The sequence below is a fragment of the Streptomyces sp. NPDC030893 genome (genome assembly GCF_055571535.1).
This window is the reverse complement of sequence record NZ_JBVIFC010000002.1, coordinates 56,725-112,778: the sequence shown is the minus strand read 5'-3', so window position 1 is coordinate 112,778 and position 56,054 is coordinate 56,725. Positions and strand designations below refer to the sequence as shown.

The window sequence follows — 56,054 nt, the reverse complement described above, 5'->3', positions numbered from 1 at the left end:
CCGCGGCCGTGACGGTGAGCAAGGGCACCCTGACCGAGGTGAAGATGACCACCTCCGAGGGCACCGCCGTCGAGGGCGAGATATCCGCCGACAAGAAGAGCTGGAAGCCCAGCGACCAGCTCGAGCGGGCCACCACCTACAAGGTCACGGCCACCGCCGAGGATTCCGAGGGCCGTGCCGCCCACGAGAACGCGTCGTTCACCACGGTCTCCCAGAGCAACAGCTTCATCGGCAACTTCACGCCGGACAACGGCACCACGGTCGGTGTCGGCATGCCGGTGTCGATCAACTTCGACAAGGCGATCACCAACAAGGCCGCCGTCCAGAAGGGCATCACCGTCTCCACCACCAGTGGTCAGGAGGTCGCCTGCCACTGGTTCAACGCCAACCGCATGGACTGCCGGCCCGACGAGTACTGGCAGGAGGGCTCCACGGTCACCCTGAAGCTGGCGCTCGACGGGGTCGAGGGCGCCGAGGGTGTCTTCGGAGTGCAGCAGAAGACGGTCAACTTCAAGATCGGCCGCAACCAGGTCTCGTACGTCGACGCCAAGACCAAGCAGATGAAGGTGACGCAGGACGGCAAGACCGTCCGCACCATCCCGATCTCCGCCGGCTCGCCCGAGAACAAGACGTACGAGGGCCAGATGGTGATCTCCGAGAAGTTCAAGGAGACCCGGATGAACGGCGCGACGGTCGGCTTCACCGACGACGACGGCAAGGGCGAGTACGACATCAAGGACGTGCCGCACGCCATGCGCCTGAGCACCTCCGGCACCTTCATCCACGGCAACTACTGGGGCGCCAAGTCCATCTTCGGCAGCGCCAACACCAGCCACGGCTGTGTGGGCCTGGCCGATGTGAAGGGTGCCAACGACCCGAACACGCCGGGTTCCTGGTTCTACGACAACTCGCTCATCGGTGACGTGGTCGTCGTCCAGAACACGGGCGACAAGACCATCGCCCCGGACAACGGCCTCAACGGCTGGAACATGAGCTGGGAGCAGTGGAAGGCGGGCTCGGCGGTCTGACGCCCCCTCCGGACACGGAGCACCCACACCCCACATGACCGATGCCCTCGTCCCCTCCTCCGGGAGCGGACGGGGGCATCGGCCGTTTCCTGCCTCCCGCCGGCCCCACAGGGCGGGTTGAGTCGTCAACCACGCGATTGCGTAACGGAGTTCCGGCGGTGGGGTTACAGTCACCCGGCGACTTCGGCACCCCCGCCGGAAGTGGTTGAGACGCTTGATCGCCCCTCGGCATACTGCGTGATCCGGGGGGTGCGCACACGCGTACGAGACCACCCCCGGCCGGGTGACTCTTCTTCGCCCGGCGACTTCGCTAGGGGGAACCTTGCGCAGACAAGTGAAGAGAGCGGGCGCGGCCGCGGTCGCCACGGCCACGGCGGTGGCGCTGGCGGCGGGCATGGCCGGCCCGGCATCGGCGAACGGGGAACGAGCGGACGCCGGTTCGGCTCCGGCGGCGTCCGTGCCGCAGGCCGCCAAGGACCGGATCACCCTGATCACGGGCGACCGGGTCGTGGTGGACACCAAGGGCCGGGTCGTCGGGCTGGAGCGGGCGAAGGGCCGGGAACACATACCCGTCCAGGTCCGCAAGGTCGACGGCCACACCCTGGTGCTGCCGGTGGACGCCGCCCGGCTGATCGCGAGCGGCAGACTGGACCAGCGGCTCTTCGACATCACCGAGCTGAACAAGGCCGCGACCCGCGGCTCGCACCAGCGGGGCCTGAAGGTCATCGTCGGCTACCAGGGCGGCGCGGCCACCGCCAAGGCCGACGTCCGGGACGCGGGCACCGTCCGCCGGACCCTGAAGTCCCTCAACGCGGACGCGGTGCAGACCCCGCACGAGGAGACGCCCGCGCTGTGGGACGCCGTCACCAACGGGGACCGCACCGCCTCCGGTGTCGCCCACGTCTGGCTCGACGGGGTCCGCGAGGCCTCCCTCGACACCTCCGTGGGACAGATCGGCACCCCGAAGGCATGGGCGGCCGGTTACGACGGCAAGGGCGTCACGATCGCCGTCCTGGACACCGGCGTCGACGCCACCCACCCGGACCTCAAGGGCCAGGTGACCGCGGCCAAGAACTTCACCACCGCGCCCACCGCCGGTGACAAGGTCGGCCACGGCACCCATGTCGCCTCCATCGCCGCCGGTACCGGCGCGCAGTCCAAGGGGAAGTTCAAGGGCGTCGCGCCCGCCGCGAAGGTCCTCAACGGCAAGGTGCTCGACGACTCCGGCTCCGGTGACGACTCCGGCATCCTCGCCGGGATGGAGTGGGCGGCCGCACAGGGCGCCGACGTCGTCAACCTGAGCCTCGGCGGCATGGACACCCCCGAGGTCGACCCGCTGGAGGCGGCGGTCAACAAGCTCTCCGCCGAGAAGGGCATCCTGTTCGCCATCGCGGCCGGCAACGAGGGCCCGCAGTCGGTCGGTTCGCCCGGCAGCGCGGACGCCGCGGTCACCGTCGGCGCCGTCGACGACAAGGACGGGCTCGCCGACTTCTCCTCCACCGGCCCCCGCGTCGGCGACGGTGCCATCAAGCCGGACGTCACCGCCCCCGGAGTGGACATCACGGCCGCCTCGGCGAAGGGCAACGACATCGCCAAGGAGGTCGGCGAGAAGCCGGCCGGCTACATGACCATCTCCGGTACGTCCATGGCGACCCCGCATGTCGCCGGCGCGGCGGCGCTGCTGAAGCAGCAGCACCCCACGTGGACCTCCGCGGAGCTGAAGGGCGCGCTCACCGGTTCCGCCAAGGGCGGCGCGTACACGCCGTTCGAGCAGGGTTCGGGCCGGATCCAGGTGGACCAGGCCGTCCGGCAGACCGTGATCGCCGAACCGGTGTCGCTGAGCTTCGCCGTCCAGCAGTGGCCGCACACCGACGACAAGCCCGAGACCAGGAAGGTCACCTACCGCAACCTCGGCACCGAGGACGTCACCCTGAAGCTGACGTCCACCGCCACCGACCCCCGGGGCAAGGCGGCCCCGGCCGGCTTCTTCCGGCTGGGCGCCGGCACGGTCACCGTCCCGGCGGGCGGCACGGCGTCGGTGGACCTCACCGTCGACACCCGGCTCGGCGGCACCGTCGACGGCGCCTACTCGGCGTACGTGATCGCGACGGGCGGCGGGCAGACCGTACGCACGGCGGCCGCGGTGCAGCGCGAGGTCGAGTCGTACGACGTCACCCTGAGGTTCCTGGACCGGGCGGGCAAGCCGGCCGCCAACTACGTCGCCGGTCTGGCCGGCATGTCCGGCCTGGGCGCCGGGCAGTGGTACCAGCCCTACGACGCCGACGGCACCGTCACCGTCCGTGTGCCCAAGGGCGGTTACGTCCTGGACACCGGGATCTTCGTCGGGCCCGACCCGGAGAAGTACGAGGGCGCCGACTGGATCGCGCAGCCGAAGCTGAACGTCACCGGGAACACGACGGTCACGCTGGACGCCCGCAAGGCCAAGCCGGTGAACATCACCGTCCCGGCCAAGTCGGCCAAGCCGCAGTTCGCCTCGGCCGACTACACCGTCGAGACGAAGGACACCGCCATGACCTTCGGCTGGTGGCTGGAGTCCTACGACAACTTCCGCTCCCTGCACCTCGGCCCGCAGATCACCGAGGGCTCGCTGTACCAGCAGTGGGACGGGCACTGGAGCAAGGGCACCAAGGAGCAGTACGACACCGTCACCGGCGCCAAGGTGAAGAAGCTCGCCACCGGCTACACCCGGCACCACAAGGCGGGCGAACTCGCCAGGGTCGACGTCGGCATGGGCGCGGCGGCGAGCGGCAAGAAGGGCACCGTCAGCGCCCTCGGCTGGCTGCCCGACAGCAGCGGCGGCTCCTCGATCGGCATCCCGCAGACACTGCCCGGCACCCGCACGCTGTACCTGTCCACCTCGGGCGGGGTGAAGTGGGACCTCGACTTCACGCAGGAGGGCGGCGTCGACGAGGAGGGGTGGCCGATCGGCGAGGCCGGCTACTCCGTCGGCTCGCAGATGAAGCTGAAGGCCGGCAAGAAGTACGCGCAGACGGTGAACACGGCCGTCTTCGGGCCGCGCCTCACCGCCGGTCTCGGCCTCTTCCGCGACGGCAACAGCATCACCGGGCTCGTACCGCTGTTCGCCGACGGCAAGGGCCACCTCGGCTCCTCGCTGTTCTCGTCGGTGACCACCAGCCTCTACCGCAACGGCAAGAAGGTCGGCTCGCACGACGATCCGCTCTCCGGTGACAAGGAGTTCACGGTTCCGGCCGGGGACGCCTCGTACAGGCTGACCACCTCGGTCAAGCGGAGCGCCAAGGTCGCCGCCGCCTCCACGCGGATCGACGCGAGCTGGACCTTCCGCTCCAAGAAGACCGCAGCCAGCAAGCCACTGCCCGCCTCCATCGCCCGCTTCCACGCGGTCACGGGGCTGGACAGCAAGGTGAAGGCCGGCAAGAAGGCCACCGTCCCGGTCACCGTGGAGGGCGCGGCCAAGGGCAAGAACCTCAAGTCCCTGGCGGTCTACGTCTCCTACGACCACGGCAAGACCTGGAAGAAGACCACGGTCAAGAAGGGCAAGATCACCGTCAAGAACCCGGCGAAGGGGAAGGCCATCTCCTTCCGCGCCAAGATCGCCGACAAGAAGGGCAACACGTCGACGATCTCGATCTACAACGCGTACTACGGAAAGTAGTCGCCGGCAGTACGAAGGACGGCCCGCCGGAAGCACCTCCCCGGCGGGCCGTCCCGCACGCCCGGACGGCCCCGCCCCGGAAGCTCCCGCGTCCCCGTCACACTCGCGCGGCCCGGTTCGTCATACCGGCGAACACGGAAACACGGAACGACGAGACCACGCGAGACGAGAAGAGCGGGAGAAGCAGTCATGACGTCAACCATCCTGGTCACCGGTGGCACCGGCACCCTCGGCAGCCACGTCGTCCCGCTGCTGCGGGCGGCGGGCCACGACATCCGCGTCCTCACCCGGCACGCCCGGCCCCCCGCCGACGGCGTCTCGTACGTCACCGGTGACCTGCTCGGCGGCGACGGCGTGGACGCGGCGGTCGCCGGCGCGGAAACGGTGCTGCACCTCGCGGGCGGGCCCAAGGGCGACGACGTCGCGACCCGCACGCTGGTGCGGGCCGCCGCGCAGGCCGGCGTCGGGCACCTCGTGTACATCTCCGTCGTCGGCGCGGACCGGCTCCCGCTGGCCTGGATGCGCACCAAGCTGGAGTCGGAACGGGCCGTGGCGGGCTCCGGCATCCCGTGGACCGTCCTGCGGGCGGCCCAGTTCCACGACCTGGCGTTCACCATGGTCGAGAAGATGACCAAGATGCCGGTCCTCCCGGTGCCGCGCGGTCTGCGCCTCCAGCCGGTCGACTCCGCCGAGGTGGCGGCCCGCCTGACGGAACTCGCCCTCGGCGCCCCCGCGGGGCTGGTCCCCGACATGACCGGCCCGCGCCTCTACGACCTCGCGGCACTCGCCCGCCCCTACCTCGCCCTGCGGGGCCGGCGCCGCCGCGCCCTCCCCGTACCGTTCCCGGGCCGGGCGGGACGCGCCTACCGCGACGGGGCGAACCTCACCCTGGAGGGCGCACTGGTCGGGGAGCGGACCTGGGAGGACTTCCTGAGGGAGAAGGCCGGCGAACCGAGGGTCCCCCTGACGTGAGGCCCACGCCGTCCTGCCGGGGTCGGGGCCGGGGACGCCCGCCCCGGCCCCCGGCGGCACACGGCCACCAGGGGTACCGCACCCGACTCCTCGGCCGGATGTCCTGCGCGTCCTCGCAGAGGTCACCACAGGGGGCGTGACGGGGTGGGACCCTGACAAACGCCGGGAACCGCGCGGGTGTTGGCGTCAGCGCGGCAGGGTCGCCGGGCTTCCGCCGTTCGCCTCGTAGCCGGCCACCGCGAGCGCCCGGTAGACCGCGAACTCGGCGGCCGGGTCGGGGGACAGCGACCAGGGCAGGGCGCCCACGTGGCCGTCGATGTGTATGAGCTGGTTCATGGCCTCCGCCCAGCGCTCCGCGCGGACGAGGAAGAAGACCAGCAGATGCCGCACGTGTGCCGCCATCGGGTCGTCGGGGCGGGCCGAGTGCACCGCGTGCAGCGCGCCGTGGATCGCCTTGCCGACGACCTCGGTCTGGTAGAAGCCGGAGACCAGGGTCACCTCGGGGAGATGCTCGAACACCGCGAAGAGCGGCATGGCGGCGAGCAGGGACCCCTGGGGCGCCCGCGCCGCCGCGGCCTCCGCGAAGGCGTACGCCTGCTGCCGCGAGCCGTGCCACTTCTCGCACCAGTAGTGCAGCGCGGCCAGGTGCGCGCCCATGTGGACCGGCGCACGGTCCAGGATCTTCAGCCAGACCTGCTCGAATTCCTCCCGGCTGTAGCCCAGTCCACGGGCCACCGACAGTTCCACGATGTACGGGACCGGGTCACCGGGAGCCAGCAGCGCCGCCTCGCCGCAGGCCGCCTTCGCCTCCTCCATGATGATCCGGAACTCGTCCGTACCGGGCGCCGCCGTGCGCCACGCCTGCTGCACCAGGAACTCGGCGTGCACCGCGGCGCCGCCCGCGTCCTTGGGGACCTCGGAGCGCCACACCCGCAGCCACTGCCCGCCCGGCGCCTCCGACACCCCGCCGGGCCGCTGGGCCAGCTCCAGGGCGGCCGCGCCGGCGAAGGCCTGGACGCGCTGCCAGCGCAGCTCGTCCTCCGCGCCCGTGCCCGCCAGCAGCTGCTGGGCCGCGCGGTAGTCCTGCGTGCGCTGCACCACGTCCAGCACGTCCAGCAGGTCCTGGTCGGGGCCGGGCATGCGGATGTCCAGCTCCTCCTCGCGGGCGAAGCCGTAGTTCGCCGGGTCCGCCCCGTCCGGGTGGCCGGCCGGGACCAGCCCCACCGCGCCGCGCCGGCGCCTGAGGAACGGCAACACCACGAAGCCGAGCATGACGAGCGCGATCAGGACCCAGAGAATCTCCATGTCACAAGCGAACCAGACCACGCCGACAATTGGCCAACCCGGTGCCCGCCCTGTGGAAAACTCCCCGCCCCCGCCCCGGTCGGCTCCGCGTCCGTCATCCGCGCCGGGGGCGCACTACCCTCGGGCTCATGAGCGACAGGCACATCAGTCAGCACTTCGAGACGCTCGCGATTCACGCGGGCAACACCGCCGACCCCCTGACGGGCGCGGTCGTCCCGCCCATCTACCAGGTGTCCACCTACAAGCAGGACGGCGTCGGCGGCCTGCGCGGCGGTTACGAGTACAGCCGCAGCGCCAACCCGACCAGGACGGCGCTGGAGGAGAACCTCGCGGCCCTGGAGGGCGGCCGTCGCGGCCTCGCGTTCGCGTCCGGACTGGCGGCCGAGGACTGCCTGTTGCGTACGCTGCTCAGCCCCGGCGACCACGTGGTGATCCCGAACGACGCGTACGGCGGCACCTTCCGCCTCTTCGCCAAGGTCGTCGCCCGCTGGGGCGTGGAGTGGTCGGTCGCCGACACCGGCGACCCCTCCGCGGTCCGGGCCGCGATCACGCCGAAGACCAAGGCGGTCTGGGTGGAGACCCCCTCCAACCCGCTGCTCGGCATCACCGACATCGCCGCGGTCGCCCAGGTGGCCCGGGACGCCGGTGCGCGGCTCGTCGTCGACAACACCTTTGCCACGCCGTACCTCCAGCAGCCGCTCGCGCTCGGCGCGGACGTCGTCGTGCACTCCCTGACCAAGTACATGGGCGGCCACTCGGACGTCGTGGGCGGCGCCCTGATCACCGGTGACGCGGAGCTGGGCGAGGAGCTGGCCTTCCACCAGAACGCGATGGGCGCGGTCGCGGGCCCCTTCGACTCCTGGCTGGTGCTGCGCGGCACCAAGACGCTGTCGGTGCGCATGGACCGGCACAGCGAGAACGCCACGAAGATCGCCGACATGCTGGGCCGGCACGCGCGCGTGACGAGCGTCCTGTACCCGGGGCTGCCCGACCACCCCGGTCACGAGGTCGCCGCCAAGCAGATGCGGGCCTTCGGCGGCATGGTCTCCTTCCGTGTGGAGGGCGGCGAGGAGGCGGCCGTCGAGGTCTGCAACCGGACCAAGGTGTTCACCCTCGGTGAGTCCCTGGGCGGCGTCGAGTCGCTGATCGAGCACCCCGGGCGGATGACGCACGCCTCGGTGGCCGGTTCCGCGCTGGAGGTCCCCGGCGACCTGGTGCGGCTGTCCGTGGGCATCGAGAACGCCGACGACCTGCTCGAGGACCTTCAGCAGGCGCTCGGCCGGTAGGTCCGCTCACCAGCCCGTCAGGGGTGGGGTCGTCTCCGACGGCGGCTCCACCCAGGGCTGTACGGTCACCGCCCACACCGCGAACGCCACCGCCGCCGCCAGCAACAGCAGCCACATCGCGCGGCGGGCGAGCGTCCTGCGCCGCAGCATGCGGCTCCCGCGCCGGATGGCGTCCGCGTGCAGGTCCGGCGGTACGGGCGGCGGTGACTGCTCCAGCATCCGCCGTACGGTCGCCTCACGGCTGATCCGGCTCATGACGGCACCGCCTTCACGCCGCCCACGGGCGGGGCGGGGCTGCGGGCCGGGCGCAGTACGTTCGCCATCGCGCGGTTGAAGATCGTGCGTACGCGTTCGACGGGCAGGCCGAGCAGTGCCGCCGTCTGCTCCCCGTCGACGCCCTCGTACAGGCGCATCACCAGGACCAGGCGTTCCTGCGGAGGGAGCCCGGCCAGGGGGCCGGCGGGTACGGAGCGGGAGCGGAGCAGTCCGCCGTGCTGGTGCCATGCGCCGCGCGCGAACCGGGTCGCCAGGTACTGGCGGGCGTGGTCGTAGGGATCCTCGCCGTGCAGGCGGTCCCAGCAGGCGTACGTGTGGGCGAGCGACAGGGTCAGCAGGTGGCGGGCGCGGGGGTTGTCGTTGCGGGACTCCGCGGTGAGGAGGGTGGCGGTGTGCAGGAGGCGGCCGCCGGCGCCGGCGACGAATGCCTCGAAGTCGTGGGCGCGGTGGGTGTCGTCGGACGGATGCCGTGGGTGCAACGCGCCTCCCGTCGGTGGGCGGGCCCTTCCCCTCATATCAGGCCAGGGCGCGCCCCGCGGTCAAGAGCGGTGCACGCGTGACCCGGATTCCTTCGCCCCCGCCGCCCCGTCCCGTCCCGGGGCTCCGCCCCAGACCCCGCTCCTCAAACGCCGGAGGGGCTGATTTTCATCCGCTCCGGCCGGGGCTCCGGGGGCAGCGTCCCCGGGATCAGGAATCCGGCCGGTCCTGCACAGCCATCCGCGAGGACAACGCTCCGTTGAAGCGCGTGAGCAGCGCGCAGAACGCCTCCCGCTCCTCCGGCTCCCAGTCGTCCGTCAGCTCGGCCATCAACTGACGCCGGGACGACCGCACTTCCTCCAGGCGGGCCTGCCCGCGCGGGGACAGCTGGAGCACCACCGCCCGCCCGTCCTCCGGGTGCGAGGTCCGTTTGACCAGGCCGGTGTCGACGAGCGGCGCCACCTGACGGGTGACCGTCGAGGAGTCGATGCCCATGCTCGCGGCGAGCGCCTTGACGCCCATCGGGCCTTCCTTGTCCAGGCGGTTGAGCAGCAGATACGCGGCGCGGTCCATCGAGTTGCGCACCTGGCCCACCCCGCCGAGCCGCGTCTGTTCCGCGCGGCGGGCGAACAGGGCCACCTCGTGCTGCAGCGTGTCGAGAAGACCGGTGTCACCGACGGCCGTCAGGTCCGTCGTCATGTCCATCGACATTTCAGGTGTTGTGGGCATGGCCGGAGGCTCGCTTCGTGGAGGGCTGCTCATTGGGGGACAGGGTACGCGGCCGGGCGGCGGGCTGTACCGCGCTGTGCGAAGCCGGGTCCGCGGATTGGTCACACCGGTCGTGTCCGTGCGTGGGCTGCGATGCTGGAGAGATGAGCTACAGCACGGCCCCCTTCCTGCGGACCGTCACTCCCGACGACGTGCGCGGCGCGCGGAAGATGCTCTCGGGGGTGGCCCGGGTCACCGCGCTGGAGGGCAGCAGGCACCTGTCCCGGCTGGTGGGCGCCCCGGTGCACCTGAAGTGCGAGAACCTCCAGCGCACGGGGTCGTTCAAGCTGCGCGGCGCGTACGTGAGGATCGCCGGGCTGCTGCCGGAGGAGCGGGCCGCCGGTGTGGTCGCGGCGAGCGCCGGCAACCACGCGCAGGGGGTGGCGCTGGCGTCGTCGCTGCTCGGGGTGCGGTCCACGGTGTTCATGCCGAAGGGCGCCCCGCTGCCGAAGATCAGCGCGACCCGGGAGTACGGCGCCGAGGTGCGCCTGCACGGGCAGGTGGTGGACGAGTCGCTGGCGGCCGCGCAGGAGTACGCGTACGAGACCGGGGCGGTGTTCATTCACCCCTTCGACCACCCGGACGTCATCGCGGGCCAGGGCACGGTGGGGCTGGAGATCCTGGAGCAGTGCCCGGAGGTGCGGACGATCGTCGTGGGGGTCGGCGGGGGCGGGCTGGCCGCCGGGATCGCGGTCGGGGTGAAGGCGCTGCGGCCCGATGTGCGGATCGTGGGTGTGCAGGCGGCGGGCGCGGCGGCGTATCCGCCCTCGCTGGCGGCCGGGCGCCCGGTGTCGGTGCGCAACCCGGTGACGATGGCCGACGGGATCAAGGTGGGGCGGCCCGGGGACGTGCCGTTCGGGATCGTCGGTGAGCTGGTGGACGAGGTGTGCACGGTCACCGAGGACGAGTTGTCGGCCGCGCTGCTGCTGTGTCTGGAGCGGGCCAAGCTGGTCGTCGAACCGGCGGGGGCGAGCCCGGTCGCGGCGCTGCTGAGCCGTCCGGACGCCTTCGAGGGGCCGGTCGTGGCGGTGCTGTCCGGCGGCAATGTGGACCCGGTGCTGATGGAGCGGGTGCTGCGGCACGGCATGGCGGCGCAGGGCCGCTACCTGGCCGTCCGGCTGCGTCTGTCGGACCGGCCGGGCGCTCTGGCCTCGCTGCTCGGGGCGTTGTCAGTGGTCGATGCCAACGTTCTCGATGTGAGCCATGTACGGACCGATCCCCGGCTCGGGCTCACGGAGGCGGAGGTCGAGCTGCACCTGGAGACCAAGGGTCCCGCGCACTGCGCCGAGGTCGAACAGGCGCTGCGCGAGGCGGGTTACACCGTCATGGGCTGAAGCCGCGGGGCGGCGTCACTCCTTCGGGCGACCCCGTTGTGAGACGCGATACATCGCGTTATGGTGTGTCCTACGCCACTGCGCGGCCGTCTGTGTCCCGCGTCCGCGCCGGGCGGGAAATTCCCTGCACGACAAAGCGCGCAAACCTAGGCTTTCCGAAGAAACACGACGACGTGGAGACTCATATGCCAGGCGCCATCTATGCCGAAGGTCTGGTGAAGACCTTCGGGAACGTCAAGGCACTGGACGGCGTCGACCTCGAGGTCCCCGAGGGAACCGTCCTCGGCCTGCTCGGGCCGAACGGCGCGGGCAAGACCACCACCGTCCGCTGCCTCACCACCCTGCTGCGGCCCGACCGCGGCAAAGCCGTCGTCGCCGGGCTCGACGTGCTCGCACAGCCCGACGCCGTGCGCCGCTCCATCGGCCTGTCCGGCCAGTTCGCCGCCGTCGACGAGTACCTGACCGGCCGCGAGAACCTGCAGATGGTCGGGCAGCTCTACCAGATGCGGGCCAAGGCCGCGAAGGCCCGTGCGGACGAGCTGCTGGAGCAGTTCCACCTCGCGGACGCCGCCGACCGCACCGCCAAGACCTACTCCGGAGGCATGCGCCGCCGGCTCGACCTCGCCGCGGCCCTGGTCGTGTCACCACCGGTGATGTTCATGGACGAGCCGACCACCGGCCTCGACCCGCGCAACCGCCAGCAACTGTGGGAGGTGATCAAACAGCTCGTGTCCGGAGGCACGACGCTGCTGCTCACCACCCAGTACCTGGAGGAGGCCGACCACCTCGCGCACGACATCGCGGTCGTCGACCAGGGCCGGGTCATCGCCCAGGGCACCTCCGACCAGCTCAAGGCCCGCACCGGCGGCGAGCGCGTCGAGGTCGTGGTGCACGACCGGGAGCACATCGCGGCCGCCTCCGCCCTCCTCGACAAGTACAGCCTGCGCGGCCTCGGCAAGGGCGACACCACCGTCGAGGAACACATGCGCAAGATCACCACACCGGTCTCCGGCGGCGCGAAGCTCCTCGCCGAGATCATCCGCGAACTCGACGCCGACGGCATCGAGATCGACGACATCGGCCTGCGCCGCCCCACCCTCGACGACGTCTTCCTCTCCCTCACCGGACACGTCGCCGAAGCCGGGGACGAGGACGACGACGGTACGCAGTCCGCCAGGGGACAGGGCAAGGGGCACCGCCCCGGCAAGGAGGCCGTGAAATGAGTGCCGTCAGCGACGCCGTCCGGGTCGCATCGCCCGGCAACCCCGTCGGCCAGTCGATCCGGGACTCCCTGGTCGTCGCCCGCAGGAACCTGATTCGCATGGCCCGGATTCCCGAAGTGGTGATCTTCGGGCTCATCCAGCCCATCATGTTCGTGGTGCTGTTCTCGTACGTGTTCGGCGGCTCCATGGACATCGGCGGCAGCACCAGCCCCGAGGTGTACCGCGAGTTCCTGATGGCCGGCATCTTCGCCCAGACCGTCACCTTCGCCACCGCGGGAGCCGGCGCGGGCATCGCCGAGGACATGCACAAGGGGCTCATCGACCGCTTCCGCTCCCTGCCCATGGCGCGCGGCGCGGTGCTCACCGGCCGTACCCTCGCCGACCTGGTGCAGACGGCGCTCACCCTGCTCGTGCTCGCCGTGGTCGCCCTCCTGGTCGGCTGGCGCACCCACACCAGCATCGGAGAGGTGCTCGGCGCGTTCGGACTGCTGCTCCTGACCGGGTACGCGTTCACCTGGATCGGCGCGGTCATCGGCCTGTCGGTGCGCACCCCGGAGGCGGCCACCTCCGGCGGACTGGTCTGGCTCTTCCCGGTCACCTTCGTGTCGAACGCGTTCGTGGACTCCAGCAACATGACGCCCTGGCTGCGCCACATCGCCGACTGGAACCCGTTCAGCGCGACCGTCCAGGCCTGCCGCGAACTGTTCGGCAACCCCGGGGTCTCCACCTCGGACGCCTGGCCGATGCAGCACCCGGTGTGGGCGTCGCTGATCTACTCGGTCCTGATCATCGTGGTCTTCCGCACCCTCGCCGTGCGCAAGTACCGCTCGGCCGCCGCATGACGAAGCCCCCGGCACCACTCGGGATGCCGGGGGCCCGCCGGGGACCGGTGGGGCGGGTCAGCCGCGGTAGGGCTCGGCCTTGAGGATCTTCACCGAGGCCGTCTTGCCGTTCGGCAGCTCGTACTCGGCGTCCTCACCGACCTTGTGGCCCATCACACCCGAGCCGAGCGGAGACTGCGGCGAGTACGTCTCGATGTCGGCGCTCGCGTACTCGCGCGAGGCGAGCAGGAACGTCAGCGTGTCGTCCTCGTCTCCGTCGAAGGCGATCGTCACGACCATGCCGGGCGCCACGGAGCCGTCGGCCGCCGGGGCCTCGCCGACCTTCGCGTTCTCGAGGAGCTGGGTGAGCTGGCGCACACGGAGTTCCTGCTTGCCCTGCTCCTCCTTGGCCGCGTGGTACCCGCCGTTCTCGCGCAGGTCGCCCTCCTCGCGCGCGGCGGCGATCTTCGCGGCGATCTCCGTGCGCGCGGGACCAGTAAGGTAGGCAAGCTCGTCCTTGAGCTTGGTGTACGCCTCCTGGGTCAGCCAGGTGACGTTCTCGCTGGTCTGGGTCACAGGTGCTCCTCGTAGGACTGGGAAATACAAAGCAACGCCCTACCCGGAAGGATGGACCTCCCGGGATGGGCGAAACCACGAGCCTAACAATTCACTGCCCGAAGGGGGAGGACATAAGCCACCGGACTCATGTCGACGCAGGTCAGCGGCCGGGTATTCCCCGCCACACCGCTTCGTTCACTCCGCGTGGCAGCCGAGCAGCTCGGCACTGGTGGCCGGGGACGTCGTGCGCAGGGTGACCACCTCGTCGACGCGGGTGGCGTCCTTGTCGAAGCGGAAATCGGCGCGGCCCACCTCGGCGCCGTCCTCGGCCTGGGAGCGCACCGTGCAGTAGCCGGCCACCCCCGCGTCCTTGTGCACCTCCAGGTGCACCTGGACCGACTCGTCGGAGATCTCGAAACCGATCATCTCGCCGCTGATCTCGTTCTGGGCCACGTAGTAGTAGCCGAACCAGCCGATCAGCCCGACGAACAGCACCGCCAGCACGCCGCCGACGATTCTCAGGGTGCGGTCGGCACGCTCGTCCGAGGAGCGGCCGTAACGGCCCTCGGGCATCCGCGTGCTCGACGTGCTCATGATCGTCTCCTCGGCAGGAAGGGGCCGGCGTCCCCGTCTCGGGTCCCGGAGCGGAACCCCGGAATTATTCGTCCCCCGATTCGGTCACTATAGAAGCCCGTGACTGCGCCGCCGCACACAGGGCGCCCAACGACTTGAGGATTGAGTCTTGACTGACCAGCTGCGACTGATGGCCGTGCACGCCCACCCCGACGACGAGTCGAGCAAGGGCGCGGCCACCATGGCGAAGTACGTGTCCGAGGGGGTGGACGTGCTCGTGGTGACCTGCACGGGCGGGGAGCGCGGCTCCATCCTCAACCCGAAACTGCAGGGCGACGCGTACATCGAGGAACACATCCACGAGGTGCGCAAGAAGGAGATGGACGAGGCCCGCGAGATCCTCGGAGTGAAGCAGGAGTGGCTCGGCTTCGTCGACTCCGGCCTGCCCGAGGGCGACCCGCTGCCGCCGCTGCCGGAGGGCTGCTTCGCCCTGGAGGACGTGGACAAGGCGGCCGGTGAGCTGGTGCGCCGGATCCGCGCGTTCCGTCCCCAGGTGATCACCACGTACGACGAGAACGGCGGTTATCCGCACCCCGACCACATCATGACCCACAAGATCACGATGGTGGCGTTCGAGGGCGCGGCGGACACCGGGAAGTACCCGGAGGACGAGTACGGCCCGGCGTACCAGCCGGTGAAGGTGTACTACAACCAGGGCTTCAACCGTCCCCGCACCGAGGCGCTGCACCGGGCGATGCTGGACCGGGGCCTGGAGTCGCCGTACGGGGACTGGCTCAAGCGCTGGAACGAGTTCGAGCGCAAGGAGCGCACGCTGACCACGCATGTGCCGTGCGCCGACTTCTTCGAGATCCGCGACAAGGCGCTGATCGCGCACGCCACGCAGATCGATCCCGACGGGGGGTGGTTCCGGGTGCCGCTGGAGCTCCAGCGGGAGGTCTGGCCGACGGAGGAGTACGAGCTGGCGAAGTCGCTCGTCGATACATCCCTCCCCGAGGACGACCTCTTCGCGGGCATCCGGGACAATGCCTGATATGAGCGCAAGCGCAAGCCTGGCAATGACCCACCTGGTGCCTCTGGCCAAGGAGCTGGACGAGGACAAGGTGACCCCTGGTGTTCTCGGGTTCATCGTGTTCGCGGTGATGGCTCTGGCGGTGTGGGGGCTGATGAAGTCGATGAACCGGCATATGGGGCGGGTGAACTTCGAGAAGTCCGATGGTGCGGAGGAGCGGGGCTGACTGGGGCTGACTGGGCTGACCGCAGGGTGTGATGTCCGGCACCCGTTGCTCGGGTGGGCCGGGGGGTGTTGCGCAACCCGGCGCCGGCGGGGTGCCTCCCCCACTCTCGGCTTCGCTCGAGCGGGAGGTGCCCCCACCGCCCACCCGTGCCGCCCTGGGGGTACCCCCTCTGGGGGAGGCACGACTGCCCGCGGTTACGCGGTTACCGGTACTCCCATCACCTCGCGGGCGTGGCGGCTGGGGACGAGGCCGAGGTGCCAGGCCTGCCAGCCCTGTTCGAGGGTGACTCCTCGTTCCAGGAGGAGCAGGTAGGCCTCCGCGCAGTCGGTCAGTTTGGGGTCGCGGGCGGGGTGGCCGGCGCGGGCCAGCCGGGAGAGTTCCTCCTGCGCCACCGCCGTACCGACCTCCGTGCCCCCCGGTGCCGCGTACGGCAGCAGGGTGCAGCGCAGGAAGCGGGCCCAGTCCTCGCCGCGCCGGTCGCCGTACGACACGAACAGCGTCACCGCCTCGTCGCACAGCGCCAGCGCCTGCTGGGTGCGCGCGTTGCCCGCGTCGACGACCGCCAGCTCCAGGCAGGTCCACGCCTCGCCGTGCGCCACCCCGATGCGCTGGAAGTCGGCGCGCGCGTCCACCAGGAGCTGGCGGGCGAAACCGGAGTTGCGCAGCGACCCGGTCCGGGCCGCCCGCTGGTCCCGGGTCACCCGCGCCGAGTGGTGCCGGGCGCAGGCCAGCCCGTAGACGTCCCGCATGCGGGAGAACATCGTGCGGGCGCGTTCCAGCTCGCGTACCGCGCGGTCCAGGTCACCGGTCTCCTCCAGGGCCTGGCCCAGGTAGTACAGGGTCCACGCCTCGCCCCGCGCGTCCTCGTTGTCCCGGTGCCGGGCGGCCGCCCCGCGCAGGTCCTCCACGGCGGGTGAGGCGTCACCGTCCACCAGCCGGGCCCGGGCCAGCTCGGTCAGCGCCCACGCCTCGCCGCGGGCGTCGCGGGTGCGGCCGTACAGCTCCAGGGCGGTGCGCAGCTCGCGCTCCGCGCGCGGCACGTCGCCCATCCGCAGGTTGAGCTGTCCCAGCTGGAAGTGCGCCCACGCCTGCCCGTGCACGGACTCTCCCGCGCGGTGCAGCACCAGCGACTCGGTGAGCAGGTCCAGCGCCTCGGACAGCCCGGCCCGGTCCCGTTCCACCGCCGCGAGGGCGTGCATGGTCCAGGCGCGGTCCGTGGCCAGTTCGGGTGAGGACTGCAGGTCCAGCGCCTCCCGCAGCCGCGCCGACGCCTCCGTGAGGTTCCCCTGGTGGTGCAGCGTGATGCCGAGCGAGGTCAGTGCCCGCGCGGCACCCGCGTTGTGCTGCGCCTCCCGGTACAGGTCCACCACCGACGTCAGCGTGGTCCGCGCCTTGTCCAGTTCGCCCAGCTGACGTGCCGCGATGCCGGTGCGCCACTGCACCGAGCGCACCAGCAGCCCCTCGTCCACGGACTGCGCCAGCTCGTTGATCTCCCCGAGCCGGTAGAGGTCGCCGCGCAGCAGGCAGTAGTCGCACAGCGCACCCAGCAGGTTCAGCACCGCCTCCTGGTTCACGCCCTCCGCGTGCCGCAGTGCCGCCGTGATGAAGCTCGACTCGTCGTCCAGCCAGCGCAGGGCCTCGTCCAGCGAGGTGAAGCCGTAGGGGCTGAAGCGGTCCGAGCGGGTCGACATGTTGCCGTCGACCAGCCGCAGCACCGAGTCGGCCAGCTCGGAGTAGTTCACGATCAGCCGCTCCTGCGCCGCCGTGCGTTCGGCCGGGTCCTCCTCGTCGAGCAGCCGGGCCAGGGCGAAGGCGCGGACGAGGTCGTGCAGCCGGTAGCGGCTGTGCCGTACGCGGTCGATCAGACCGGCGCGGTGGAGCGCGGTCAGGTGCCGGGTGGCCTCGGCCTCGTCGGTGGCGAGGAGCGCCGCCGCGGCCGCCGCGCCCAGTGAGGCCCGTCCGGCCAGCGCGAGCCGCCGCAGCAGCCGCCGTACGGTCTCCGGCTGGTCGGTGTAGCGCAGCCACAGGGCCCGCTCGACCGGGTCGACGGGTCCGTACGCCCCCAGGTCGGTGGCGAGGGCGAGCGGTGACCGCGGGCCGAGGGCGGCCCCGGCGGCCCGCAGCGCCAGCGGCAGGCCCCCGCACAGTTCCCGCACCCGCTCGGTGGACTCGGCGTCGTACGGTCCCGCGGAGTCCTGCGCGGCGGCGGCGAGCAGCTCCTCCGCGCCCGCCGCGTCCAGTGGCTCCACCGCGAGCTGGTGCACCCGGGCCGGCAGGTCGTCCGGCAGTCCGAGAGGGGCCCGCGAGGTGACCAGGACCAGGCTGTCGGAACGCTCCGGTATCAGCGTGCGCACCTGCTGCGGGTCGGAGGCGTCGTCCAGGACGACGGTGACCGGCAGCCCGGTCAGGTGCTGGTGGTACAGCTCGCTCAGCCGCTTGACCTGCTGGTCCGGGGAGGATCTCTCGCGGAACAGCAACTGCTCGCGCGGCGCCCCCAGCCGGTTCAGCAGATGCAGCAGCGCGTCCCGGGTGGACAGCGGCGGCTCGCCGGGGCTGTCGCCGCGCAGGTCGACGACGCACGCCCCGCGGAAGTAGTCCTTCAGCTCGTGCGCGGCGCGCACCGCCAGCGTCGTACGGCCGCTGCCGGACGCCCCGTGCAGCACCACCACCGTCGGCTGGGTCTCGGTGCTCGCGCGGGCCGCCTGCACCCACTGCCGGATCCGCGCCATCTCCTGCCGCCGGCCCGCGAACGGGCCCAGCGGCTCGGGAAGTTGACCGAACGACTGCCCCAGCACACTGCGCCCGCGGGCCGCCGCGCTCTTGTCCGCGCCGCGCAGCCGCGGGCCCGTCTTCTTGGTCCCCGTGGAGGCGGCCAGCACCCGCTGCTGGTCGAGGAACGGCCGGATGCCGCGCACCTCCAGCGCCGTCAGCCACTGCAGCCGCAGCTGCTGCGGACCGCCAGGCTGGCTCGCCGCGCCGGCCCGGTGATGGGCGGCGGGCACATGGGTGCCGGCGACCTTCACCACGGTCGCGGCCGCTCCGGCGACCCCGACGGCCACACCGGCGCCCAGCGCCGTCCCGGGGCCCGTGCCGAGCGCCATGTCGGCGACCACCGCGGCGACGCCCGCCACACCGGCCACGAGCAGCGGGGTCCCGGCGCCCTCGCGGGCGTAGCGCTGCCGGAAGGTGAGCTGTCCGGCCTCCGCCTCGTCCAGGGCGCGCGTGTAGGCGCCGTACTCCTCGGCCGCCGACTGGGCCATCGTGTCCAGCGCCCCGCGCGCCCGCGCCAGCAGCGCCTTCCCGTCGGTGCGCCCGCCCGAGCGGCGTACCTCCTCCTCCACGGCCCGCGCCAACAGCCCTTCGGCTTCCGCCCGATGACTGTCCCGCATGTGATGTCCCCCTCCGGCGGCGTCGGCCGGTTCCGGCCGCGTTCCTTGGTCACAAGTGTGTCGTGCGGGGGCCGCCGTGGGGAGAGGGCCGGATCTCCCGGCTGCGTGCTGCCGGGCTCCCCGGCGGGTACTGCGGCAGGATGGACACCATGCCGAACCGACTGGCCCATGAGACGTCCCCGTACCTGCTGCAGCACGCCGACAACCCGGTCGACTGGTGGCCGTGGTCCCCGGAGGCGTTCGAGGAGGCGCGGCGGCGGCAGGTGCCGGTGCTGCTGAGCGTCGGCTACTCGAGCTGCCACTGGTGCCACGTCATGGCGCACGAGTCCTTCGAGGACCGGGACACCGCGGACGACATGAACGCGCACTTCGTCAGCGTGAAGGTGGACCGCGAGGAGCGCCCCGACGTGGACGCGGTGTACATGGAGGCCGTGCAGGCGGCGACCGGGCACGGGGGCTGGCCGATGACCGTCTTCCTCACGCCGGACGCCGAGCCGTTCTACTTCGGCACGTACTTCCCGCCCGCGCCCCGGCACGGCATGCCGTCGTTCCGGCAGGTGCTCCAGGGCGTCCACCAGGCCTGGGAGGAGCGGCGGGGCGAAGTCGACGAGGTGGCCGGGAAGATCACGCGGGACCTGGCCGACCGGGTGATCTCCTACGGCGACGACCAGGTGCCCGGCGAGCAGCAGCTGGCGCAGGCGCTGCTCGGGCTGACCCGGGAGTACGACCCGCAGCGGGGCGGGTTCGGCGGGGCGCCGAAGTTCCCGCCGTCCATGGTGATCGAGTTCCTGCTGCGCCACCACGCCCGCACCGGCGCCGAGGGCGCGCTGCAGATGGCACGGGACACGTGCGAGCGGATGGCGCGCGGCGGGATCTACGACCAGCTCGGCGGCGGCTTCGCCCGCTACTCCGTGGACCGGGACTGGGTGGTGCCGCACTCCGAGAAGATGCTGTACGACAACGCGCTGCTGTGCCGGGTGTACGCGCACCTGTGGCGGGCGACCGGTTCGGAGCTCGCGCGCCGGGTGGCGCTGGAGACCGCCGACTTCATGGTGCGGGAACTGCGCACGCCGGAGGGCGGGTTCGCGTCCGCGCTGGACGCCGACAGCGACGACGGCACCGGGAAGCACGTGGAGGGCGCGTACTACGTGTGGACGCCGGCGCAGCTGCGTGAGGTGCTCGGGGAGGCGGACGCCGAACTCGCCGCGCGGTACTTCGGGGTGACCGAGGAGGGCACCTTCGAGGAGGGCGCCTCGGTGCTGCAACTACCGCAGCGGGACGAGGTGTTCGACGCCGCTCGGATCGAGGGCGTCAGGGAGCGGCTGCTCGCGGCGCGTGCGTCCCGGCCCGCCCCCGGCCGGGACGACAAGGTGGTGGCCGCGTGGAACGGGCTGGCGATCGCCGCGCTCGCCGAGACGGGCGCCTACTTCGACCGGCCGGACCTGACGGAGGCCGCGGTCGCCGCGGGTGACCTGCTGGTGCGGCTGCACCTCGACGAGCAGGCCCGTATCGCCCGTACCAGCAAGGACGGGCACGTCGGTGCCAACGCGGGGGTGCTGGAGGACTACGCGGACGTCGCCGAGGGCTTCCTGGCGCTCGCGGCGGTGACCGGTGAGGGCGTGTGGCTGGACTTCTCCGGGCTGCTGGTCGACCACATCCTGACCCGTTTCACCGACGACGCCTCGGGTGCGCTGTACGACACGGCGTCGGACGCGGAGCGGCTCATCCGGCGTCCGCAGGACCCGACCGACAACGCCGCCCCGTCCGGCTGGACGGCCGCCGCGGGCGCGCTGCTGAGCTATGCGGCGCACACCGGCTCGGAGCCCCACCGCACGGCCGCGGAACGGGCGTTGGGTGTGGTGAAGGCGCTGGGTCCGCGGGTGCCGCGGTTCATCGGGTGGGGGCTCGCGGTGGCCGAGGCGCTGCTGGACGGCCCGCGCGAGATCGCGGTGGTCGGCCCGGCGCTCGACGACCCGGCGACGACGGCCCTGCACCGTACGGCACTTCTGGGCACCGCGCCCGGCGCCGTGGTCGCCGTCGGGATCCCGGGGAGCGACGAGTTCCCGTTGCTCGCCGACCGGCCGCTGGTCGGTGGCGCACCGGCCGCCTACGTCTGCCGCGACTTCACCTGCGACGCCCCGACGACCGACCCGGACCGGCTGCGTACCGCGCTGGGCGGCTGAACGGGCGGCGCCGGCCTGTCAGGGCCGTTGCGGGCGCGACGCGACGGCCCGCTCCACGATCGCGACCAGTTCCGAATGGTGCGCACCCTTCCAGTACGCGCGCCCGCAGTCGGAGCACTGCGCGAACACGTCGTACGTACGGTGCGTGCCACCCTTCAACTGGTCGGCGACGTCCTCCTTGCTGGCCTCGCGCAGCAGCCCGTTGCACGCCGTGCACCGGGTCCACGGCCGCAGCTCGGGGTCGAACCGGTCGAGTACGTAGGTGAGTTGCTCCTCCGGCCGGGTGCTGTACACGAACGCGCCCGACCACAGCTCCCGCCGCCGCAGCAGCCCCCGGTCGCGGCTGAGCATGACCCGCCGCTCGGCCGCCGACCGCGCGGCCAGCGCCGGATCGCCGATGTCGGTCGACTCGTAGGCCGTGTCCACGCCCAGCAGCCGCAGCCGGCGCGCGAGGGTGCCGAGGTGCACGTCGAGCAGGAACCGCAGGGGAGCGCCCGGCACCCGCTGGGGGTGGGCGTGCGGGCGCACGGTCACCGACTCGCCGGCGGCCGGGACGTGCGACACGGGCACCTCGCGGCCGTCCACGAGCAGCGCGCCGACCTCGGTCAGCGGGACACCGAGGGACTCGACGACATGGCCGAGGGTGGAGACACCGTCGGTGGCGGCCTTCATGGTGCCTGCGGGCCGCGCCTGGGGCACGAAGAGCAGCAGTTCGGGGGCGAACTCGACATGGATCTCGGGACCGTTCACCCGGCCAAGGATCTCACGGGGGCCGTCCGTCCGGCCCGTGCATTCCTGTGCCGGCGCGGGTCCGCGGCTCAGCGGCGGGGCAGGTCCGTGCAGACGGCCAGGGTGCGGTCGATCAGCTCCAGGATGTCCTCCCGGCAGTCGCCGTCGACCCAGTAGACCATCGTCTCCAGCAGGGCGCCCATCAGTCCCATGGCGTAGACCCGCACCTCGAGGTCGGTCTCGTGGCGTCCGGTGCGCTCGGCGAGGGCCCGGCACAGCAGGCGGCCTGTGACGGACATGCTCTCCATCAGCCGCGAGCGCACCTGGGGCACCTCGACCATCAGCCGGACCCGCAGGATCATCTCGTCCTGCTCGTGGGCCGGGTTGCCGGTGAGCGCCGTCGTCATCGCCTTGCGGATCGCCCGGCGCAGCGACTCCCGCACCGGTTCACCGGCCGGGCGCTCCCGCAGCAGGTCCTCCAGGAGGGGGTCGTACGCGTCCGTCAGGACGATGTCCTCCTTGGTGGGGAAGTAGCGGAAGACGGTGCTCTGCGAGACCTCGGCGCGCTCCGCGATCTGCTCGACGGTGGTGGCGTCGTACCCCTGCTCCTTGATCAGCGCGTAGGTGGCGTCCCTGATCGCCATGCGGGTCCTGATCTTCTTCCGCTCGCGCAGCCCCAGGTGCCGGGCCGCCTCGGGGAGAGGGGTTCGTGCCGTGATCATGCCGTCATTGTCCGCCATGCGGCGTACGTCCCGCGCCACGCGTCGTGCGTCGTACGCGCGCTACGCGTGCTGGTACGCCACCAGGGAGATCCCCACGTAGTGGGCGATGAAGGCGGCCAGGGTGAAGGAGTGGAACACCTCGTGGAAGCCGAACCAGCGGGGGGAGGGGTTGGGCTTCTTGATGCCGTAGATGACCCCGCCCGCGCTGTAGAGCACGCCGCCCACGATCACCAGGACGAGGACGGCGATGCCGCCGGTGCGCATGAAGTCCGGGAGGAAGAAGACCGCCGCCCAGCCCATCGCGATGTAGCAGGGCGTGTAGAGCCAGCGGGGCGCGCCGACCCAGAAGACCCGGAAGACTATGCCGGCCGCCGCCGCGGCCCAGATGCCCCACAGCAGCCACTGCCCCTTGGAGTCCGGCAGCAGCAGGATGGTCAGCGGCGTGTAGGTGCCCGCGATGATCAGGAAGATGTTGGCGTGGTCGAGGCGGCGCAGCACCCCGTCCATGCGGGGGCTCCAGTTGCCCCGGTGGTACAGCGCGCTCACGCCGAACAGGAGGCAGGCCGTCAGCGCGTAGACCCCGCAGGCCATGCGGCCCCGCGGGGAGTCGGCGAAGGCGGTGAGCACCAGCCCGGCCACCAGGGCGGCGGGGAACATACCGAGGTGCAGCCAGCCCCGGAGTTTGGGCTTGACGGGGCGCGGGAGGGACGTCGCCACCGGGCCGGGGCCGTCGGCCGGCGGATCCGCAGGGGCGTCGGGGGCGTCGGGGGCGAACGCAGTCATGTCCCGCATCGTACCTACGGAACCGTAAGTTACGGATCGCGGTATCGAATTGGATGGCTGAAGTGGCCATCATCTCATCCCACTCCGGCGGCGTGTCCGCAAAGAAATTCCCACGTCTGCCCAAGGTGAAGGTAAAGCGCCACGAAAGGCCGTGGTCAGCGTCACGTTGCTCACCTGTGCGGCCCTCTGGACAGATGGGCGCACAGGTCGGATGATCAAATGAGTGCGGTCGACACCGGATGAGCGCGCAGCGCACCACCGTGCAGCATCCGGGTCGCAGCCCCCACGGGGCCTCCAAACAAAAAACCCCTCATTTAGGAGCAAACGTGGCGCGCGACATCGCGGAACCCGGCGTCCCCACCACCCACCAGGGACTGATCTCCTGGGTCGACGAGATCGCAGAGCTGACCCAGCCGGACAGCGTGGTCTGGTGCGACGGTTCAGAGGCCGAGTACGAGCGCCTGTGCGAGGAGCTCGTGGCCAGGGGGACCTTCAGGAAACTCGACCCGATCAAGCGCCCCAACTCCTACTACGCGGCCTCCGACCCCACCGACGTGGCCCGCGTCGAGGACCGGACGTTCATCTGCTCCGAGAAGGAGGAGGACGCCGGCCCCACCAACCACTGGAAGGCCCCCGCCGAGATGCGGGAGATCTTCCAGGGCGAGAAGGGCGTCTTCCGCGGCTCGATGAAGGGCCGCACCATGTACGTCGTGCCCTTCTGCATGGGCCCCCTCGGCTCGCCGCTGTCCGCCATCGGCGTCGAGATCACCGACTCCGCGTACGTCGCCGTCGCCATGCGCACCATGACCCGTATGGGCCGGCCCGTCCTGGACGAGCTCGGCTCCGACGGCTTCTTCGTCAAGGCCGTGCACACCCTCGGCGCCCCGCTGGAGGAGGGCCAGGAGGACGTTCCGTGGCCCTGCAACAGCACCAAGTACATCTCCCACTTCCCCGAGGACCGCGAGATCTGGTCCTACGGCTCCGGCTACGGCGGCAACGCCCTCCTCGGCAAGAAGTGCTACGCGCTGCGCATCGCCTCCGTCATGGCCCGCGACGAGGGCTGGCTGGCCGAGCACATGCTCATCCTGAAGCTCACCCCGCCGCAGGGGGAGTCCAAGTACGTCGCCGCCGCCTTCCCGTCCGCCTGCGGCAAGACCAACCTCGCCATGCTGGAGCCCACGATCTCCGGCTGGACGGTCGAGACCATCGGTGACGACATCGCCTGGATGCGCTTCGGCGAGGACGGCCGCCTCTACGCCATCAACCCCGAGGCCGGCTTCTTCGGCGTCGCCCCCGGCACCGGCGAGCACACCAACGCCAACGCGATGAAGACCCTCTGGGGCAACTCGGTCTTCACCAACGTCGCCCTCACCGACGACAACGACGTCTGGTGGGAGGGCATGACGGAGGAGACCCCGGCCCACCTCACCGACTGGAAGGGCAACGACTGGACCCCCGAGTCCGGTACGCCCGCCGCGCACCCCAACGCCCGCTTCACCACCCCCGCCGGGCAGTGCCCGATCATCGCGCCGGAGTGGGAGGACCCCAAGGGCGTGCCGATCTCCGCGATCCTCTTCGGCGGGCGCCGCGCCAGCGCCGTACCGCTGGTGACGGAGTCCTTCGACTGGAACCACGGCGTCTTCCTCGGCGCCAACGTGGCCTCCGAGAAGACCGCCGCCGCCGAGGGCAAGGTCGGCGAGCTGCGCCGCGACCCGTTCGCCATGCTGCCGTTCTGCGGCTACAACATGGGCGACTACATGGCCCACTGGGTCGACGTGGGCAAGTCCGCCGCGCAGAGGGGGGACCAGTCCAAGCTGCCGAAGATCTACTACGTCAACTGGTTCCGCAAGAACGACGAGGGCACGTTCGTCTGGCCCGGCTTCGGTGAGAACTCCCGCGTCCTGAAGTGGATCGTGGAGCGCCTGGACGGCAAGGCGGAGGGCGTCGAGACCCCCATCGGCGTGCTCCCCGCCAAGGGCGCCCTGGACACCGAAGGGCTGGACCTCTCCGACGCCGACCTGGACTTCCTGCTCACCGTCGACAAGGAGGTGTGGCGCGAGGAGGCCGCTCTGGTCCCCGAGCACTTCAACACCTTCGGCGACCACACGCCCAAGGAGCTGTGGGACGAGTACCGCTCCCTCGTGGAGCGCCTGGGCTGAGGCCCGCACAGACCCCGCGGCCGGTCGGTTCTCGGTTTGAGGATGCCCTGACCAGCGATCGTCACGCCACGACCGGCCGCGGAACACACCGGCGGGGCCCCGCACAACGGCGTGCGGGGTACCGGGCCCGCCGTCGCCCCCTCCGTCCGCCCCGACGGAACCCGGCGACGGCGAACCCGCCCCCGCCCCCTTCGGCACGGCCCACCCAGAGGGCTCACGAACGTGCCGACGCATGACCGAGCGCTCCGGCCGGCATCCACCGCCGCCCGGAGCGCTCGGCCGTTGCCCGCCGGCCGGGACCCACTGGGAGAACGAGTCGGATCAGATCACGCGAAACAGGTCGGCCGCGGTCCGGACGTCCGTCAGGTCGTCGACGGCGCGGAGGTTGTCGCACAGGGACTCCAGGACCGAGCCGGACTCGGTGGCCGTCTCCGGGGTGGCGATCGCCACGCCGAACAGGCGGAAGCCGAGGCGGTGCTTGGCGTCGTTCCAGACGCGCGTCCACTGCTCCGAGACCTCGCACGCGTCGTCGGTGATCAGCACGATGTCTCCGCGTCCGCGGGAGGTGTCGTTGAACTCCTCCTCCAGCAGCTCGGCGGCCGTGCCCAGCGGGCGCTGGACGTCGGTGCCGCCGCCCAGGAAGGTCTCCGCGAAGTCGAGGACATGGGCGAGGTCGGCGGGCCGGTCGCCCGGGAAGCGGAAGACCTGGATCCTGTCGGCGGCGGAGAAGAGGATGCCGACGAAGTCCCGTCCGGCGTGGCGGGCCTGGTCGAGCAGGGCCAGCGCGCACGCCTTGGACCAGGCCTCGCGGGTGATGCCGCCCGGCCCCTCCGCGTACATGGAGTGCGAGGTGTCCACGCACGCGATGACGGCACCCCGGCCGGTGGTCTGCTCGCCCCGCGCGTCGTACAGCATCAGCTCCCCGGCGGCGTAGCGGGCGGCGAACACCGCACGCAGCTCCGGGACGCCGAGGACCGCCAGTTCGGAGGGGATGACCCGGGAGAGGTCGTCGCCGAGGGTGACGCCGACCAGTTCCCCGGTGGCGTTCTCCACCTTGCGGGCACGCTCACCGCCGGCCATCTGCCGGAAACGGCCGATCAGTTCGGCCCACCGGGCGAGCCGTCCGCCGCGCAGCCGCTCGGCCAGGCGGGCCCGCTCGTCGAACGGCAGCCGTTCCAGCTCCCCGGCGCCGACACCCCACGCCCGCATCAGCGCGGCCTCCTGCCGGACGGCCTCCGCCGCCGTCGCCGTCGCGTTCCGGGCGGCGGCACGGATGCCGGGAAGCGCCGCGGCGAGGGCCTGCGCGGCGGCACGGCCCTCCTGCCGGGCGGCCTCCTCGGCGGCTTCGGCCGCCTCGACCGCCTCGACCGCCCGGCGTACGGCTTCGGCGGCCGGGGCGGGCACCGTGCCGTCCTCGTCGGCCGCCTCGGCGGCGTGCCGCAGCGCCTGGCTCACGGCCGTCGCGGCGGTTACGGCGTCCTGCCGGGCCTCGTCCGCCTGCCCGGCCCGGTCCCGGGCGTCCCGGGAGCGCTCCAGGAGCCCGCGCAGCGCGGAGGCCTGGGCGAGTACGGCCATGGCGGCGGCGTAGGAGTCGCCCGCCGTCTCCCGGTGCAGTCCGGCGAACTCCGGTGAGTGCAGCAGGGAGGCGACGACCTGGTGGTTGACCAGGTGGGAGGGGGCCATCTCCGCGCGGTCGCGCAGCCGCGGGGCGGCCTGGTAGGCGGTCAGGAAGACGTCCGTCAGCAGGTCGGCGGTGTGTGCGTGGCGGGCGTGCAGCTCCGCCGCCAGCTCCCGCAGCCCCGCCGACCGCTCGTACACGTCCCGCCACGCGACCCGGTCGAACGGGCCCGGGACCACGGCCGCCGTGTGCCGTACGGCAGCGGCGGCGGACAGCGCCGGCCACTTCCCCGCGCCGCCCGCCGCCCCGTCCGCACCACTGCCGTACGTCTCCGTCACCGCGCCACCCTCAGAGCTGGGCCTGCACCATGCTCGCGTCCATACCGAGCGCCTCGGTGAGGACACGGGCACGGACGGCGCGCTGACGGCCGGTGACCCGGTCGATGGCGGCGGTGGAACGGCCCGCGTTCGCCGCCTCCTCGCGCAGCCGCTCCAGCCGTTTCCCCGCCGTGGCGAGCTTGTTGTGGGCGTTCTTGATGACCCAGTCGCTGAGCGCCTCCCGGGACTGCCCGGCCATGGCGTCGAGCTGCGCCTCCAACTCCTCGATGACGTCGGCGAGGTCGAGCGCCTCCTTGGCGTCCGGATTGACCAGGTGCAGCACCTCCCGCTCGACGACGGGACGTTGGGCGGGGAAGTCCCACAGCACATGCGTCAGCACCGACAGATCCGTCTCCGCCACCGCCGTACGCCCGTCCAGGAACGCGGACGCCTGGAGCAGCCCCACCGCCTGCCGCCACCGCCGGTCGGAGGCGACGAGCTCCTTGCGGCGCAGCGCGGCCCGCAGCGTCACCACCGCGTCCACGATCACGTCCGGCACCTCCACGGCCGGGACGGCCCCGGTCACCGCGTGCTGCAAGGCGGCCAGCTCCACGGTGGTCGGCGGCACGGGTGCGGCGGGGCGGCCGACGGCGGAACGCACCAGGGCGGCGAAGTTCGAGGGGTCCTCCAGATACCCGACCTCGATCCGCACCAGCAGCCGGTCGTAGATCGCGGCGGAGTCCTCCCCACTGGGAAGCTCGTTGCTCGCGGTGATCGCCCCGATCAGCGGGCAGTGGATCGGAGCGCCCCCGTTCTCGGGGTGGTAGATCCGCTCGTTGAGGTAACCCAGGGTCTCGTTGAGCGCGGCCGTGGAGCACTTGAAGATCTCGTCGATGAACGCGACGTGCGCGGTCGTCGCACGCCCGTCGTACACCTGCCGGTACTCGCCCCGGGCCAGCGCGGCGACGTCGATCGGCCCGAACATCCGCGTCGGCGCGGTGAACTTCGACAGCAGGATCTCCCAGTACGCGGCCCCCTCGATCCGGCCCGTCAGCTCCCGCGCCAGCTCCGACTTCGCCGTGCCGGGCGGCCCGAGCACCAGCGAGTGCTGCCCGGCCAGCAGTGTCACCGCCAGTGTCCGTACGACGTCCGCCCGCTCGTAGAAGCGCTCCGACAGCTCGTCGCAGATCGCGCGCAGCCGCCGGGCCGTGTCCCGCGCGTCGTCCATGTCCCCCTCCTCGCCAGTGACGCCCCGTGGGGCTCGCTGAGCCGGCCGTTCCCCCGAAAACTACGCCAGCAGCGTGCGCAGCCGCCCGGGAGGGAGCCCCGCGGCACGGCGGACGGCGCGGGTCATATGGGCGCAGCGTGTCGCGGAGCGCTGCGCGGACGTGACGGCCGTGAAGACCCTCAAGACGGCGGCAGGCGCTCAGGTGCCGGTGTGAGTGCGCCGACGACATGCCGGAGGGGCCCGGTACGGTCCCCTTGTGGATCTTTTCGACGCCGATCGGCTCCGGCTGCTGGAGGCTCCGCCGCTTCGGCTGAGCCCGGAGGACCGGCGCGCCATGGACGCCGCCTGGGATGCGGCCGTCCGGGCCAACCCCGCCCTGTTCGACGGGCCGGTGGCCGGGTGCACGGGCCTGGCGCACGACCCGCGCGACGGCCTCGTCCTGACCTGGGTCCGGGCCACGTACCGCTACTACGTCCTGCGCAGGCTGCCCGGCGCGACCGTACGGCTGCCGTCCCTGTTCGTGTCGGTCGCGCAGCCGGCGGACGACGGGCGGCTGCTGGTCGGCCGGATGGCGTCCTGGGCCACCTCACCCGGCCGCTGGCAGCTCCCCGGCGGCTCGGTCGAACCCCCGAGGGACGGCGACCCCCTCGACCCGACCGCCCTGCGCCACCAAGCCGCCCGGGAACTGGCCGAGGAGACCGGCATCGGCACGCCCGCCGACGAGCTCACCCCCTGGCAGGTCACCCGGGGCGCCAACGGCAGCGTCGGCGTCCTGTTCCAGGCCCCGCCCCGCCCCGCCGCCTGGCTGTACGAACGCCACGCGATCCGCTCGGCCGCCGAGCGCGCCCTCGGCCGCACCCCCGAATTCGACCGGCTCGCCCTCGTCCCCTCCCCGGCCGAGCTGGCGGCCCTCACCGGCCCGCACGTGTCCTATCTGGCCCCGGTCCTGCGCCGTCACTCCCGCTCGTGGTCGGAGAGTCCGGGCCGGCGGAGTCTCCAGTGACGTTCTGGGCGTCGGGTGCGCAGAGAGAATCATGAGCGTCGTGGAATTGTTCCCCCGGGCCGACGACCGACCGCGAGGACGTGGCTGAGTGTTCCGCGCATCCCTGCGTTCCTGGCTGATCCTCGCCGTGCCCGTCGTGGGTCTGCTGGTGCTGACGTATTCCGCCACGACGTCCGAGCCGCGCGCGTCCGCGGACTGGCAGGCCGCTGCCGAACCCCTGCGGGACAGCTCGCTCCCCGTCGGCGGCACGGCCCAGTTGTCGAAGTGCGGGGTGGACGACTGGCCGCGGCCGGAACCACAGGGGAAGGGCGAGCAGGGCAAGGCCCCGAGTCTGGTGCTCACGAGCTGGGGATTCCACGACCCGGGGCCGAAGAAGCCGGGTGAGCCCCGCGTCACCGTCCACGCGGTCATCCGCACGGGCGAACGCCCCCTGCTGCTCGAAGCACCGCCGGCCAAGGGCCGGGTCACGCTCGACATCCACGGCCCCCACGGTGAGGGTGTCCGCGCTTCCGCCCGCGGTCTCACGGCGACCGTCGTGGACGGCGGTTACCTGGGCAAGCCGGTGGAGGTCCCGGCGTCCGGCAGTTTCCGTGTGGATCCGGGCAAGGAGTTGCTGCTGGAAGTGGAGCTGCCCGCCGAGGCCGTGTGTCCTGGCCACAGCCTGGTCGACGTCATCAACTGCTCGCCCGAGCACACCAATGACGCGGCGGACTGCCCGGTGCTGACCCTCACCCTCGCCGACCCGGCGGTCCGCGCGTACCGCGCCGGGACGACGGCGGGCGACAGCGCCGCCCGCTCCTTCAGCGACCGGCTCGTCGCGGTCTCCATGGAGGTGGAGGCCTCGCAGGTGTGAGCCACTGTTCAGCCTGACATGGGGCGGCGCGGAGCGATGAGTTCGGGCGGTGGGCGGAGTCTGCCGTGGCATGACTGGAACCATCACCACCGTCCACGCCAATGGGGTCGCCCTCGGCACCGAGTCGTTCGGTGACGAGGACGCGCCGCTCGTCCTGCTCGTGGGCGGGACGACCATGCTCTCCTGGCCCGACGCACTCTGCGAGCGCCTCGCCGCCGGCGGGCGCCGTGCGGTGCGCTACGACCTGCGCGACAGCGGGGAGTCGACGACGGCCGATCCGGACGCGCCCGCCTACACCCTGCGCGACCTCGCCGCCGACGCGGCGGCCCTCGCGGGCGCGCTCGGCGGCGGGCCCGCGCACCTCGCGGGGATCGGCGTCGGCGGGATGGTCGCCCAGGTGGCCGCGCTCGATCATCCGGGCGCGTTCTCGGCGCTCACGCTGGTCGGGACCCGCGCGGTCGCGCCCGGGCCGCCCGACGACGACCTCCCCGACCACGACCGGGCCACGATGGGCCGGTTGTTCGCGCACGCGATGCCCGACTGGAGCGACCGCGAGGCGGTCGCGGACTTCGCCGCCGCCGGGGCGGAACTCCTCGGCGACGATCCCCTCGCCGCGCGAGACGTCGCCGCGCGCATCTGGGACCGCACGCCCAGTACCGCGCCGCCGGTCCAGATGGCCAACCACCTGGGCATGGTGTTCTCCAGGCTGGACTGCACGCCCCGCTGGCGCGAGCGCCTGCCCGGGATCAAGGTCCCCACGCTCGTGGTCCACGGCCGCCGCGACCCGTTCTTCCCCGTCGGCAACGGCGAGGCGATCGCACGCGAGATCCCCGGAGCACGGCTGCTCGTCCTGGAGGACGCCGCCACCGCGATCCCGGACGCGGCGGTCGGCGAGATCACCGAGGCGATGCTCACGCTCGGATACCCGCTCGGACAGAGGACGTGAGAAGGCGCCCGGTCCGCGCGTCGCTGCGGGTGCGCGCGGACCGGGGCCGTCGGGGGAGCCCGAAGGGCTCAGTGGGACGCGAGGGTGCGCGGGTGTTCGGCCGCGGCGTGGGCGTCCATTCGTTCGGCGGCGAGGATCGCCACCGCCGTGTCGGCGCGGGATGCGGCGACGACCAGGGCGCGGCCCGCGAGGGCGTGGGCGCGCCGGTGCAGGGCCGCCGCGTTCGGCTCGCGGCCCGTGGTCCTCGCCGGCACGCGGGCCGGCATACGTCCTCCCCGCAGGCGGGATACCTGCTCGGTGAGCCGCTCGGCCGCGGTGTCCAGATCGGCCGAGGGTGCCGCCGTGCGCAGCTCGTCGGTGACGGCGAGCAGCGTGGCGAGATGGCCCGCGAGCTGGATGTCCAGCTCCTCCTCGCGGGAACGGTGGGGGAAGTCGTGGGGGGTGCCGGCCATCGTGCTGTGCACCGACTTGTCACGGATCGGTTCGTACATGGATGGCCTCCTGGGTGCTGAACAGGAAACCATCCTAGCTTAGATACTGTCTAAAGTTGAGCCGTTCACAAGATCGGACGTTCCTCACTCCTTGTCAGGGCTGGCCGTACCCGTCCAGGAAGCGGCCGATACGGCCCATCGCGTCCCGCAGATCGGTCGCCGACGGCAGGGTGACGATGCGGAAGTGGTCCGGTTCCGGCCAGTTGAAGCCGGTGCCCTGGACGACCATGATCTTCTCGCGGCGGAGCAGGTCCAGGACCATCCGCCGGTCGTCCTTGATCTTGAAGACGTCGGGGTCGAGGCGGGGGAAGAGGTACAGCGCCCCCTTCGGCTTCACACAGCTCACCCCCGGGATCTGGGTCAGCAGCTCGTACGCCACGTCCCGCTGCTCGCGCAGCCGGCCGCCCGGCAGGACCAGCTCGTTGATCGTCTGGCGTCCGCTGAGCGCGGCGACCACGCCGTGCTGGCCCGGCATGTTCGCGCACAGGCGCATGTTCGCCAGGACCGTCAGGCCCTCGATGTAGGAGTCGGCGTGGGCGCGCGGACCGGAGATCGACATCCAGCCCACCCGGTAGCCGGCCACCCGGTACGCCTTCGACATGCCGTTGAAGGTGAGGGTGAGCAGGTCGGGGGCGACGGAGGCGGTCGGGATGTGCCGCGCGTCGTCGTAGAGGATCTTGTCGTAGATCTCGTCCGAGCAGACCAGCAGGTTGTGGCGGCGGGCGATGTCGGTCAGTCCCTTGAGGACCGCCTCGTCGTAGACCGCGCCGGTGGGGTTGTTCGGGTTGATGATGACGATGGCCTTGGTGCGGTCGGTGACCTTGCGCTCCACGTCGGCGAGGTCCGGCATCCAGTCGGACTGCTCGTCGCAGCGGTAGTGCACCGCCGTGCCCCCGGAGAGCGAGACGGCCGCCGTCCACAGCGGGTAGTCGGGCGCGGGGACGAGCACCTCGTCGCCGTCGTCCAGCAGGCCCTGCATCGCCATCACGATCAGCTCGGACACGCCGTTGCCGATGAAGACGTGCTCGACGTCCGTCTCGATGCCGAGGGTCTGGTTGTGCATGACGACCGCCCGGCGCGCGGCGAGCAGGCCCTTCGCGTCGCCGTAGCCGTGGGCCGTCGACACGTTGCGGAGGATGTCCTCCAGGATCTCGGGCGGGCACTCGAAGCCGAACGCCGCCGGGTTGCCGGTGTTCAGCTTGAGGATGCGGTGACCGGCCGCTTCCAGCCGCATCGCCTCCTCGAGCACCGGGCCCCGGATCTCGTAACAGACGTTGGCGAGCTTGGTCGACTGGATCACCTGCATGCTGGGAGCTTACGGCCCGTTATGGCCCTTCGGGCCGTGTTTTCCGCCACGTGGGACGCGTCGGTTCGGGTGGTTATGTCGCCGAGGGGGCCGTGCGGGGGGTCCGCCTCCATCGGCTCCTCACCGAGCCTCCCCGGGCCGGGCGCCTCTTCCGGCACGATTCCGGGCGACCCTGAGTGCCTCGCCGTGCGCCGTCGCCGGTTACCGGTCGAAAACACGTCCTTGCCCCTCGCCGCCGACTTGTTGACAATGCTCATGACAACTTCATGGGCGGCCGGAGGACGTCCGGCCGTCCGTCGCCGCCATGAGGGGACCCCCATGAGAAAACCTCTCGTCGTCGCGCTCTCGGCCCTGGCCCTCGCCGGGGCGGGCGTGACTCCCGCGGTCGCCGCCGCGCCTTCCCCCACGGGCGCGGACCCGGCCACGGGCGCGGTCCCGGCCGCGTCGTCGACGGACCTCCTCGACGACACGGTCGGGGCCGCGGCGGACCTCCTGTCCGCACTCACCGCGCCGAAGGCCGGCGCGGTGGACTTCGCCGGCACCGTCTCGCTCAGCAACTGCTCCGGCTCCGTCGTCCGCATGCCCGGCTCGGCGGCCGACGACCCGGCGCTCGTGCTCACCAACGGGCACTGCCTGGAGAGCGGCTTCCCCGCGCCCGGCCAGGTCCTCGTCGACCGCGCCTCCAGCCGGAGCTTCGGCCTGCTGAACTCCTCCGGCTCGCGGGTGGCCACCCTGCGCGCCGACCGGCTGCTCTACGCGACCATGACCGACACGGACGCCGCGATCTACCGGCTCGGCACGACCTACGCGCGGATCAAGAGCGCGTACGGCATCGACCCGCTGACCCTGAGCGACACCCGTCCGGCGGCCGGTACGGCCATCAGCGTGGTCTCCGGCTACTGGAAACGGATCTACGACTGCTCGATCGACGGGTTCGCGTACCGCATGAAGGAGGGCGACTGGACCTGGAAGGACTCGGTCCGTTACACCCCCGCCTGCGACACCATCGGCGGCACCTCGGGCTCACCGGTCGTGGACAGCGCCACCGGCCGGGTCGTCGCCGTCAACAACACCGGCAACGAGGACGGCGAGCGCTGCACGGTCAACAACCCGTGCGAGGTCGACGAGAACGGCACCGTCACGGTCCGCCGGGGCATCAACTACGCCCAGCAGACCCACCTGTTCCCCGCCTGCTTCGGCGCGGACAACAGGCTGGAGCTGAACGCGAGCGGCTGCGCGCTGCCCAGGCCGTAGGTCCTGGGAAGGCCGGGTGGTCAGCGGGGAGTCCCGCGGACCGCCCGGCCCGCCAGCACGTCCGTGCGCCGCCCGTCCTCGATGACGAACCGCCCGTCGACCAGCACGTACGGGATGCCGGTCGGCAGCGTCCGCGGCTCGGCGAAGGTCGAGCCCGCCGCCACCGTCGCCGGGTCGAACAGCACCAGGTCCGCCTTGTACCCCTCGCGGACCAGGCCCCGGTCCGGCAGCCGCATCCGCGCCGCCGGGCGCGCGGTCAGGTGCGCGACGCACTCCTCCAGCGTCAGCACCCCCGACTCCCGCACGTAGTGCCCGAGATAGTGCGGGAACGTCCCGTACGCGCGCGGGTGCGGCTTCGCGCCCTGGAGGATGCCGTCCGAGCCGCCGGTGTGCACCCGGTGCCGCATGATCGCCCGCACGTTCTCCTCGTGTCCGACGTGCTGGAGGATCGTCGGGGCCAGCCTGTCCTTCAGCAGCAGCTCCCGCGCGACCACCCAGGGCGACTCGCCGCGCTCCCGCGCCGACTCCAGGACCGTACGGCCCACGTACTCGCCCAGCGCCGGGTCGCCGACCCCCGAGATCTCGATGGTCTCCCACTCCACGGGCACCCCGTGGCAGCCGTCCGAGCCGGTGACCTCCAGCTGGTGCCGGATCCGCTCGGCGGTCTCCTCGTCCGCGAGCCGCCGCAGTGTCTCCTCCGGGCCGCCCTCGCTCGCCCAGCCCGGCAGCAGCGCCACGAGGGTGGTGCAGCCGGGGGTGTAGGGGTAGGTGTCGAGGGTGATGTCGGCGCCGGCGTCGAGTGCGTCGTCCAGGAGGGCCAGCAGCTCGGGCGCGCGACCCTCGTTCACCCCGAAGTTCATGGTGGCGTGCGCCAGGTGCAGCGGGCAGTCCGCCTCCCGCGCCAGCGCCACCATCTCCGCGTACGCCTCCAGCGCGCCCGCGCCGTAGGAACGGTGGTGCGGGCAGTAGTAGCCGCCGTACGAGGCCACCACCCGGCACAGCTCGGTCAGTTCGGCGCCCCTGGCGTACATGCCGGGCGTGTACGTCAGCCCCGACGACATGCCGACCGCGCCCTGTTCCATGCCCTCGGCGACCAACTGCCGCATCCGGCACAGCTCTTCGGGCGTGGCCTCCCGGTCCTCCCAGCCGACCGCCAGCGCGCGGACCGTGCCCTGCGGGATCAGGTACGCGGCGTTGACCGCGATGCCCCGGTCGAGCCGGTCCAGGTACTCGCCGACCGACCGCCAGTCGAAGTCGACGTCGTCGCCCGGCCCGTTCCACCCGGCGATCGCCCGGCGCACCTCGCCCAGCGTCCGGTCGTCGACCGGCGCGTACGACAGCCCGTCCTGGCCGAGCACTTCGAGGGTGACGCCCTGCGCGGCCTTGGCGCTGTGGTCGGGGTCGCGCAGCAGGGCCAGATCGCTGTGGGCGTGCATGTCGATGAAGCCGGGGGCCAGCACCAGCCCCTCGGCGTCCAGTTCACGGCGGGCCTTCGGGCGCTGGCAGCCCGCGTCCGCCGCCTCCTTCACGATGGAGACGATGCGACCGCGGTCCACGACCACGTCCGCGCGGTACGAGTAGTCGCCGGAGCCGTCCACGACGTCCGCGTCCCGGATGACGAGCTCTTCCATGCGCCGGCCTCCTAGAAGAACGTACGGATGTAGTCGACCACCGTCCCGTCCGCCTCCGCCACGGGGATGAGCACCCACTTGTCGAACGACGTGCACGGGTGGGACAGCCCGAGTCCCACCCAGTCTCCCACCTCCAGCTCGGCCTCCCCGGTGGTGCGCAGCCACGCGTGCTGGTCGGACAGCCCGGTCACCGAGATCCCGGTGGCCGGTCGCTCACCGCCGTCCCGGCGCACCACCTGGGCGAACGGCAGGTCGAGGTCGTAGGCCGCGTCCCGCTTGCCCGCGTTGGTGAACGCCTGCTCGGAGGAGGGGCGGGACACCACCTGCGTCCACAGCCGGAACGCCGGCTCCAGCGCGCCCTCCTCCGGGACCCGGTTGAAGGGGGTCAGCTCGCGGTAGTGGCCGTCGTCGTGCGAGACGTACGCGCCCGAGCGCAGCAACGTGAGGACGGGGGAGGAGAGTTCGGGGATGCCGGCGAAGACGTCCGCCACCGCGTCGAACCAGGCGCTGCCGCCCGCGCTCACCACGATCTCGTCGAGCCCCGCGAACCGGCCCGCCGTGTCGAAGTCCACGGCGAGGGAGACCAGCCGCCGCAGCCAGGCCCGCACCCGCTCCGGATCGGCCTGCGGCACCTCGCCCTCGTACCCGGCGACCCCCACCAGCCGCAGCGACCGCGCGCCCGCCACGGCATCGGCGACGGCTGCGCACTCCGCCTCCGTCCGCACACCGGTGCGGGCCCCCTCTCCGGCGGCGAGCTCGACGACCACGTCCAGGGGGCGGGAGACGCCGGCGAGCGCCGCGTCCATCAGCTCCACCCCGCGCACCGAGTCGACGTAACAGATGAGACGGAAGGCGGGGTCGGCGTCCAGCTCGCCCGCGATCCACTTCAGGGCCGCCGCGTCCACCAGCTCATTGGCGAGGAACACCCGCTGGATCCCGTACGCCCGCGCCACCCGCACCTGATGCGGGACCGCGAGGGTGATGCCCCAGGCCCCGTGCTCGATCTGGCGCCGGAAGAGCTGCGGGGCCATGGACGTCTTGCCGTGCGGGGCGAAGGCGAGCCCGTGCCGGGCGGCGTAGGTCTCCATCAGCTTCAGGTTGTGCTCCAGGCGCTCGGCGGAGAGCGCGAGCACGGGCGTGGTGAAGCCGTCGGTGAACAGGTTGCGCCGCTGGGCGGCCAGCTCACCGACGGTCAGGCCCTCGGCGTCCGGCGGGAGGCCCTTGAAGCGGTGGTCGACCCGTTCCTCGGTGAGACGGGTGAATGCGTCGAGGGCCATCCGAGCCTCCCTGATCGGCTGTGTTGCATGTGGTGCAACATGCGTTGCGTATATCGCTTATCGCTGTCTAACATCTCGGCCACGCGGGGTCAACGGACACCGCCTCCCCCGCGGCAGACGAGGAGCCCCGCCATCGTGACCGGCACCGGAACCGGCAACGCCCCCGCCGTCGTGGACGTCGTCGCGCTCGGCGAGTCCATGGTGACGTTCCTGCCCTCCCGGCCGGGCCGCCTCGCCGACGTGCCCTCCTTCGACCGGGGGATCGGGGGAGCGGAGTCCAACGTGGCGTGCGTGCTCGCGGCGGCGGGGCACTCCGTGCGGTGGGTCAGCAGGGTGGGCGCCGACGGCTTCGGCGACCATCTCGTCGAGACCATCGGCGGCTACGGGGTCGACGTGGCGTACGTCGACCGCGATCCGGCCCGCCCGACCGGCGTCTACTTCCGCACGGCGGGCGACCGGTCGACCGACGCCCACGAGGTCGCGTACTACCGGGCGGGTTCGGCGGCGTCCGTGATGGCGCCGGCCGGCGTGGACCTGGACGCGGTGCGCGCCGGACGCGTCCTGCACCTGTCCGGCATCACGGCGGCGCTCTCCGCCGACTGCCTGGCCCTCCTGCGGGAGCTGACCGCCCCCCACCCCGCCCGCCCCCTGATCTCCTTCGACATCAACCACCGCCCGGCGCTGTGGCGCGACGGTCACGGCCCGGAGGTGCTGCTGGACGTGGCGCGCGGTGCCGACATCGTCTTCGTCGGCGCCGACGAGGCGCGCGAGGCGTGGGGGCTGCACGGTGCACGTGCGGTACGGGAGGCGCTGCCCGAACCGGAGATTCTCGTCGTCAAGCAGGGCAAGGGCGGAGCGGTCGCCTTCGACAAGGACACCGACGCCCTCCCGTGCGACGACGCGTCCGGCACCGCGACCTTCGTGCGCGCCCTGAACGTCGACGTCGTCGCCGCCGTCGGTGCGGGCGACGCCTTCGCCGCGGGCTTCCTTTCAGCGACCCTCCGCGACCTTCCCCTCCGGGACCGTCTGAGACACGGCCACCTCACGGCGGCGGCCGCCCTCACCGCCCCCGGCGACCTCGCCCCGCCCCCCGCCCGCGCCCACGCCGACCGCCTCGCCGCCCTGGACGACACCGCGTGGGGGAGACTGCGACTCGGCCCCGGCTGGACCCGAGCCGAAGAACACCCGGGGCCCGAGAAGGAGGCACGCACCCCATGAGCCAGACCGTAGACCGCGCCCTGAGCATCCTCCCGCTGCTCGCGGAGGGCCCCGCCGACCTCGGCCGGGTCGCCGACCGCCTCGGCGTGCACAAGTCCACGGCCCTCCGCCTCCTGCGCACGCTCCACGAGCACGGCATGGTCTACCGCCAGTCCGACCAGCGCTACCGCCTCGGCGCCCGCCTCTTCGCCCTCGCGCAGGAGGCCATGGAGAACCTCGACGTCCGCGAGATCGCCCACGCCCACCTCGTACGCCTCAACGAGACCTGCGGACACACCGTCCACCTCGCCGTGCACGAGGAGAACGAGGTCCTCTACATCGACAAGGTGGAGAGCCGCTACCCGGTCCGCATGTACTCCCGTATCGGCAAGCCCGTGGCGATCACCGTCGCCGCCGTCGCCAAACTCCTCCTCGCCGACCTGCCCGAGCCCGAGCGCCGAGCCCTCGCGGAGAGGCTCGACTACCCCATGTACACGTCCCGTTCGACACCCGACGCCCCCGCGTTCCTCCAGGAACTGGCCAAGGTGCGCGAACAGGGCTGGGCCACCGACCTCGGCGGCCACGAGGAGTCCATCAACTGCGTCGCCGCGCCGATCCGCGGCGCCGACGGCCGGGTGGTCGCCGCGATGTCGGTGTCCGCGCCGAACGTCGTCGTCACCGCCGAGGAACTCCTCACCCTGCTCCCGCTGGTGCGCCGTACGGCGGACGCGATCAGCGGCGAGTATTCCGGCCGTACCCCGGCAGAACTCCCGTAAAGGAACCCCCGCATGACCGAGAAAGCCGCGCTGACCCCCAGCACCCACACCACCCCGCCCGCGAAGTTCTCCCACGGCGTCCGCAAGGGCAACATCCTCCAGGTGGCCGGCCAGGTCGGCTTCCTCCCCCACGAGGAGGGCAAGGCCCCCACCCCCGCCGGGCCGACCCTGCGCGAGCAGACCCTCCAGACCTTCGCCAACGTCAAGGCGATCCTCGAAGAGGGCGGCGCGAGCTGGGACGACGTGATGATGATCCGCGTCTACCTCACCGACGTGGACCACTTCGCGGAGATGAACGAGATCTACAACGCGTACTTCGAGGAGCAGGGCCTCACCCAGCCGCCCGCCGCCCGCACGACCGTGTACGTCGGTCTGCCCGCCGGCCTCCTCGTCGAGATCGACGCGCTCGCCGTCCTCGGCTGACGCGTGCCCTTCGTGTAGGCGTCCGATAACGAAGTCGGGGCTGGCTGTGCCCGGCACAGGTTCGTCGACCATACTCCTGCGGTGTGGAGCAGCGTATAGGTTCGAGCAGCCAGCCCCTGGAAGGCGCCGGATTCGATCCGGCATTCATCCCCGGGCTCACCTCGCCCGCGTCCGGCCGGGAGGAGGACGCGAAGGCGAAGACGGAGGCACCGGAGGCACCGGAGGACGGAACGGCGCCCGAGGGGGAGGCCGAGGAGTCCCCCGAGGAGACCGGGGCCACCGGGGAGGCCCCGGAGCCCGCCCCCGACGGCCCCGTCTTCGAGGCGTCCGACCGCCGTGCCGAGGTCGTCGCCGACCACAGCGGTGTCCGGCTGCGGCTGGACGACCAGGAGTGCGAGTTCCGCTGGGACGAGATCGGCGCGGTGGAGACGGAGACCGGCCGCTTCGGCAAGCGGTACACGGTCACCGTCCACACCCCCGACCGCCGCTGGTACCCCCTCGAGATCGAGGCCGACTCCCGCGCCCGCTTCACCGAGTGGGACACCGCGCTGGACGCGGTCCTGGACGCGTACTTCGACGACGGCGCCGACACGCCCCCGGACGACTCCGAGGACACGGGGGACGCCGAGGCCCCGGAGGACACCGCGGACGCCGTGGACAAGGCGTCCTGAGCGCCGCTAGCCGCAGTACTGCCCCTCCTTCCCGATGGAGCGGTACATGCAGTCCGCGTTCTCCAGGAGCTGGAGCACGGCGTCCCGGTTGCGGGAGGTCTCCCGCTCGATGACCTCGTCGGGCGGGTAGAAGCCGCCGTTCCAGGAGGACGTCGGATACATCTCGAAGGTGTAGCCGAAGATCCTGTGCGCGCCCCAGAGGTAGTCGTCGATCGACCCGTCCGTGATGTACAGGTCGCTGGACTGCTGGGGCGTATAGCCGTTGCTCGCGGCCATCTTCCGGCCGACGGCCTCGAACGCGGCGTGGTCGTCGGCCGTCATGCCGGTCGTGGTGTCGGAGTAGGTGTAGCCGAAGGGCCACAGCACCAGTTCGCTGTACGTGTGGAAGTCGACGCCGGCCGTGATCTGCTGCACCCCGCCCACCACGCGGCTGCGCACGAAGTCGGCGACGACCTTCACCTCGGGCGCGGACTCGGGCGCGGAACCCCGGTAGGTCTCGGAGGACGTGGAGCCGGAGGAGCCGCCGCAGCAGCCCCAGCGGTAGTCCCAGTTGCGGTTGAGGTCGGTTCCGACGTACGACGAACCGGGGTTGGGCTGACGGTTCTTGCGCCAGGACCGGTAGGAGCCGGTGGCGATGTCGTACTCGCCGCCGTCCGGGTTGAGGTCGGGGACGATCCAGATCTCCCGCCCGTCGACCATGTCCGTGATGCGGGAGTCCTCGCCGTAGCCCGCGCCGAGTTCGCGCAGCAGGTACAGGGCCATCTCCACGGTGAGGTGCTCGCGGGCGTGCTGGTGGTGGGTGAAGAGGACCTCCGGCTCGTTCTCGTCGGTGGCCACGTTGTCGCTGATCTTGATGGCGACGATGTCCCGGCCCTGGTGGGACCGGCCGATCACCCGCTTGCTCATGATGGCCGGGTACGCGGCGAGCCGCTGGTCGATCTCCGCGTTCATCTCGGCGTAGTTGTGGTAGCGGGAGTCGCGCGAGGGGAAGTCGTACAGGCGCAGCCCGTCGGCGGGCGACGAGCGGTCCGGTGCCGCGCCGAGCGGGGTGACCTCGTAGCCCTGTCGCCGCAGTGCGCGGATCTGGTCGGCGCGTCCGGAGACGACCACGGTCTCCTCGTCCGCCTCGTCGACGGTGACGCCGGAGCGCTGGATGGCGGTGCGGGTCAGGGGCGTGGTGTGGCGGTGGATCTCGTACTGGCGGATGTCGTCGGCCGAGGGTGCCGGCCGGTCGGCGCTGTCGGCGCCGGCCTGGGTGGCCGTCAGGGACACGGGCGCGGCGAGGGCCAGGGCGAGGAGGGCGGCGAGCACGGCGGAGCGTCTGCCGCGGGTGCCAAGTCGCATGAAGTCTCCTTGTGGGAGGTGGGGGTTGTCCATGGCGACGTGCGTGGTGCGGTGCGGTCATCGTCGGCGGATGACATGATCAGGTCAAGCACTGGCGTCCGGTGTCCGGCGTCCGGTGTCCGGTCGGACACCCGACCGGACGCATCCGGTGAAGATCCCCGCACGCCCCCTTGTCCGGCCGGCACCCATCCGCTTTCTTGACCCCCATGGCGGACACCACGGGAAACACCCAGGACACCGGGGCGGCGGCGACCGCACCCGGCCCCCACCCGCGCAGATCCATGTGGCGCCACATCGGCCCCGGCATCGTCGTCGCCGCGACCGGTGTGGGCGCCGGCGACCTGGTCGCCACACTCATCGCCGGCAGCAACTTCGGCTACACGCTCCTGTGGGCCGCGGTCGTCGGCTGCCTGGTGAAGATCTCCCTGGCCGAGGCGTGCGGGCGGTGGCATCTGTCCACCGGCCGCACCCTCTTCGACGGCTGGGCGAGCATCGGCCGCTGGACGACGTGGTTCTTCGCCTTCTACGCGGTGATCTGGGGCTTCGTCTACGGCGCGGCGGCGATGTCGTCCAGCGCCCTGCCGCTGCAGGCGCTGTTCCCGGACGTGATGGGCCTCGAATGGTGGGGTATCGCCTGCGGCCTGGTCGGTCTGGCCTTCGTCTGGTTCAACAAGTACGCCGTCTTCGAGAAGGTCATGACGGTCCTGGTGGGCGTCATGTTCGTGGTGACCGTCTACCTGGCGATCCGGGTCACCCCCCACCTCGGCGACGCCTTCGCCGGTCTGCTGCCCGTCCTCCCGGACGAGAAGGACTCGGTCCTCAACACCCTCGGCCTGATCGGCGGCGTCGGCGGCACCATCACGCTCGCCGCGTACGGCTACTGGGTCAACGCCAAGGGGTGGACCGGCAGCGGCTGGATGAAGGTCATGCGGCTGGACAACCGGGTCGCCTACGCCACCACCGGCGTCTTCGTCGTCGCGATGCTGCTCGTCGGCGCCGAACTGCTGCACTCGGCGAACATCGCGATCGCGAGCGGCGACAAGGGGCTGATGCAGCTCGGCGACATCCTGGAGGAGCAGTACGGCTCGGCGACCGGCAAACTCTTCCTCATCGGGTTCTTCGCCACCTCCTTCACTTCCCTGATCGGCGTCTGGCACGGCGTGAGCCTGATGTTCGCCGACTTCCTGGCCCGGCAGCGCGGCGAGCGGGAGGCGAGGGGCGACGAGCTGGCCTCGGGGCGCCGCGAGCGCTCCTGGGCCTTCCGCGCCTATCTGCTCTGGCTCACCTTCCCGCCCATGATCCTGCTCTTCCAGGACGAGCCCTTCCGCCTGATCATCATCTACGGAGTCCTGGGCGCCGCCTTCATGCCGTTCCTCGCCCTCACCCTGATGTGGCTCCTCAACTCCTCCCGCACACCCCGTGAGTGGCGCAACGGCCCGCTCAGCAACACGATGCTCGCCCTCGCGGGCCTGCTGTTCCTCGTCCTGTGCGTGAAGCAGGTCTGGGACCAGCCGTGGTCGCGGTTCTTCTGACGGGCGGCCGGTGGGCGGGGACGCGGAAGCCCCGCCCACAGCACTGTGGACGGGGCTTCCGCGCCTCGCGCGCCGGTTCCGGCTACGGCAGGGAGTGCACGTGCGGGCCCACGGCGTTGGACCAGGCGTGGTTCGCCGTGGCGTCCCAGTTGGTGGACCAGGTCATCGCGCCGCGCAGCGACGGGTAGGTCTTCGACGGCTTGAACGAGCCGCACCCGGTGCCCTTGGTCAGGCAGTCCAGGGCGTTGTTGACGATGGACGGGGAGACATAGCCGCTGCCCGCGCCCCGGGTCGAGGCCGGCAGGCCGAGGCCCACCTGGGACGGGTCGAGGCCGCCCTCCAGCTGGATGCAGGCGAGCGCGGTCAGGAAGTCCACCGAGCCCTGGCTGTAGACCTTGCCGTCGCAGCCCAGCATCGAACCGCTGTTGTAGTACTGCATGTTGACGACGGTGAGGATGTCCTTCACGTTCAGCGCGGTACGGAAGTACGAGTTCGACGTCGACTGCATGTCGATGGTCTGCGGGGCCATGGTGAGGATCATCGACGGGCCCGCCTTCGCCGACAGGGAGCGCAGCGCCTGCGTCATGTAGGTGGCGTTGAGGCCGTTCTCCAGGTCGATGTCGACACCGTCGAAGCCGTACTCCTGCATCACGGCGTAGACCGAGTCGGCGAAGTTCGTCGCGGAGGCGGAGTCGTTCACCGAGACGGTGCCCTTCTCGCCGCCGACCGAGATGATGACCTTCTTCCCGGCCGCCTGCTTGGCGCGGACGTCCGCCTTGAACTGGTCGACGGTGTAGCCGTTCAGGCCGGCCGTGTCAAGGTTGAAGTCGACGGCGCCCGGTGTGCCGGTGGCGTCGGCGAAGGCGACCGCGATGATGTCGTACTGGGAGGAGACGTCCGAGATCCGCTGGACCGCGGCGCCGTTGTTGAAGTTCTGCCAGTAGCCGGTCACCGCGTGCTTGGGCAGGTCACCGCCCCCGCCGCCGTCGTTCTCCTTGGTCCGCGCGGAGACGGCCGCCGACTTGGGCGACTCGCCCGCCGCGTTGACCGCCGCGACCTGGAAGGAGTACGACGTCGAGGCCGCGAGCCCGGTCACCGTGGCCGAGGTGCCCGAGACCGCCGTCACCTTCGTACCGTCGCGGTAGATCGTGTAGCCCGTCGCGCCCGAGACCGCGTTCCAGGCCAGGGACACCGACGAGGAGGTCGTGCCGGAGACGCTGAGGCCGCCCGGGGTGCCCGGGACCGTCGGGTCCGGGTCGCCGCCGCCGCCCCCGTCGGGCCCGAACACCGACACGTCGTCCACGTAGTAGGCCGACTGGCCGTACCAGCCGTGGGTGTAGACCGTCACCGAGGTGGTGGAGGAGCCGGTGGTGAAGCTCGTCGACAGCTGCTTCCAGCTGCCGGAGTCCGGGGTCCAGGTGGACACGTCCGTCGTGCCGGTGCCGGTGACGCCCAGGTAGGCGTAGCCGCCCTGCACCCAGCTGCTCAGCCGGTACGTGGAGTTGGGCTTCACGGCGACGGTCTGGGAGCAGCGGGCGTTGTCCTGCGCGGCCGGGGTGGCCTTGAGCGCGGCCGTGCCGCCGTGCACGGGTGAGGAGACGGTGCTGCCGCTGCCGGCCGAACAGGTCCAGTTGCTCAGCCCTGATTCGAACCCGGCGTTCTTGGCGTTGTTGACGTCCGCCGCGGACGCCTGGCCCGCGCCGGCGAGGGGAAGGGCGAGGGCGAGGGCGGAGACGAGGGCTCCGGCCCAGACGCGTCTGCTGCGGCGGGGCGTTCCTGGTGCGCGGTCCACTGGGGCCTCCGGTGGGGGAAGTCGGGGAGGATGAAGCGACGGTGGGCCACCGTTGGGGGACCAAGGTGGTCCAGACCAATCTCCTTGTCAATAGGTCCAGACCGGAAATGCCGCTGCGGGGACGGGAGTAGGCCCGCCGGCGGCAGGGAAGCGTGGGGCCGAGGGGCCGGGGCGGGATCCGGCGTCAAACCGGTGCACGGAACCCACCCCACCGGGTCGGAACCGGGACCGGGGAGATGCTCAACCTGTCCCGATTTGAAGCACCTTGTGCACCAGGAGTTGCTGTTCGGCTACACAATCGCTGTTCTCCGGCCACAGACCCGCGGTTACAGTGCTCACGTAGTCACGCAGTGAAGTCGCCGGGGTGCGCTGGAGTAACACCCCGGAGGGCTGCCGGGTATGGGGAGAACGGGGAGCCGCGCGTGCCAACTGCCATTGCCGTGACCGGCGCCGACATGGCGTTACCGGCCCAGGACGAACGAACCCTGCCCGCGGTCGTGCTGCGGGACGTCGACACCCGCCCGCTGGAACAGGTCCTGACCGAGCTGCAACTGCTCATCGAGCAGCACGGCCACGTCATCGTCGTCTGCTCCCGCGCCACCCCCACCTCCGTCCAGCGGCGGCTGCACACCCTGCGCTGCCTCCTGGAGAGCGACCGCATAGCCCTCTTCCGCCCCGATCTGCCCCCGCTGGGACTGGCCGTCCTCGCCCGCCAGCTCCGCCAGCTCGCCTCCTGCGACCTCAGCCCCGGCGTGCTCGCCTCGGCCGGCCGCCTGCTGACCCACTACATCCACTCCGGGGCGCTGCTCGGCTCCGTCGCCCGGCTCGACCGCGTGCCCGTCAACCTCAAACAGCACGCGAAGTCCTGGATGCCCGGCAGCCAGTTCGCCGTCCTCGCCCACCCGCAGCCCCAACTGGTCCGCCTCGGTCCCGAAACCACCCTCGACGGACCCGAGTTCGGCACCTGGATGCTCGTCGCCAAGGGGCAGCTCCCGTCGGACTGGGTCACCGCGACGCTGGCCCCCGCCTGGAAGGTCCAGGGCCTGCGCGAGACACCGCTGCCCGCCGAGTCACCGGGCTGGTGGGGCACCGGCAAGGTCGTCGAGTTCTGCACCTACCTGCCCGACCTGTCCGTCCTGTACCAGCTGGTCACCTCCGTACGGCGCGGCACCTGCCACTGGTGCGGCATCGACGTCATCGGCGACCGGTGCGTCTTCTGCTCCGCCGTGCCACCCGCCCCCGAGGGCACACCCGCCCTCACCCACCGCACCTGACCCGTTCGTCCACCGCACCAGCCGGCCCGATGATCCCGATGAGGTTGTACGGTTCATGAACTCCCGTCAGCGCCGAGGCGTGATACTCCTGCTCCTGTCGGTCCTGTGCGCCCTCGGCGCGTTCGCCGGCGTGCTCTCCGTCATCAGCGACGTGAAGTCCAAGGTCGGCCCCGAGGTCACCGCGTACCGGGTGAAGTCCGACATCGCGCCCTACACCGCGCTCGGCACGGACCAGTTCGAGAAGATCGAGATGCCCGAGCGGTGGCTGTCGGAGAACGCCGTCACCGACCTCGACGACATCCGCGGCAAGATCGCCGTGACCACCCTGCGCAAGGGCTCACTGCTGCAGAACGACATGATCGTGAACCAGCCCGAACTCCAGCCGGGACAGCAGGAGGTCGCCATCATGATCGACGCGGCCACCGGGGTCGCCGGCAAGATCACACCGGGCTCGTCGGTCAACGTCTACGCCACCTTCGACGGCGAACGCGAGGGCGCACCCGCCCAGTCGAAGATCATCGTGACCAACGCCAAGGTCCTCGACGTGGGCCGGCTCACCGCCCTCCAGCCCGACGAGAACGACCGCGGCGGGCAGCCCACCGACGCCGTCCCCATCACCTTCGCGCTGTCCGCCATCGACGCCCAGCGCATCACCTACGCCGAGTCGTTCGCCCAGCGGGTCCGGCTCGCGCTGGTCGCCCCCGGAGGCGACACCACGGTCCCCGAGCAGGACCGGACGTACGAACTCGCGAAGGACAAGTGAGAGCCGCATGCCCACCAGGATCCTCCCGGCAGTCGGCGACGCGGACGCGGTCCGGTCCATCACCACACTGCTCAGCCAGCTCCCCGACGCCGAACCGGTGGCCCCGGTGGTCGACTCCACCCAGCTCATCGACACCCTCGCCCGCCTGGCCGCCGAGTCCGTCGACGAACTGCCCGAGGTCGTGGTGGTGCACGAGCGGATCGGCCCCGTCCCCGCACTGGAGCTGATCCGCGAGGTCGCCCTGCGCTTCCCCTCCGTCGGCGTCATCCTCGTCACCTCCGACGCGAGCCCCGGCCTCTTCCAGGCCGCCATGGACTACGGCGCCCGCGGCCTGGTCGCCCTCCCGCTCGGCTACGAGGAACTCGCCAGCCGCGTCCAGGCCGTCGCCCAGTGGTCGGTCGGCGTACGCCGCCACCTGGGCACCGGCGGCGACGTGTTCACCGGAGTCGGCGGCACCGTCGTCACCGTCAGCGGATCCAAGGGCGGCGTGGGCGCGACCCTCACCGCCGTCCAGCTCGCCCTCGCCGCCCAGGCCTCCGGCCGGCCGACCGCCCTGGTCGACATGGACCTCCAGACCGGCGACATCGCCTCCTACCTGGACGTCCAGTTCCGCAGGTCCGTCGTCGACCTCGCCGCGGTCACCGACATCTCCCCGCGCGTCCTGGCCGACGCCGTCTTCCGCCACGACACCGGCCTCGCCCTGCTGCTCGCCCCCGCCGAGGGCGAGCGCGGCGAGGAGGTCACCGACCGCGCCACCCGGCAGATCGTCAGCGCCCTGCGCTCCCGCTACGAGGTCGTCGTCATCGACTGCGGCGCCCAGCTCGGCGGGGCCGGCGCGGCGGCCGTGGAGATGGCCGACCGGGCCCTGCTGGTCACCACCCCCGACGTCATCGCCGTACGCGGCGCCAAGCGGGCGGTGCGGATGTGGGACCGGCTCCAGATCCGCAAGGCGGAGGAGACCACGATCGTCGTCAACCGGCACAGCCGCGGCACGGAGATCCAGCCACCGCTCATCCAGAGGATCACCGGCACGGCGGTGGCGGCCACCACGGTCCCCGCCCACTTCAAGGAACTCCAGGGCGTGGTGGACGCCGGCCGCGTCCACGAACTGGAGGCCAAGAGCACGGTGAAGCAGGCGCTGTGGGGCCTGGCCGGCGAACTCGGGCTGGTCAAGGCGGTCGAGGGCGCCCACAAGGGCGGCCGGCTGCGGGGCGACCGGGGGTCGGTGAGTTTCCGGAGGCGGAAGGAGACGGGGGAATGAGCAGACGTATCAGCGTGCGTGCGGCGTCGTTACGCGGTCGCCGGGACCGCGACCGGGGTCAGGTCACCGTCGAGTTCCTCGGCATGACCCCCACGATCCTGGTGACGCTGGTGGTGCTGTGGCAGCTCGTGCTCGTGGGATACACGTACACGCTCGCGGGGAATGCTGCGGACGAGGCGGTACGGGCGGCGACGGCGGCCGGGCGCGGGGCACGGCAGGGGGCCTGCCAGGACGCCGGTCTGGACAAGCTGTCGGGAGCGTGGGCGGGGGGAGCGACCGTGAACTGTGCGACGGCCGGCGGTTTCGTCACCGCCGACGTGACGCTGGCGGTCCCCATCCTCTTCCCGGGCACGGTCTCCTTCCCCTTCGACGTGGAGGGGCACGCGGGCGCGGTCGAGGAGGAGGACGACTGACATGCCGTACCGACACAGCCGCCACCGGCCCCACCAGGACCGCGACCGCGGTCAGGCGGCACTCGAGTACCTGGGCTTCCTCCCCATCCTGCTCATCGTCGGGATGGCCGTCGTCCAGCTCGGGCTGATCGCCTACACCGCCCAGCAGGCGGGCACCGCCGCGCGGGCGGGGGCGCGCAGCGCGTCGCTGGACCAGGGCGCCCAGGGGGCCTGCGCGGCGGCCGTCAGTTCCTGGCTGGCGGACGGCACCGCCTGTGTGCCGGTGCCGCTCGGCGAGGAGGTCACCGTGACCGCCACGGTGCAGATCCCGTCGATCGTCCCGGGCTGGGACTTTGACCCGGCCCGCAAGACCGCCACGATGCCGATGGACCGCTGAGGGGCCACGAACCGGGGACGAGGACCAGGGGCCGGGGCCGAGGACCAGGGACCGGGAACAGGAACAGGGACCGGAAACAGGAACAAGGGCCGGGAACGACAGGAACCGGGAACGACAGGAACCGGGAACAAGGACGAGGAGCGCGCGACTCATGAGCCTGCGGGCACGCATCAACTCCCCCGAGGAGTCGGCCGGACGGGGCGAGGACGGCCACCTGGTCGCCTCGTACCGCGCCAAGCTCCTGGAGGAGATCGACCTCGCGGAGATGAGCTCGCTGGCCGCGGCCGAACGCCGGGCCCGCCTGGAACGCGTCCTCGGCCACATCATCAGCCGCGAGGGCCCGGTCCTGTCGACCGTCGAACGCTCCCAGCTGATCCGCCGCGTCGTCGACGAGGCACTCGGCCTCGGCATCCTGGAACCGCTGCTGGAGGACGCGTCGATCACCGAGATCATGGTCAACGGCCCCGACGCGATCTTCGTCGAGCGCGGCGGCCGAGTGGAGCAGCTCCCGCTCCGCTTCGCCTCCAACGACCAGCTGATGCAGACGATCGAACGCATCGTCTCCACGGTGAACCGCCGCGTCGACGAGGCCAACCCCATGGTCGACGCCCGTCTCCCCTCCGGCGAGCGCGTCAACGTCATCATCCCGCCGCTGTCCCTGACCGGCGCCACGCTCACCATCCGCCGCTTCCCGCGCTCCTTCACCCTCCAGGAACTCATCGGCCTCGGCTCCCTCGACGAGCACATGCTGTACCTGCTGGCGGGACTGGTCCAGGCACGCTTCAACATCATCGTGTCGGGCGCGACCGGCACCGGTAAGACGACCCTCCTCAACGCCCTCTCCGGCCTGATTCCGGAGGGCGAGCGCATCATCACCATCGAGGACTCCGCCGAACTCCAGCTCCAGCAGCCCCACGTCATCCGCCTGGAGTCCCGCCCGCCGAACGTCGAGGGCAAGGGCAAGGTCACCATCCGCGACCTGGTCCGCAACTCCCTGCGCATGCGCCCCGACCGCATCGTCGTCGGTGAGGTCCGCGGCGGCGAGTCCCTCGATATGCTCCAGGCCATGTCGACCGGCCACGACGGCTCCCTCGCCACCGTGCACGCCAACAGCGCCGAGGACGCCCTGATGCGGCTCCAGACCCTCGCCTCCATGTCCGACGTGGAAATCCCCTTCGTCGCGCTGCACGACCAGATCAACAGCGCCGTCGACGTGCTCGTCCAGCTCACCCGCTTCGCCGACGGCGCCCGCCGCATCACCGAGATCGCCCTGCTGGAGAGCCACGGCGGAGAGCCGTACCGGCTGGCCACGGTCGCCCGCTTCCACGCCCGGCCGATGGCCGCCGACGGCCGCGTCCACGGCGCCTTCGACCACTACCCCCTGCCGCGCCGCACCGCCGACCGCCTCTACATGGCGAGCCAGCCCGTCCCGCAGGCGTTCGGCATCGCCCAGTCCGCCGACCAGCTCGCCACCCGAGAAGCCAGGTAGGAACCGTCCCCATGGATCTGCAGAACCTGATCACGCTGACCACCGGCATCACACTGCTGACCTGTGTCCTCGCGGTCGTCGGTGTGCATTCCTACGCCTCCGGCAGGGCGCAGCGCCAGGCACTGGTGGACCGCCTGTCGGCCACCGGTCAGATCCCGATCGCCGGCCGCCGCCGCCACTTCCCCACCCTGGACCGCCGCCTGCGCCGCACCAGGCTCGGCAAGAAGCTCGAACTGCGGCTGCTGGCCACCGGCCTGGACGTCACCCCCGGTGAGTTCTTCGCCGCCATGCTCGCCGGCGTCGCCGGCCTCTGGCTGATCGGCCAGGCCACCCTCGCCCCCTTCTTCGGCCCGATCGCCGGCCTGCTCGGCATCGGGGCGGCGGTGCAGTTCCTCAACTGGCAGCGGCAGAAGCGCATCGAGAAGTTCATCAACCAACTCCCCGAGCTGGCCCGCATCCTCGCCAACGCCACCCAGGCCGGCCTGGCGCTCCGTACCGCCATCGGCATGGCGGCGGAGGAGCTCGAAGCCCCTGCAGGCGAGGAACTGGCGAAGGTGGCCAACCAGTTGGCCGTGGGCGCCTCCATGGACGACGCGCTCGGCGAACTCGCCGACCGCCTGCCCTCCCGCGAGCTGGTCGTCCTGGTCACCACGCTGGTGCTCTCCAACCGGGCGGGCGGCCAGGTGGTGAGCGCGCTCAGGAACCTGACGGAGACGCTGGAGGAGAGGAAGGAGACGAGGCGCGAGGTCCGCACCCAGCTCTCCCAGGTCAGCATGACCTCGTACGCCGTTCCCGTCCTCGGTGTCGGCTCGTTGTTCCTGATGAACGGAGTGAAGGACGGCGCCCTCGAACGCATGACCGGCTCCCCGGCGGGACAGGCCGCGGTGATCATCGCCTTCGGGCTGTACGCCGTCGGGTTCGTCCTCATCCGCCGGCTGTCCCGCATCGACGTCTGACCGGAGAGGAGGCTGACTGCCATGGGACTTCTGCTCGCCCTGCTGATGGGCCTCGGAGTGTGGGGCGTCTTCGCCGGCATCCGCATGTACCGGGCCGAGGCGAAACTCCCCGGCGACCTGATGCTCGCCCTGGAGGTCGGTTCCACCCGCACCGGCGCGGTCGACTCCCTCGTCGACCGCATGGGCATGCGCTACGCGCCCGCCGTGCTGCGCCTCATGGGCCCGGGACGGGTCGCCAAGTACCGCAGGAAGATCGACCTGGCGGGCAACCCCGGCGGCCTCACCATCGACCGCTACGCCGCCCGCCGCGCGGTCTACGGCGCCCTGGGCGGGATCGGCTTCCTGGTGTTCCTCATGCGCGGCCAGCTCTTCGTGGCGCTGCTGCTGCTCGCCTTCGGGGCGTTCTGGACGGAGGTCGGCATCTGGTCGGCGATCCGCATCCGCAAGGACGTCATCGAGCGGACGCTGCCGGACTTCCTGGACGTGCTGGCGGTGGTGGTGAGCGCGGGCCTCGGCTTCCGGCAGGCCCTGGACCGGGTGTCGATGAAGTACGAGGGCCCCTGGGCGGACGAACTGCGCATCACGCTCCGCCAGATGGACCTGGGCATGAGCCGCAGGCAGGCGTTCGCGGAACTGCGCCGCCGCAACGACTCCGAGCAGGTGGCGATGTTCGTGACGGCGTTGCAGCAGGGGGAGGAGCTGGGCGCGCCGATCGTGGACACGCTGGTGTCGCTGGCCAAGGACATGCGCCGTACGGACGCGCAGAACGCCCGCCGGAAGGCGGCCCGCGCGGTCCCCAAGGCCACGATGATGATCACGACGTTCATGGTTCCGGCCACGATGATCCTCCTCGGCGCCGGCCTGATCCTCGGCTCCGGCACCGACTTCGGCACCATCACGGGCGAGTAGGACGGGGGCAGGGCGCGATGACGACGACGAGGGAACGCACGCGGCTGCTGCGCCGCCCGCCGGCGAAACCGTCGGAGATCACCACCCCGCCGGCGGGCACGGTCCTCCCCCCGTACGCCCGCACGGGCGCCCCCGACATCCCGGTGACCTCGGCGACCCCGGCCCTGCCCCCGGGCTGGGAACCGGCAGGCGGCCTGCCCGGACCCGCAGCCGCCGACGGCGCCGAGCCCCCAGAGGCGCACGGAGCCGCAGCCGCCGATGGTGCCGAGCCCCCACAGGGGCCACCCGCACCTGACAACGAATCCCGCACGGGTGGTGCGGGTGGAAACCCCCATCCGGCCGCAGGCCGGACGCACCCCCCACAACCCGCACCGAGCGTCCAGATCCAAGCCAACGCCCTCCAAGCCCTCTGCCGCCAGGCGTTCGGCTTCAGGTTGGCGATGATCGCCGTAGCAGCGCCCTCAGCCCTGCTGAACGCGGGCCCAGGCTGGGGCACCCGCCTCGTCGCCACCGCAGTGATCGTCACCTTCATGGCGTCCTACATCCTCTTCCGCGACTGGGAACGCTTCGGCCCCCTCCTCCTGCGCCACCCCACCCTGCTGGCCGTGGACACCCTCTTCGGAGCCCTGCTCCTGATCTCCGCGGGCCCGGACACCACCCTCGCCTACGTGAGTGTCTGCACGCCCCTCCTCGCCGGCCTGGTCTACGGCTGGCGGGGCGCCGCCGTCTTCGCGTCCCTCCAGGGTCTGATCCTCCTGCTGGTCTACGCGACCCTGGAGGACCCGCACACGGACCTGGCACAGACCCTGCTCCTCCCAGGCCTCTGTGTGATCGCCGGAGCCGTCGGCTCCAGCCTCCGCAAGCTGATGCTCCGCCTGGGCCAGGCGACCCAGGCCCTGACCACGATCCAGGCCCGCCTGGCGGTGACCGAGGCGGTCAGCGCGGAACGCGCCCGACTGGCCCGGGAAATGCACGACTCGGTGGCCAAGACGCTCCACGGAGTGGCCCTGGCGGCGGACAGCCTGGCCGAAGCCACGTCGGGCGCCGCGCGCAACGACCCGGACCTGGTCAGACAACAGGCGGAACTGGTGGCCCGCTCGGCCCGCAGGGCCGCCGCCGAATCCCGCGAACTCCTCGCCGACCTCCGCCGCGAGTCGGACCCGGACCAGGGCACCGACGTCCTCGTCGAACTGGCGGCACGCACACGGGACTTCAGCAAGCGCACGGGGCTGCCGACCGCGTACGGCCCGACCGGCGAGCACACGGTCCCCCCTGTCCCGCCGGCGGTGGCCCGCCAGCTCCTCACGATCGCCCAGGAGGCCCTGGAGAACGCCCACCGGCACGCGAAACCCACCAGGGTCGACGTCCGCGCGGGCGTCCACGGAGACCTCCTCCGCATCAGCGTCTACGACGACGGCGCCGGCCTCCCGCCCGGCACGGACCTCGAACACCTCCGCAGGGCGGGCCACTTCGGCCTGGTGGGCATGGTCGAACGGGCGGCGTCGGTCGGCGCCCGCATCCGCATAGGCCGGGGCAACCTCCTCCAGGGCACCGAGGTCCGCCTGGAACTCCCGCTCGCGGCGGTGACGCCGACAACCACGACGGAGACCACGCCATGACGACAGCGCCGAACCCCTTCCAGAACGTCCCCCCGCCCGCTTCCCTCCGGGTGGTGGTGGCGGACGACAACCCGGTGGTCCGCGCCGGCCTGACCGCCCTCCTCACCGGCCGCGAGGACATCACGGTCGTCGCGGAGGCGGCGGACGGCCGGGAAGCCTACGAGGCCGCCCGCACCCACCGCCCCGACGTCGTCCTCCTGGACGTCCGCATGCCCGGAGTGGACGGCATCTCGGCCCTTCCCCACCTGGTCGGCCTCGCCCCGGTCGTGATGCTGACGTACAGCAGGGAATCGGAGATCGTCCGGGAGGCGCTGCGCAGGGGAGCGGGCGGCTACCTGGTCCACGGCGAGTTCACGGCGGACCAGCTGGTCTCGGCGGTGCGCGACATCAAGGAGGGCCGGCCCCACTTCACACCGACAGCGGCGGGAGCGTTGCTCGCGCAACTCCGCCAGGGCCCGGGAACGGGGCAGCCGCTACCAGAGGGACTCGGCGCAACGCACGCAACGCCCCGTCACCCAACCGGAGTCGGTCTCCCCCACATCCCGCCCCCGCCTACTTCTGCGGAAAACCTTTCGCAACTGCAACCGGATGTGGCACAGTCGTCGTCTGGGTGGACAAGTGGCCGCCCGGCCGCTCCCGACCGGTCCGGGTTCCGACTGAGCACGAGGGAGGCAGAGATCATGGACCTCATCGCATCCGGCATGAACAACCAGCAGATCGCCGCCACGTGCTTCATCAGCGAGAAGACGGTCAAGAACCACATCAACCGCATCTTCGCGAAGCTCCACAGCACGAGCCGTTCCGAGGCCGCGGCGAAGTGGCTGGGCACGGCGCCCGGTTCGGGACGAGGGGTGGGGTGAATTCCGGTGAGGACGCGTGAGGAGAGGCGGTGGGTCCGCGATTGGGCCCGGGTTTGGGCCCTGGGACCCTCGGGCGGACGGCGCCTCCGGCCGTACGTTGCCGATGTCGAAAGCGGCCCCACGAACGAGGCCGCCACCGCGTCAGCCGGAGGGGACCACCATGAGCAACTGGATCAACACCACCGTCAGTTACCTCCAGTCCCGCGCAGCCCGCAACGACAAGGGCCAGACCGCGGTGGAGTACCTGGGCATCATCGCGGTGGTCGTGGCGATCGTACTGGCGATCACGGGGACGGACATCGGCGCGTCGATCTATGCGGCCATCACGGAGCAGATCGCGGAGGTCACCGGCGGTTGATAAGCCGCCGCAGGTTCGGCGATGCAGGGCAGGCCTTCCCCTTTTACATCACGGTGGTGGGGGGCCTGCTCCTTTTTGCGTTCGCGTATTTTGCGGTCGGTCAGGCCGCCGCTAACCGTAACGATGCGCAGACGGCCGCTGATGCGGCCGCTCTCGCTGCTGCTCAGGACAGGCGGGGGAAGCTGGCTGATGCCCTGACGAAGAGCATCAACGACCCCACGGCCTGGGCAGACATCTTCGCCGGTTATGTGCCAGGAATCGGGCCGTCGTGCTGGCGTTCCTATCAACTTGCAGCGCAAAACGATGCGACCGTGCTGTCCTGCGTGCCTGACCCACCCCTGGGGTTCACGGTCGAGGTCATGACGAACGGGACTGTGGGCGATTCCATCGTCCCGGGCACCGAGAGCAAGCGGTCGCGTGAAAAGGCCAGGGCCGTGATCGAGCCTCGCTGTGATGTGGAGGAGCCGACGGGGGACGCGTTGCCTCTGCTCACCTGCATGGGTACTGAGTGGGAGCTGGGCCCCGAAACTCCTAAGGAACTGCTCCCGAAACCTGAAGACCTCTTTGACGTTCACCTAGCCGACTGACAAACCACGACGAGTGACGAAGGAAGCAGAGGC

Annotated in this window: 50 protein-coding genes (1 of these 50 running past the window's edge); 32 read left to right on the top strand and 18 right to left on the bottom strand. The window is 71.6% G+C overall.

All coding sequences use genetic code 11. The features are described 5' to 3' along the window. From ACZ434_RS05210 to ACZ434_RS05200, 3 genes are all read left to right on the top strand, one after another. A protein-coding gene (locus ACZ434_RS05210) for a L,D-transpeptidase (RefSeq protein WP_468452012.1) crosses the window boundary here: on the top strand, positions 1 to 1,028 show its 3' portion. 223 nt of this gene lie to the left of the window's left edge; only the last 1,028 of its 1,251 coding nucleotides appear in the window; its start codon lies beyond the left edge, outside the window; the stop codon is at positions 1,026 to 1,028. A 394-nt stretch (positions 1,029 to 1,422) separates the two neighbouring features. After that, on the top strand, positions 1,423 to 4,683 hold the full coding sequence (locus ACZ434_RS05205; RefSeq protein ID WP_468452895.1) for a S8 family peptidase: 3,261 nt from the start codon (positions 1,423 to 1,425) through the stop codon (positions 4,681 to 4,683). Between the two features lie 189 nt (positions 4,684 to 4,872). Further along, on the top strand, positions 4,873 to 5,655 hold the full coding sequence (locus ACZ434_RS05200) for an SDR family oxidoreductase (RefSeq protein ID WP_468452010.1): 783 nt from the start codon (positions 4,873 to 4,875) through the stop codon (positions 5,653 to 5,655). Positions 5,656 to 5,841: 186 nt separating this feature from the next. On the opposite strand, the gene ACZ434_RS05195 is transcribed toward ACZ434_RS05200, so the two are convergent. Continuing rightward, a complete protein-coding gene (locus ACZ434_RS05195) occupies positions 5,842 to 6,960 on the bottom strand; it encodes a hypothetical protein (protein ID WP_468452008.1) in 1,119 nt (372 codons plus the stop codon). Positions 6,961 to 7,088: 128 nt separating this feature from the next. On the opposite strand from ACZ434_RS05195, the gene ACZ434_RS05190 reads away from it, so the two are divergent. After that, on the top strand, positions 7,089 to 8,246 hold the full coding sequence (locus ACZ434_RS05190) for a cystathionine gamma-synthase (RefSeq protein ID WP_468452006.1): 1,158 nt from the start codon (positions 7,089 to 7,091) through the stop codon (positions 8,244 to 8,246). A gap of 6 nt (positions 8,247 to 8,252) precedes the next feature. Here the strand turns inward: ACZ434_RS05190 and ACZ434_RS05185 are convergent, their stop codons facing one another. The 3 genes from ACZ434_RS05185 to ACZ434_RS05175 form a co-directional block, all read right to left on the bottom strand. Continuing rightward, entirely contained in the window at positions 8,253 to 8,501 is a 249-nt protein-coding gene (locus ACZ434_RS05185) for a hypothetical protein (RefSeq protein ID WP_468452004.1), read from the bottom strand. Beyond that, a complete protein-coding gene (locus ACZ434_RS05180; RefSeq protein WP_468452002.1) occupies positions 8,498 to 9,001 on the bottom strand; it encodes a sigma factor-like helix-turn-helix DNA-binding protein in 504 nt (167 codons plus the stop codon). Before ACZ434_RS05180 ends, ACZ434_RS05185 begins: the two co-directional genes overlap by 4 nt. A gap of 208 nt (positions 9,002 to 9,209) precedes the next feature. Further along, positions 9,210 to 9,698, bottom strand: a complete 489-nt coding sequence (locus ACZ434_RS05175; protein WP_468452893.1) for a MarR family winged helix-turn-helix transcriptional regulator — start codon at positions 9,696 to 9,698, stop codon at positions 9,210 to 9,212. Between the two features lie 173 nt (positions 9,699 to 9,871). Between ACZ434_RS05175 and ilvA the strand changes: the two genes are divergently transcribed. The 3 genes from ilvA to ACZ434_RS05160 all read left to right on the top strand — a co-directional run bounded on the left by ilvA (position 9,872) and on the right by ACZ434_RS05160 (position 13,166). Further along, the gene (gene ilvA / locus ACZ434_RS05170; RefSeq protein ID WP_468452000.1) at positions 9,872 to 11,101 is read left to right on the top strand and encodes a threonine ammonia-lyase; all 1,230 of its coding nucleotides are present in this window, start codon (positions 9,872 to 9,874) and stop codon (positions 11,099 to 11,101) included. 185 nt (positions 11,102 to 11,286) lie between these two features. Continuing rightward, positions 11,287 to 12,324 carry an ATP-binding cassette domain-containing protein gene (locus tag ACZ434_RS05165; RefSeq protein WP_468451999.1) on the top strand — a complete coding sequence of 346 codons (1,038 nt, stop codon included), beginning with the start codon at positions 11,287 to 11,289 and terminating at the stop codon, positions 12,322 to 12,324. Continuing rightward, a complete protein-coding gene (locus ACZ434_RS05160; RefSeq protein ID WP_468451997.1) occupies positions 12,321 to 13,166 on the top strand; it encodes an ABC transporter permease in 846 nt (281 codons plus the stop codon). Before ACZ434_RS05165 ends, ACZ434_RS05160 begins: the two co-directional genes overlap by 4 nt. Positions 13,167 to 13,223: 57 nt before the next feature. On the opposite strand, the gene greA is transcribed toward ACZ434_RS05160, so the two are convergent. Next, positions 13,224 to 13,721, bottom strand: a complete 498-nt coding sequence (gene greA, locus ACZ434_RS05155; RefSeq protein WP_468451995.1) for a transcription elongation factor GreA — start codon at positions 13,719 to 13,721, stop codon at positions 13,224 to 13,226. Between the two features lie 177 nt (positions 13,722 to 13,898). Beyond that, complete coding sequence (locus ACZ434_RS05150) at positions 13,899 to 14,297, bottom strand: DUF4307 domain-containing protein (protein ID WP_468451993.1); 399 nt, start codon at positions 14,295 to 14,297, stop codon at positions 13,899 to 13,901. A gap of 148 nt (positions 14,298 to 14,445) precedes the next feature. On the opposite strand from ACZ434_RS05150, the gene mca reads away from it, so the two are divergent. Both mca and ACZ434_RS05140 read left to right on the top strand, forming a co-directional pair. Beyond that, positions 14,446 to 15,327, top strand: coding sequence for a mycothiol conjugate amidase Mca (gene mca / locus ACZ434_RS05145; protein ID WP_468451991.1), 882 nt, complete (start codon positions 14,446 to 14,448; stop codon positions 15,325 to 15,327). Further along, positions 15,320 to 15,532 (top strand): hypothetical protein, encoded by a 213-nt coding sequence (locus ACZ434_RS05140; RefSeq protein WP_468451989.1) that lies wholly within the window; start codon positions 15,320 to 15,322, stop codon positions 15,530 to 15,532. Before mca ends, ACZ434_RS05140 begins: the two co-directional genes overlap by 8 nt. Positions 15,533 to 15,726: 194 nt before the next feature. Here the strand turns inward: ACZ434_RS05140 and ACZ434_RS05135 are convergent, their stop codons facing one another. Further along, positions 15,727 to 18,921 carry a tetratricopeptide repeat protein gene (locus tag ACZ434_RS05135; protein WP_468451987.1) on the bottom strand — a complete coding sequence of 1,065 codons (3,195 nt, stop codon included), beginning with the start codon at positions 18,919 to 18,921 and terminating at the stop codon, positions 15,727 to 15,729. 149 nt (positions 18,922 to 19,070) lie between these two features. On the opposite strand from ACZ434_RS05135, the gene ACZ434_RS05130 reads away from it, so the two are divergent. After that, positions 19,071 to 21,104 (top strand): thioredoxin domain-containing protein, encoded by a 2,034-nt coding sequence (locus ACZ434_RS05130; protein ID WP_468451985.1) that lies wholly within the window; start codon positions 19,071 to 19,073, stop codon positions 21,102 to 21,104. Between the two features lie 18 nt (positions 21,105 to 21,122). On the opposite strand, the gene ACZ434_RS05125 is transcribed toward ACZ434_RS05130, so the two are convergent. From ACZ434_RS05125 to trhA, 3 genes are all read right to left on the bottom strand, one after another. Then, positions 21,123 to 21,854 (bottom strand): Mut7-C RNAse domain-containing protein, encoded by a 732-nt coding sequence (locus ACZ434_RS05125; protein WP_468451983.1) that lies wholly within the window; start codon positions 21,852 to 21,854, stop codon positions 21,123 to 21,125. Between the two features lie 68 nt (positions 21,855 to 21,922). Beyond that, on the bottom strand, positions 21,923 to 22,555 hold the full coding sequence (locus ACZ434_RS05120) for a TetR/AcrR family transcriptional regulator (RefSeq protein ID WP_468451981.1): 633 nt from the start codon (positions 22,553 to 22,555) through the stop codon (positions 21,923 to 21,925). Positions 22,556 to 22,615: 60 nt separating this feature from the next. Continuing rightward, complete coding sequence (trhA, locus tag ACZ434_RS05115; RefSeq protein ID WP_468451979.1) at positions 22,616 to 23,338, bottom strand: PAQR family membrane homeostasis protein TrhA; 723 nt, start codon at positions 23,336 to 23,338, stop codon at positions 22,616 to 22,618. 326 nt (positions 23,339 to 23,664) lie between these two features. Here trhA and ACZ434_RS05110 point away from each other — a divergent pair, with 326 nt between their 5' ends. Next, positions 23,665 to 25,497 (top strand): phosphoenolpyruvate carboxykinase (GTP), encoded by a 1,833-nt coding sequence (locus tag ACZ434_RS05110; protein WP_468451977.1) that lies wholly within the window; start codon positions 23,665 to 23,667, stop codon positions 25,495 to 25,497. A gap of 321 nt (positions 25,498 to 25,818) precedes the next feature. Here the strand turns inward: ACZ434_RS05110 and ACZ434_RS05105 are convergent, their stop codons facing one another. Then, positions 25,819 to 27,453 (bottom strand): VWA domain-containing protein, encoded by a 1,635-nt coding sequence (locus ACZ434_RS05105; RefSeq protein ID WP_468451975.1) that lies wholly within the window; start codon positions 27,451 to 27,453, stop codon positions 25,819 to 25,821. 10 nt (positions 27,454 to 27,463) lie between these two features. After that, positions 27,464 to 28,660, bottom strand: a complete 1,197-nt coding sequence (locus ACZ434_RS05100) for an AAA family ATPase (protein WP_468451973.1) — start codon at positions 28,658 to 28,660, stop codon at positions 27,464 to 27,466. Positions 28,661 to 28,916: 256 nt separating this feature from the next. On the opposite strand from ACZ434_RS05100, the gene ACZ434_RS05095 reads away from it, so the two are divergent. The 3 genes from ACZ434_RS05095 (at position 28,917) to ACZ434_RS05085 (ending at position 31,462) form a co-directional block, all read left to right on the top strand. Then, positions 28,917 to 29,663: an NUDIX hydrolase gene (locus ACZ434_RS05095; protein ID WP_468451971.1), complete on the top strand. Its 747-nt coding sequence runs from the start codon at positions 28,917 to 28,919 to the stop codon at positions 29,661 to 29,663. An 88-nt stretch (positions 29,664 to 29,751) separates the two neighbouring features. Next, entirely contained in the window at positions 29,752 to 30,516 is a 765-nt protein-coding gene (locus tag ACZ434_RS05090) for a hypothetical protein (protein ID WP_468451969.1), read from the top strand. A gap of 82 nt (positions 30,517 to 30,598) precedes the next feature. Then, a complete protein-coding gene (locus tag ACZ434_RS05085; protein ID WP_468452891.1) occupies positions 30,599 to 31,462 on the top strand; it encodes an alpha/beta fold hydrolase in 864 nt (287 codons plus the stop codon). A gap of 68 nt (positions 31,463 to 31,530) precedes the next feature. On the opposite strand, the gene ACZ434_RS05080 is transcribed toward ACZ434_RS05085, so the two are convergent. Next, positions 31,531 to 31,953: an SCO4983 family protein gene (locus tag ACZ434_RS05080; protein WP_468451967.1), complete on the bottom strand. Its 423-nt coding sequence runs from the start codon at positions 31,951 to 31,953 to the stop codon at positions 31,531 to 31,533. 94 nt (positions 31,954 to 32,047) lie between these two features. Next, the gene (locus ACZ434_RS05075) at positions 32,048 to 33,259 is read right to left on the bottom strand and encodes a pyridoxal phosphate-dependent aminotransferase (RefSeq protein ID WP_468451965.1); all 1,212 of its coding nucleotides are present in this window, start codon (positions 33,257 to 33,259) and stop codon (positions 32,048 to 32,050) included. Positions 33,260 to 33,577: 318 nt separating this feature from the next. Between ACZ434_RS05075 and ACZ434_RS05070 the strand changes: the two genes are divergently transcribed. Next, on the top strand, positions 33,578 to 34,513 hold the full coding sequence (locus ACZ434_RS05070; protein WP_468451963.1) for a S1 family peptidase: 936 nt from the start codon (positions 33,578 to 33,580) through the stop codon (positions 34,511 to 34,513). A gap of 20 nt (positions 34,514 to 34,533) precedes the next feature. Here ACZ434_RS05070 and ACZ434_RS05065 read toward each other — a convergent pair whose 3' ends face one another. Then, complete coding sequence (locus ACZ434_RS05065; RefSeq protein ID WP_468451961.1) at positions 34,534 to 36,144, bottom strand: N-acyl-D-amino-acid deacylase family protein; 1,611 nt, start codon at positions 36,142 to 36,144, stop codon at positions 34,534 to 34,536. Positions 36,145 to 36,155: 11 nt separating this feature from the next. After that, positions 36,156 to 37,421 carry an amino acid deaminase gene (locus ACZ434_RS05060; protein WP_468451959.1) on the bottom strand — a complete coding sequence of 422 codons (1,266 nt, stop codon included), beginning with the start codon at positions 37,419 to 37,421 and terminating at the stop codon, positions 36,156 to 36,158. A gap of 135 nt (positions 37,422 to 37,556) precedes the next feature. Between ACZ434_RS05060 and ACZ434_RS05055 the strand changes: the two genes are divergently transcribed. The 4 genes from ACZ434_RS05055 to ACZ434_RS05040 all read left to right on the top strand — a co-directional run bounded on the left by ACZ434_RS05055 (position 37,557) and on the right by ACZ434_RS05040 (position 40,488). Further along, on the top strand, positions 37,557 to 38,639 hold the full coding sequence (locus ACZ434_RS05055; protein WP_468451957.1) for a sugar kinase: 1,083 nt from the start codon (positions 37,557 to 37,559) through the stop codon (positions 38,637 to 38,639). Then, entirely contained in the window at positions 38,636 to 39,394 is a 759-nt protein-coding gene (locus ACZ434_RS05050) for an IclR family transcriptional regulator (protein WP_468451955.1), read from the top strand. The genes ACZ434_RS05055 and ACZ434_RS05050 overlap by 4 nt, the downstream gene beginning before the upstream one ends. 12 nt (positions 39,395 to 39,406) lie before the next feature. After that, a complete protein-coding gene (locus ACZ434_RS05045) occupies positions 39,407 to 39,817 on the top strand; it encodes a RidA family protein (protein ID WP_468451953.1) in 411 nt (136 codons plus the stop codon). Positions 39,818 to 39,900: 83 nt separating this feature from the next. Next, complete coding sequence (locus ACZ434_RS05040; protein ID WP_468451951.1) at positions 39,901 to 40,488, top strand: hypothetical protein; 588 nt, start codon at positions 39,901 to 39,903, stop codon at positions 40,486 to 40,488. A gap of 6 nt (positions 40,489 to 40,494) precedes the next feature. On the opposite strand, the gene ACZ434_RS05035 is transcribed toward ACZ434_RS05040, so the two are convergent. Next, the gene (locus tag ACZ434_RS05035) at positions 40,495 to 41,832 is read right to left on the bottom strand and encodes a M14 family metallopeptidase (protein WP_468451949.1); all 1,338 of its coding nucleotides are present in this window, start codon (positions 41,830 to 41,832) and stop codon (positions 40,495 to 40,497) included. Positions 41,833 to 42,038: 206 nt separating this feature from the next. On the opposite strand from ACZ434_RS05035, the gene ACZ434_RS05030 reads away from it, so the two are divergent. Then, complete coding sequence (locus tag ACZ434_RS05030) at positions 42,039 to 43,364, top strand: Nramp family divalent metal transporter (protein ID WP_468451947.1); 1,326 nt, start codon at positions 42,039 to 42,041, stop codon at positions 43,362 to 43,364. Positions 43,365 to 43,446: 82 nt separating this feature from the next. On the opposite strand, the gene ACZ434_RS05025 is transcribed toward ACZ434_RS05030, so the two are convergent. Further along, complete coding sequence (locus ACZ434_RS05025; RefSeq protein ID WP_468451945.1) at positions 43,447 to 45,156, bottom strand: chitinase; 1,710 nt, start codon at positions 45,154 to 45,156, stop codon at positions 43,447 to 43,449. Positions 45,157 to 45,596: 440 nt separating this feature from the next. On the opposite strand from ACZ434_RS05025, the gene ACZ434_RS05020 reads away from it, so the two are divergent. The 12 genes from ACZ434_RS05020 (at position 45,597) to ACZ434_RS04965 (ending at position 56,021) form a co-directional block, all read left to right on the top strand. Beyond that, positions 45,597 to 46,430, top strand: a complete 834-nt coding sequence (locus tag ACZ434_RS05020) for a hypothetical protein (protein ID WP_468452889.1) — start codon at positions 45,597 to 45,599, stop codon at positions 46,428 to 46,430. A gap of 55 nt (positions 46,431 to 46,485) precedes the next feature. After that, on the top strand, positions 46,486 to 47,193 hold the full coding sequence (gene cpaB, locus ACZ434_RS05015) for a Flp pilus assembly protein CpaB (RefSeq protein WP_468451943.1): 708 nt from the start codon (positions 46,486 to 46,488) through the stop codon (positions 47,191 to 47,193). A gap of 7 nt (positions 47,194 to 47,200) precedes the next feature. Further along, a complete protein-coding gene (locus tag ACZ434_RS05010) occupies positions 47,201 to 48,454 on the top strand; it encodes an AAA family ATPase (protein WP_468451941.1) in 1,254 nt (417 codons plus the stop codon). Beyond that, positions 48,451 to 48,867 carry a TadE/TadG family type IV pilus assembly protein gene (locus ACZ434_RS05005; RefSeq protein WP_468451939.1) on the top strand — a complete coding sequence of 139 codons (417 nt, stop codon included), beginning with the start codon at positions 48,451 to 48,453 and terminating at the stop codon, positions 48,865 to 48,867. Before ACZ434_RS05010 ends, ACZ434_RS05005 begins: the two co-directional genes overlap by 4 nt. A gap of 1 nt (position 48,868) precedes the next feature. Then, complete coding sequence (locus ACZ434_RS05000) at positions 48,869 to 49,243, top strand: TadE/TadG family type IV pilus assembly protein (protein WP_468451937.1); 375 nt, start codon at positions 48,869 to 48,871, stop codon at positions 49,241 to 49,243. Positions 49,244 to 49,394: 151 nt separating this feature from the next. Then, positions 49,395 to 50,732 (top strand): CpaF family protein, encoded by a 1,338-nt coding sequence (locus tag ACZ434_RS04995; protein WP_468451935.1) that lies wholly within the window; start codon positions 49,395 to 49,397, stop codon positions 50,730 to 50,732. Positions 50,733 to 50,743: 11 nt separating this feature from the next. Next, a complete protein-coding gene (locus ACZ434_RS04990; protein WP_468451934.1) occupies positions 50,744 to 51,688 on the top strand; it encodes a type II secretion system F family protein in 945 nt (314 codons plus the stop codon). A gap of 21 nt (positions 51,689 to 51,709) precedes the next feature. Further along, on the top strand, positions 51,710 to 52,597 hold the full coding sequence (locus ACZ434_RS04985) for a DUF5936 domain-containing protein (protein WP_468451932.1): 888 nt from the start codon (positions 51,710 to 51,712) through the stop codon (positions 52,595 to 52,597). Between the two features lie 17 nt (positions 52,598 to 52,614). Continuing rightward, a complete protein-coding gene (locus ACZ434_RS04980; protein ID WP_468451931.1) occupies positions 52,615 to 54,216 on the top strand; it encodes a sensor histidine kinase in 1,602 nt (533 codons plus the stop codon). Next, a complete protein-coding gene (locus ACZ434_RS04975; RefSeq protein WP_468451929.1) occupies positions 54,213 to 55,076 on the top strand; it encodes a response regulator in 864 nt (287 codons plus the stop codon). Before ACZ434_RS04980 ends, ACZ434_RS04975 begins: the two co-directional genes overlap by 4 nt. Positions 55,077 to 55,236: 160 nt before the next feature. Further along, a complete protein-coding gene (locus tag ACZ434_RS04970; RefSeq protein WP_468451927.1) occupies positions 55,237 to 55,434 on the top strand; it encodes a hypothetical protein in 198 nt (65 codons plus the stop codon). Next, entirely contained in the window at positions 55,434 to 56,021 is a 588-nt protein-coding gene (locus ACZ434_RS04965) for a pilus assembly protein TadG-related protein (protein WP_468452887.1), read from the top strand. The genes ACZ434_RS04970 and ACZ434_RS04965 overlap by 1 nt, the downstream gene beginning before the upstream one ends. Positions 56,022 to 56,054: the final 33 nt, after the last annotated feature.

What these genes read in the sequence shown, in the direction of transcription:
- ACZ434_RS05035 (WP_468451949.1), bottom strand. Translation starts at nt 41,832, where the DNA reads ATGCGACTTGGCACCCGCGGCAGACGCTCCGCCGTGCTCGCCGCCCTC.
- ACZ434_RS05150 (WP_468451993.1), bottom strand. Translation starts at nt 14,297, where the DNA reads ATGAGCACGTCGAGCACGCGGATGCCCGAGGGCCGTTACGGCCGCTCC.
- ACZ434_RS05000 (WP_468451937.1), top strand. Translation starts at nt 48,869, where the DNA reads ATGCCGTACCGACACAGCCGCCACCGGCCCCACCAGGACCGCGACCGC.
- ACZ434_RS05205 (WP_468452895.1), top strand. Translation starts at nt 1,423, where the DNA reads ATGGCCGGCCCGGCATCGGCGAACGGGGAACGAGCGGACGCCGGTTCG.
- ACZ434_RS05175 (WP_468452893.1), bottom strand. Translation starts at nt 9,698, where the DNA reads ATGACGACGGACCTGACGGCCGTCGGTGACACCGGTCTTCTCGACACG.
- ACZ434_RS05030 (WP_468451947.1), top strand. Translation starts at nt 42,039, where the DNA reads ATGGCGGACACCACGGGAAACACCCAGGACACCGGGGCGGCGGCGACC.
- ACZ434_RS04990 (WP_468451934.1), top strand. Translation starts at nt 50,744, where the DNA reads ATGGATCTGCAGAACCTGATCACGCTGACCACCGGCATCACACTGCTG.
- ACZ434_RS05140 (WP_468451989.1), top strand. Translation starts at nt 15,320, where the DNA reads ATGCCTGATATGAGCGCAAGCGCAAGCCTGGCAATGACCCACCTGGTG.
- ACZ434_RS05165 (WP_468451999.1), top strand. Translation starts at nt 11,287, where the DNA reads ATGCCAGGCGCCATCTATGCCGAAGGTCTGGTGAAGACCTTCGGGAAC.
- ACZ434_RS04980 (WP_468451931.1), top strand. Translation starts at nt 52,615, where the DNA reads ATGACGACGACGAGGGAACGCACGCGGCTGCTGCGCCGCCCGCCGGCG.
- ACZ434_RS05065 (WP_468451961.1), bottom strand. Translation starts at nt 36,144, where the DNA reads ATGGAAGAGCTCGTCATCCGGGACGCGGACGTCGTGGACGGCTCCGGC.
- ACZ434_RS05190 (WP_468452006.1), top strand. Translation starts at nt 7,089, where the DNA reads ATGAGCGACAGGCACATCAGTCAGCACTTCGAGACGCTCGCGATTCAC.
- ACZ434_RS05135 (WP_468451987.1), bottom strand. Translation starts at nt 18,921, where the DNA reads ATGCGGGACAGTCATCGGGCGGAAGCCGAAGGGCTGTTGGCGCGGGCC.
- ACZ434_RS04995 (WP_468451935.1), top strand. Translation starts at nt 49,395, where the DNA reads ATGAGCCTGCGGGCACGCATCAACTCCCCCGAGGAGTCGGCCGGACGG.
- ACZ434_RS04975 (WP_468451929.1), top strand. Translation starts at nt 54,213, where the DNA reads ATGACGACAGCGCCGAACCCCTTCCAGAACGTCCCCCCGCCCGCTTCC.
- ACZ434_RS05075 (WP_468451965.1), bottom strand. Translation starts at nt 33,259, where the DNA reads ATGCAGGTGATCCAGTCGACCAAGCTCGCCAACGTCTGTTACGAGATC.
- cpaB (WP_468451943.1), top strand. Translation starts at nt 46,486, where the DNA reads ATGAACTCCCGTCAGCGCCGAGGCGTGATACTCCTGCTCCTGTCGGTC.
- ACZ434_RS05050 (WP_468451955.1), top strand. Translation starts at nt 38,636, where the DNA reads ATGAGCCAGACCGTAGACCGCGCCCTGAGCATCCTCCCGCTGCTCGCG.
- trhA (WP_468451979.1), bottom strand. Translation starts at nt 23,338, where the DNA reads ATGACTGCGTTCGCCCCCGACGCCCCCGACGCCCCTGCGGATCCGCCG.
- ilvA (WP_468452000.1), top strand. Translation starts at nt 9,872, where the DNA reads ATGAGCTACAGCACGGCCCCCTTCCTGCGGACCGTCACTCCCGACGAC.
- ACZ434_RS05005 (WP_468451939.1), top strand. Translation starts at nt 48,451, where the DNA reads ATGAGCAGACGTATCAGCGTGCGTGCGGCGTCGTTACGCGGTCGCCGG.
- ACZ434_RS05160 (WP_468451997.1), top strand. Translation starts at nt 12,321, where the DNA reads ATGAGTGCCGTCAGCGACGCCGTCCGGGTCGCATCGCCCGGCAACCCC.
- ACZ434_RS05200 (WP_468452010.1), top strand. Translation starts at nt 4,873, where the DNA reads ATGACGTCAACCATCCTGGTCACCGGTGGCACCGGCACCCTCGGCAGC.
- ACZ434_RS05195 (WP_468452008.1), bottom strand. Translation starts at nt 6,960, where the DNA reads ATGGAGATTCTCTGGGTCCTGATCGCGCTCGTCATGCTCGGCTTCGTG.
- ACZ434_RS05060 (WP_468451959.1), bottom strand. Translation starts at nt 37,421, where the DNA reads ATGGCCCTCGACGCATTCACCCGTCTCACCGAGGAACGGGTCGACCAC.
- ACZ434_RS05120 (WP_468451981.1), bottom strand. Translation starts at nt 22,555, where the DNA reads ATGATCACGGCACGAACCCCTCTCCCCGAGGCGGCCCGGCACCTGGGG.
- ACZ434_RS04970 (WP_468451927.1), top strand. Translation starts at nt 55,237, where the DNA reads ATGAGCAACTGGATCAACACCACCGTCAGTTACCTCCAGTCCCGCGCA.
- ACZ434_RS05185 (WP_468452004.1), bottom strand. Translation starts at nt 8,501, where the DNA reads ATGAGCCGGATCAGCCGTGAGGCGACCGTACGGCGGATGCTGGAGCAG.
- ACZ434_RS05100 (WP_468451973.1), bottom strand. Translation starts at nt 28,660, where the DNA reads ATGGACGACGCGCGGGACACGGCCCGGCGGCTGCGCGCGATCTGCGAC.
- ACZ434_RS05130 (WP_468451985.1), top strand. Translation starts at nt 19,071, where the DNA reads ATGCCGAACCGACTGGCCCATGAGACGTCCCCGTACCTGCTGCAGCAC.
- ACZ434_RS05070 (WP_468451963.1), top strand. Translation starts at nt 33,578, where the DNA reads ATGAGAAAACCTCTCGTCGTCGCGCTCTCGGCCCTGGCCCTCGCCGGG.
- ACZ434_RS04985 (WP_468451932.1), top strand. Translation starts at nt 51,710, where the DNA reads ATGGGACTTCTGCTCGCCCTGCTGATGGGCCTCGGAGTGTGGGGCGTC.
- ACZ434_RS05010 (WP_468451941.1), top strand. Translation starts at nt 47,201, where the DNA reads ATGCCCACCAGGATCCTCCCGGCAGTCGGCGACGCGGACGCGGTCCGG.
- ACZ434_RS05080 (WP_468451967.1), bottom strand. Translation starts at nt 31,953, where the DNA reads ATGTACGAACCGATCCGTGACAAGTCGGTGCACAGCACGATGGCCGGC.
- ACZ434_RS05045 (WP_468451953.1), top strand. Translation starts at nt 39,407, where the DNA reads ATGACCGAGAAAGCCGCGCTGACCCCCAGCACCCACACCACCCCGCCC.